A 55498-nucleotide genomic window follows, 5' to 3' on the forward strand; every position below is an offset into this window, starting at 1 on the left:
ATCCTCAGCGCACCCGCCCAACCCAAACTCAAGATGCCCGCCGTCTCTCCAGCGCGTCCCGCAGCCATAAAAGCCACTCCCAACCCAACTTCCATCGCGTCGGTGAAGGGCGTTCTAATCAGAACGGAAATGCTCCGCAACAAGAAAATGTCAAAAAACGAAAGATTTTTGACGCGGCTACGTTTTTTGTGTTTTTTCAATGGCTTGAAACCATCCCCTTGGGCCGGACCGGCGTCATCCCGGACGGTTCGGCCCGGGGCCGGCGCCGCCTGCGGGGCAACGCGCCGCGCAGGCCACCATATGTTGATTGCCTTTGCTTTCCAGACACAAGGCCGCAAAGGCCACGGCACCCCAGCCGAGTCGTTTTGACCGTCCCGCGGCCCGGATTCTCCGCCCGACTCGCATCGCCCAACCGGGACTCTCCCCCCCTCGACCGGTTCGGGTTCCGGCGGCGCGGCCGGCCTAGGCAGCCCGTGGCAACTGTGCAAGGATGGCTGCGCAACCGCAGGCTGGCGGTTGAAATGACGGGCGATCAGAGGGAGGGCGGCGCGGTGCGCGACGCAAGGGCGAAGACCGGGCAAGGGCCGGCGAACCGAACTGTCCGGTGCCGGACCGCACAGGGTCCGGATTCCCGGCCGGGCCGGGCCGGGGCTAGACCGTGAGCAGCACCGAACAGACCCAGGACGCCCGGGCGATCGACCTGTCCGCGCGGCTCTCGCGCCTGCTGGCCAATCCGCTGATCAAGCTGGCGTTGCCGCTGGTGATCGTGGCGATCGCCTTTTTCGTGCTGCGCGATCTGTCGGCGCATGTGAAATGGGCGGATGTGCGGGCGGACCTGGCGGCAAGCCGATGGAGCACGCTGGCGATGGCGCTCGGCTGGACGGCCTTCAGCTTTCTGTCCCTGTCGTTCTACGACATTCTCGCGGTGCGCAGCGTGGCCGAGGGGCAGGTTCCGGCCCGCGTGGCCGGGATCGCCGGCGCGAGCGGTTATGCGATCTCGAATTTCCTCGGCTTCTCCTATGTCACCGGCACCGCCGTGCGGTATCGCATCTATTCCTCGCTCGGGCTGGATCTCAGCCGCGTCGCCGGAGTCATCGCGACCTCCTGGGTGGCGTTCTGGATGGGGCTCCTGCTGGTTCTGGGCATCCTGCTGACGCTGCATCCCAAGGGGCTTTCGACCGTCCTGCCGCTGACCAACGCGGTCGAGACGGTGCTCGGAATCGGCTGCCTGATGGCCCTTGCGCTGCTGTTTGCCTGGCTGACCGGCGGCGCCCGGCGGTTCGACCTGCTGGGCTTCGGATTCGACCTGCCCGGCTTCCGGCTGGCGGCGCTGCTGACGCTGGCCGCGGTGGGCGACCTGCTGGGCGCGGCCATGACGCTCAAGGTGCTGATGCCCGACGATCTGGTCGCCAGCTTCCCCTATTTCTTCACCGTCTTCATCGCCGCCATCGCCCTGGGCATTCTCAGCCACGCGCCGGGGGGCATCGGCGTGTTCGAGGCGTCCATCATCGCCGGGCTGGGCGCGGCGGGCCGGCCGGACGTGATCGCGGCGCTTCTGCTCTACCGGTTGATCTACACCTTCACGCCGTTCCTGGTGGCCTGCACCACCATCGCCATCGCCGGCGCCATCGCCCAGCGCGAGGCGGTGCGGGGCGTGATCACCTGGGCCTACCGGATCACCCGCCCGATCATTCCCATGGCCGCCGCGGCGGTGGCGATGCTGGCCGGCGTCGTCCTCATGATCTCCGGCACCCTGCCCGCCGAGGCCGGCCGGCTCGGGCTGCTGCGCGACCTGCTGCCGCTGTCCTTCGTCCAGGCGTCGCACCTATTGGGCAGCGTCGTCGGACTGCTGCTGATCCTCGTGTCCCGCGGGCTCTACCGCAAACTCTATCGCGCCTGGGTCGTGGCGATGGTCCTGCTGGTGCTGGGCTTCGTCCTCTCCCTCAACAAGGGGCTGGATTTCGAAGAGGCGTTCTGGATGCTCTTCAGCATCGTCCTGCTGGGCCTCTTTCGCGGCGCCTTCTACCGTGTCACCGGCGCTTCGATCTTCCGTCTGAACGGGCCATGGCTGATCGGGATTCTGGCGCTGCTGGCGGTGATCTTCTGGATCGGGCTCTACGCCTATTCGCATGTCGAGTACCGCAACGCATTGTGGTGGGATTTCTCGTGGCAGGGCGATGCGCCGCGGTTCCTGCGCTCGTGCCTCGTCGTGGCGGTGATCCTGGCGGCGGTGGCCTTCGATTCCTTCCTCAGCCGGCCGGTCCGCGCCGAACCGCCCGCCGAGATCCCCCAAGCGGTGCAGCGGCTGGCCCTGGAAAGCCCGGATACCGAGGCGCAGATCTCGCTCTCCGGCGACAAGCTGTTCCTGATCGCGCCGGACGAAACCGCGTTTCTCGCCTATGCCGATACCGGCGCGTCGCTGATCTCCAAGGGCGAACCGGTGGGCGACGAAGAGGCCGGGCGGCAGCTGATCTGGCAACTTCGGGAAAAGGCCGATCTCGAAGGCAAGAAATGCGCCTTCTACAGCGTCTCGCCCCGCTACCTGCCGACCTTTCTGGACCTCGGCCTGTCGATCCTCAAGATCGGCGAGGTGGCGCGGGTGGACCTGACCGGGTTCTCGCTCGACGGCTCGTCCAAGAAACGCTTCCGCCAGGCCCGCAACCGGGCCGAGCGCGAAGGCTATGTGTTCGAGGTTGTGCCCCGCGCCGAGGTTCCGGCGATCCTGCCCGAGCTGCGCGGCATCTCGGACCGCTGGCTCGCGCGCAAGCAGGGACAGGAAAAGGGATTCGCCCTGGGCGCGTTCGACGAAGCCTATCTGTCCTATTTCGACCACGCGATCCTGCGCGAGAGCGAAGGCGGCAAGATCGTCGCCTTCGCCAACCTGTTTCAGGGCGGCGGCAAAAGCGAACTCTCGCTCGATCTGATGCGCTACGAGCCGGACGCGCCGAGCTTTGTCATGGATGCGCTGTTCGCCGAGATGATGCTCTGGGGGTCGCAGCAGGGATTCCACTGGTTCTCGCTCGGGGCCGCGCCGTTTTCGGGGATCGAGAACCGGCAGCTGGCCTCGCTCTGGAACCGCATCGGCGGGCTGGTCTACGAGCATGGCGAACATTTCTATCACTTCGAGGGGCTGCGCACCTTCAAGCAGAAATTCGACCCGGAATGGACGCCGAACTACCTCGCCAGCCCGGGCGGGCTGGCGGCGGCGCGGGTGCTCTACGAGATCAACATCCTGATCTCGGGCGGGCTGCGCGGGCTGACCAGGTAGGAGGGCCGCCATGATCGACCGATTCCGCGATCACGCCGCCAATGAACGCACGTTTCTGGCCTGGGTCCGCACCGCCATCAGCATCGTCGGTTTCGGCCTGATCGCCGCGCGCATGGGAACCGGCAAGGCGGCGGCCTGGTCCGAGGTTGTCATGCTGGCGTCCGGGGGCATCGTTCTGGTTCTGGCCTATCTGCGGATGCGCCACATCAAGCGCAAGATCAGCGCCGAGGACGAGGCCGAGGACGACACGCAGGTGGCCGACGCCCTGTTGCTGCTTCTGGTGGTCGCGTTGACCGGTCTGGTGGTCGCCTTCGTCATGCACGTTTCCTGACCGGCGCACCCGCGGGACGCCAGGCCACACCCGGCCGGCAAACGAACGCCCGACCGTTGCGGCAAGACCGGCATCGCGGCGAATATGGCGCCAAACCTGCACGGAGGGGCAGATGCCGGAACGCCGGATACACCGCACACTCCCCAAGCGCGTCATCGCGGCCCTGGGGCTGGCGCTGCTGGCCGCCTGCGCCCCGCCCGAGCGTACGCCCTATACCCTCGCCCAGCAGCTTGACGCCCGGATCGACGGATACCCGGAGATCCGGTTCTTCGCCGACGCGCCCGCCGCCGAACTGGCCCGCTACCGCAGCGCCTATCTGCCGCGCGGCAGCGGCGGACGCCCGGAATACCTCGCCCTGTCCGGCGGCGGCGAAGACGGCGCCTTTGGCGCGGGCGTCCTGGTCGGCTGGACCGAATCCGGCACGCGCCCCGATTTCGACCTCGTGACCGGCGTCAGCGCCGGGTCGCTGATCGCCCCCTTCGCCTTCGTCGGCGCCGAGGCCGATGCCGATCTGCAAAGGATCTTCACCGGCGGCCTCGCCACCCGGCTCGACAAGTCGCGATCCCTGCTGCAGGGGGTCTTCCGCACCAGTTTCTACACCAACAAGGAACTGCGCGGGCTGATCGACGAATTCCTCGACGACCGGATGATGCAGCGCATCGCCCGGCGCCACCGGCAGGGCGCGCGGCTGTTGATCGTCACCACCAATCTGGATTCCGGGCGCAGCGTGGTCTGGGATGCCGGCGCCATCGCCGCCTCGGGCCGACCGGACGCCCGCGCCCTTCTGGGCGACGTGCTCGAAGCCTCGGCCAGCATTCCCGGCGTCTTTCCCCCGGTCCTGATCGACGTGTCCGCCGGCGGCACCCGATTTCAGGAACTGCATGTGGATGGCGGCGTGATCCGCGGCATCCATTTCTTTCCCGACAGCTTTCTCGCAGACCCGGACTGGTCCGGTTTCCCCGCCGGCGCGCGCCCCCGCATCCACGGCATCGTCAACGGCGAAATCGCGCCCCGCTTCGGCCAGGTCGAGGACCGGTCGGTCCGCGTCGCGCAGAAGAGCCTGGCAGCCAAGGACAAGGCCAACAAGACGCTGGAACTGGACCGGATCGCCACGCTGGCGCGCGACGGCGGTCTGACCTTCCGCCTGACCTATATCGACCGCTACATCCCCAAGGCCACCCGCAAACCCTTCGACCAGAGCTTCATGACCGCCGCCTTCGAACTCGGCCGCCGGAAGGGCCGCGCGCAGGAGTGGCGGCCTGCGGTCCCCGCCTTTCCCAACTACCGCGACGGCGGCTGACCCCGCCTCGGCCCGACGCCCGGCGGATCAACGGCGTCACCGCGCCCAGCGCCACGCCGCCGCCCACCGGGAACAGGAGGAATCGGCCCCGGCCCGCCTTCGCCTCACTGAAAACTCATGCCCGTCGGCGTCTTCTGCAACAGATCGCCCCAGTCGGTGCGATAGGCCATTTCCGCCAGCACCGTGTCGGGCAGGAATTCGCGCCCCTGCCGGATCTGCCAGCCGCCGCCCAGCCCCTTGTAGATCGCCACCAGGTTCTCCGAAACCTGCGCGCGCGCGTCGATCAGATCGGCCTCCGAGCGCAACAGCGCGGTCTGGGTGTTCAGCACCCGCGAATAATCCGCGACCCCGTCGCCATACTGCGCCACCGCAATGTCGGCGGCGCGCCGCGCGGCCTCGACGCTGCGCTGATAGAACGCCACCTGCTTGCGCGCCTCGCTATAGGCGACCATGGCGTTTTCCACCTCGGAATAGGCCACCAGGACCGTGTTCTGGTAATTCGCGACCAGCGCCTGAAACGCCGCGTCCTGCGCCCGAACGTTGTTCTTGATGCGCCCGTAATTCAGCACGTTCCAGACCACGCCCGCGCTGGCCAGGTTGGTGCTGCTGGCCGAACTGAACAGGGTGTTGCCGGACGAGGCCTGCAACCCGATCGAGCCGGTCAGGACGAATTGCGGATACAGATCCGACATCGCGATGCCGATCTGCGCCGATTGCGCCGCGGCCTCCAGTTCGGCGGCGCGGATATCCGGGCGGCGGCGCAGCAGCTCGGCCGGCACGCCGACCGCCACATTGGCCCGCGCCGAAGGAATGCGGCCGGAATTGCCCAAAAGCCCGGTCATCCGCGACGGCGTGGTGCCCAGCAGGACGGCCAGCGCGTTCTTGGCCTGCTGCAGATCGCTCTCCAGCCCCGGCACCAGCGCCTTGGTGTTGTTCAGCAGCGCCACCGATTCCTGCACGTCCAGCTCCGTGGTCACGCCGTTGTCAAAGCGCAGCTTGGCCAGATCCGCCGATTTCTGCTGGATCTCGATGTTCTCGCGGGCAATGCCCAGCGCCTCCTGCAAGGCGCGGATGTTGACATAGATCGCCGCCACGTCGCCGGTCAACGTCACCAGCGCGTCGTCGTAATTGGCGACCTGCGCGGCCAGGTTGGCCCGGGCCGATTGCGTGCCGCGCCGCTGCGCGCCCCAGACATCCAGCTCCCACTGGGCGTCGAACCCGACCTCCGAGGTCGCGAATTCCGTGTCCAGCGGGATGATGCGCGCGATGTCCTGGATCGGGCCGAGGTTTTCGCTCAGCCGCCGCTGGGTGGCCGAAGCGCCCACGATCTGCGACTGCGGATACAGCTCGCCATAGGCGATGCCGAGTTGCGCCCGGGCCTGCAGCACCCGCGCCCCGGCGATCTGGAGCGTCAGGTTCTGGGCATAGGCTTCGGCCACCAGCCGGTTCAGCGTCGGGTCGTTGAAGGTCTCCCACCATTTGACCACCGGCGCGCTGCGCGCGGTCAGCCCGCTCTGCTGGCTGGCGGCGGGGCTGTTGGCCTCGATCCACTGCTGCATGACCGGCGAGTTCGGCCGCACGAAATCCGGCCCCACCGGCGTACAGGCCGCAACCAGACCGGCCAGGCAAAGCCCCCCGGCCATTCGCCGCCACTGCGGCCCCGTGACCCTGCGCCTCAGCATTGCAATTCCATCGTTGCCTGTCCCATCAGATATCCAGCGGCCGGATGAAGTTGGCGAAACTGTACAGCCGGATGTTGATCCGGCGAAGGAACTCGAAACTCTTGCCCTGCCCGGTATAGATCGCCACCGCCGCATGGCCGCCGGCGGGAAACTCGTGCCCGTCGGGAATGTCCACCTTGATCTGCACCGCGATCCGCCCCGGCAGCTTCGGCACCAGGAATTTCGGCAACCGCCCCGACGGCAGATACTGCCCCTGCGCCGTGGCCCACCAGATCGCCTCGACCTCGCCGGTCAGGATCTCGCCGGGATAGAGATCCAGCGCAACCTCGACCGGCTGGCCGGGTTCGACGAATTTGAGGTTCTGCTGCCGGTAGGTGGCCAGGATATACGGGTTCTCGCGGGTCACGAAACTGGCGATCGCGCCCAGCCGCACGTCGCCGACGACCAGCCCCGGACGCGCCTGCTGCGACACGATCATGCCGTCCTCGGGCGCAAGGATCGTGGTGTTCTTCAGGAAATACTCGGCCTGGGCCAGCTGCGCGCGGGCCTGCGCGACGCCGGTGTTTACGCCGTCGATATTGGATTCCAGCGCCAGCTCCGCCTTCTTCTGGTTGGCCTCGGCCTGCCGCACCAGAGCCTCATCCTCGGCCACCTGCTCGACCCAGCGTTCCAGCTCTTCCTGCCGCGCGCCGCCGGCGGGCACCAGCCGCTCGTACCGCGTCCGCTGGTTGACCGCATATCCCAGCTGCGCCGTGGCCCGCTCGACCGATTCCGTGGCGGCGGCCAGATCCTGCGCCAGGATCTTCACGTTCTGCTCGGCCGCCACCAGCTGCGCCTTGGCCGACTCAACCTGGAGTCGAAAGATCGTGTCGTCGAAGCGGTACAGCGGATCGCCCTTCTTGACCGGCTGGTTCGGCGTCACCAGAACCTCGGACAGGATGGTCGGCTGGGTCAGCTTGGGCACGATCTGGATCGTCGAGCGCACCACATGCGCATCCACCGTGAACGGCTGAAAGAACCGCAGTGCCACCAGAAAGATCAGCAGCAGATGCGCCCCGACCCAGAACGACACCACGCCCCAGACGATGTTGAACTTCAGCCACTTCGCCTTGAAGAAGACGAACCAGACCAGAATGATGTAAAAGAGGGTGATCCCGACGGCGACCAGCATCTGCGTTCCGCTCTTCCCCGCTTAGGCCTTGGACGCGTCGTCGGCCGGATCGGCCGGACGTTCCTGGTATTCCGGCCGCACCTTGCCACCCAGCCGCTCGATCTCCTTGCGGATCGCATCGCGTTCCTGATCGGGATTGCGGCGGATGTCCACCGTCACGCCTTCGTGGAAGGCCCAGATGAACGCATGCACCCAGGGCACCACCGCCAGAAAACCCATCCAGCCCATGATCTTGACCGCCTCGGCATGGGGGTGGTTGCGGCTGATGGCGATGCGCCCGGGCAGCCCCATGAGAAACAGAACCAACGCCATGACCGCCAGCAGCAGCAGGATCAGCGCCACGAAGGTCAGGTAGTCGTAATACCCCAGCGGCTGTCCCAAAAGTCCCATGATCTTCCTCCCTTTCGGCGTTGTCAGGAACCGTCGCCCTGCGATCCCTGCAACAGCTTGTAATCCGTCGGCGGATCGGCACAGACCGTCGGGCCGCATTCCAACAGGGTCGAAACGGCATTTCCGACCGCCAGCGCCAGCATCACGAAGAACGCGACCTTCGCCAGTTGGTTGCCCCCGAAACGCGGCTCGGTATCCGCGCCCGCCGGGCGTCTGTACTGGTTTTCCGACAGCAACATGATCGACGTGCCGACGATGATCAGAAAAAAGCTGATGCCCGCCCACGTGTAATAGTGCAGCCCCAGCACCGGCGAGCCATAGTGGCCGGTGCCGGGCACGATATGCAGCAGGATCTGGCGGATCGAGACACTGCCGCCATAGACCGCCGCGATCAGGACCAGCGCGTAATGGTGCGGGCGCGGCCCGTAGAGCAGGTTCAGCCCCAGCCCGAATCCGACCGCCACCAGGCCGACGCGCTGCAGCAGGCACAGCGGACAGGGCAGCTCGTCCAGGGTGAACTGATAGGCATAGGCCAGGATCAGGACGAGGCAGACGAGCAGCATCCCGATCGCGTTCAGCGTGCGGGACGTTTCGGCGGTCAGGGTCATGCGGGCGCCCTCAAAGTTGAATCGTCAGCTGAGTGGTTGCGTGGTACTTCAACCAATAGATGCTGAGCAGAAGGGTGACGGCAAAGACCGCATAGGAGACTCGCCGCAGGTCGACAAACGCCAGAATCATGCAAATCGTCAAAAGCGCAAACAGCAGCGCGATCATGGCGCGGACTCCTTTTCCCGGCGAAAACCGGCCCGGTCCCGGCCATAGTGGCAGCGCAACCCCAAGCTGGCAAGTACGCCCGCCCCGACATTCGAAAAACCCGGATTTTCGCCGCCGCGACCGGAATCCGGCGTCACGGGAACGGTCCCGGCAGGCCAGGGTGCCCGCCCGCACTCAGTCATTGACCCCATGCCCGGAAATGGCCCAGTAGTGGTCGGCGATGCAGCGAGGGATGCCATGAGAAAAGTTCTTGTCACCGGAACCGCCGGGTTCATCGGTTTTCACCTGAGCCGGCTGCTTCTGGACGAAGGGTTCCGGGTGCATGGCTATGACGGGATGACCGACTATTACGACGTCGCCCTCAAGCGCCGCCGCCACCAGATGCTGCTTCAGACGCCGAATTTCACCGCCACCGAGGATCTGCTGGAAAACCACGAGCGGCTGATGCAGGTGGCCGACACGTTCCAGCCCGACGTGATCGTGCACCTCGCGGCGCAGGCGGGGGTGCGCTACAGCCTCGAACACCCGCGCAGCTACGTCGACTCGAACGTGGTCGGCACCTTCAACGTCATGGAGGTCGCGCGCCAGCACGCGGTCGATCACCTGCTGATGGCCTCGACCTCCTCGGTCTACGGCGCGAACGAGGACATGCCCTTTGCCGAGGTGGACAAGGCCGACACGCAGCTGACGATCTACGCCGCCACCAAGAAGGCGAACGAGGCGATGGGCCATTCCTATGCCCATCTCTGGAACATCCCCACCACCATGTTCCGGTTCTTCACCGTCTACGGCCCCTGGGGCCGGCCCGATCTGGCGCTCTACAAATTCGTCGATGCCATCCTCGACGACCGCCCGATCGACATCTACAACCACGGCGAGATGTATCGCGACTTCACCTATGTCGAGGATCTGGTGCGCGGCATCCGCCTGCTGATCGATGCGGCCCCCGCCCGGCCCGAAAAACCCGAAGACATCGAAGACGGCGACAGCCTGTCTCCCGTCGCGCCCTACCGGATCGTCAACATCGGCAATGCCGACAAGGTGCGGCTGATGGACTTCGTCGAAGCCATCGAAGCGGCGCTCGGCAAGAAGGCGATCCGCAACTACATGCCGATGCAAAAGGGCGACGTGCCGGCGACCTGGGCCGATACAAGGCTGCTGCAGCGCCTGACCGGCTACCGGCCGCAGACCGACGTGCGGGACGGCATCGCCCGTTTCGTCGCCTGGTTCCGCGACTATCACGGCAAATGAGGCAGCGAGGGCAGCATGACCGTATCCGAGCTTGAGACCCGCACCATCGCGGTCATCGGCCTGGGCTATGTCGGGCTTCCGCTGGCCGTGGCCTTTGCGCGGGTCTGGCCGGTGGTCGGGTTCGACATCAATCCCGACCGGATCGCCGAACTGGGCGCGGGCCGGGATTCGACGCAGGAGGTGACGCCGGACGAGCTGGCCGAGGCCGCGCATCTGCGGTTCTCCGCGGACCCGGCCGAAATCGCCGGCTGCAACACCTACATCGTCACCGTGCCCACCCCGATCACCGCCAACAAGCGCCCCGATCTGGGTCCGCTGATCCGCGCCTCGGAAACCGTGGGCCGGGTTCTGAAACCCGGCGACCTGGTGATCTACGAATCCACCGTCTATCCCGGCGCCACCGAAGAGGACTGCGTGCCGGTGCTCGAACGGGTCTCGGGCCTGCGCTTCAACACGGATTTCTTCGTCGGCTACAGCCCCGAGCGGATCAATCCCGGCGACCGGACCCACCGCCTGCAGGACATCTGCAAAGTCACCTCGGGCTCGACGCCCGACGTGGCCGATCTGGTCGATGCGCTCTATGCCCGGATCGTCACCGCGGGCACCCACAAGGCCGAAAGCATCCGCGTCGCCGAAGCCGCCAAGGTGATCGAGAACACCCAGCGCGACCTCAACATCGCGCTGGTCAACGAACTGGCGATCATCTTCGGCCGCATGGGGCTCGACACCCGCGCCGTGCTGGAGGCGGCGGGCACCAAGTGGAACTTCCTGCCGTTCCGTCCCGGTCTGGTCGGCGGCCACTGCATCGGGGTCGATCCCTATTACCTGACCCACAAGGCCGAGGAATACGGCTATCATCCCCAGATCATCCTCGCCGGGCGGCGGCTGAACGACGGCATGGGCACCTATGTCGTCGCGCAGCTGGTCAAGGCCATGACCCGCAAGGGGATCGACGTGGGCGCCGCGCGGGTGCTGGTGATGGGCCTGACCTTCAAGGAAAACTGCCCAGACCTGCGCAACACGCGGGTGATCGACATCGTGACCGAACTCGCCAGCTACGGCATCGCGGTCGATGTGCACGACCCGCATGCCAGCCCCGAGGCCGCCAGGCGGGAATTCGGGATCGAACTGACGGACCGGCCCCGCCCCGGCACCTATGACGGCATCGTTCTTGCCGTGCCGCACCGGGAATTCACCCGCCTCGACCCCGCCCGAATCCGCGGCCTGGGCAAGCCGGTCTCGGTGCTGTTCGACGTGAAATCCTGCCTGCCGCGCGCGGCCAGCGACCTGCGCCTCTGACCCCCCGGAACGCAAGAACCGGCGCAGCCCGCGCCGGTTCCCTTTCTACCCGCCGAAATCGTCCAGCATGATGTCCTCGCGGTCCACTCCAAGATCCAGCAGCATCTTGATGACCGACTGGTTCATGATCGGCGGCCCGCACATGTAATATTCGCAATCCTCGGGTGCGCGGTGGTTCTTGAGATATTCCTCGAACAGCACGTTGTGGATAAACCCGGTATAGCCGCTCCAGTCGTCGCCCGGCTGCGGGTCGGACAGGGCCACGTGCCATTCGAAATTCTCGTTCTCGGCCGCCAGCATGTCGAAATCCTCGACATAGAACATCTCGCGCCGCGACCGCGCGCCATACCAGAAGGTGATCTTGCGCTTGGTCTTCAGGCGCTTGAGCTGGTCGAAGATGTGGCTGCGCATCGGCGCCATGCCGGCGCCGCCGCCGATGAACACCATCTCCTTGTCGGTGTCGCGGGCGAAGAACTCGCCGAACGGGCCCGAGATCGTGACCTTGTCGCCCGGCTTCAGGTTGAAGATGTAGGACGACATCTGCCCCGGCGGGATCCCGTCCGCGCCCGGCGGCGGCGAGGCGATCCGGACGTTGAGCATGATGATGCCCTTTTCCTCGGGATAGTTCGCCATCGAATAGGCGCGCTCGATCGGCTCGGACACCACCGACTTGTACTGCCACAGATTGAACTTGTCCCAATCCTCGCGATATTCGTCCTGCACGTCGAAATCGGTATAGGTCAGTTGGTGCTCCGGCGCGGCGATCTGGATGTAGCCGCCGGCGCGGAAATTCACGTCCTCGCCCTCGGGCAGTTCCAGCACCAGCTCCTTGATGAAGGTCGCCACGTTGTCGTTCGAGCGCACCGTGCATTCCCATTTCTTGACGCCGAAGACCTCTTCGGGAACCTCGATGTCCATGTCCTGCTTGACCGCCACCTGGCATGACAGGCGGTCGCCGCAGGCGGCCTCGCGCTTGGTGATGTGGCTTTCCTCGGTCGGCAGGATCGACCCGCCGCCGGAATGAATCCGCACCCGGCACTGCGCACAGGTGCCGCCGCCGCCGCAGGCCGAGGGGACGAACAGCTTCTGCTCCGCTAGCGTCTGCAGCAGCTTGCCGCCGGCGGGGACCGAGATCGTCTTTTCCCCGTTGATGGTGATGTTGACATTGCCGGTCGAGACCAGCCGCGAGCGCGCCACCATGATGACGGCCACCAGCGCCAGAACGATCAGGGTAAAAAGGACGACGCCGAGCGAGAAAGTTTCCATGCCCCTGCCCCCTTCAGAGTTTCACGCCCGAGAAGGACATGAAGGCCATCGCCATCAGCCCCGCGGTGATGAAGGTGATGCCAAGCCCCTGCAGCCCATCCGGAATGTCCGAATATTTCAGCTTTTCGCGCACGCCCGCCATCGCGGTGATCGCCAGCGCCCAGCCGAAACCGGAGGACAGGCCATAGGTCGCCGCCTCGGCAAAGTCATAGTCGCGTTCGACCATGAACAGCGACCCGCCCAGAATGGCGCAGTTCACCGTGATCAGCGGCAGGAAGATGCCCAGCGCGTTGTAGAGCGGCGGAAAGTACTTATCCAGGATCATCTCCAGGATCTGCACCATCGCCGCGATCACGCCGATATACGTGATCAGGCCAAGAAAGGTCAGATCCACATCCGGAAACCCGGCCCAGGCCAGCGCCCCCGGTTTCAGCAGGTAGTTCAGCAGCAGATTGTTGGCGGGCACGGTGATCGTCTGCACGACCATCACCGAAATGCCCAGGCCCAGCGCGGTCGAGATCTTCTTGCTGACGGCGATGAAGGTACACATGCCGAGAAAGAAGCTGAGCGCGAGGTTTTCGACGAAGATGGCCTTGACGGCCAGTGAGATGAGACCTTCCATCAGTGCGCCTCTACCTGCTGGATCTTGTATTCCCGTTCCTCGACCTGGTTCGGCTTCCACGTGCGGAAGGCCCAGATGATCAGCCCGATGATGAAGAACGCCGACGGCGGCAGCAGCAGCATCCCGTTGGGCACGTACCAGCCGCCATTGTTCACCGTTTCAAGGATGGCGACGCCGAACAGCGACCCCGACCCGAACAGTTCGCGGATGAACCCGACCAGCATCAGGATCAGGCCGTAGCCCATGCCGTTGCCCAGCCCGTCGATGAAGGACGCGACCGGCGGGTTCTTCATCGCGAACGCCTCGGCCCGGCCCATGACGATGCAGTTGGTGATGATCAGGCCGACGAAGACCGACAGGGTTTTCGAGATCTCGAAGGCATAGGCCTTGAGGATCTGATCGACCAGGATCACCAGCGAGGCGATGATGACCATCTGCACGATGATCCGGATCGAGCCGGGAATCTGGTTGCGCAGGCACGAGATGAAGAAGGACGAGAACGAGGTGACGAAGATCACCGCCAGCGCCATCACCATCGACACCTGCAGCGACGACGTCACCGCCAGCGCCGAACAGATGCCCAGCACCTGCAGCGTGATCGGGTTGTTATCGACCAGCGGATCGACCAGAAGCTGTTTCCTTGTCTGGGACATCAGATCTCTCCTGCTTGCAGCCTGGCCAGGAACGGGCCATAGCCCGCATCCCCCATCCAGAATTTCACCAGATTGTCCACGCCGACGGTGGTCAGCGTTGCCCCGGCCAGCGCGTCAATGTGGAACTCGGGTCCGGCCGCGGGCTGCGTCTTGGACACCGAGATCTGCAGATCGCCCGCCTCGTCGCGCAGCCTCTTGCCGCTCCACAGCGCCTTCCAGCGCGGATTGTCCACCTCGGCGCCCAGACCCGGTGTTTCGCCATGCTGGTAGAACTGCAGACCGAAAATGTCGTTGCCGTTGTTCTCCAGCGCGATGAAGCCATAGAGCGTGGACCACAGCCCATAGCCGTGCAGCGGCAGGATCACCTTGTCCAGCGCCCCCGCCTCGTCGCGCAGCAGATAGATCACCCGGTATTTCGCCTTGCGGCCGATCCCCGCCGGATCGTTGTCCAGCGCGACGCTCAGTTCGGGATCGCTGGCGGCGGCCAGATCGTCGAACGTGGCCGGATCGAACCGGTCGTCCACGAACGCGCCGGTCGCCAGCTCCAGCACATGCGGCTCGAACGCCGCGAAGGCCTCGCTGACATCCAGGCCCGGCTCGTAGATGCCCGCCACCTGCAGGACGTTCACCTGCTTGTCCTTCAGCCGGTTGGCCTCCTGCACCGGGCGCAGGCTGACCGCGGCGGCCGAGACGATCATCGAGGCCACCAGACACACGGCCACGGCGACAAGGATGGTCTTGCCCACCGAATCCGGCGAAGCCGCCAGGAACCGGGCGATGGCGCCCCTGGGTTCGGGGGTTTGCGTGTCAGACATGGCGACGCGCCCTCCGTTTGATGTTCGCCTGCACGACGAAATAGTCGATCAGCGGCGCAAAGACATTGCCGAACAGGATGGCCAGCATCATGCCCTCGGGAAAGGCCGGGTTGAGCACGCGGATCAGCACCACCATCACTCCGATCAGCGCGCCATAGATGTAGCGGCCCATGTTGGTGTGGCTGGCCGAGACCGGCTCGGTCACCATGAAGGCCAGCCCGAAGGCATAGCCGCCCAGCACCAGGTGCCAGTACCACGGCATCGCGAACATCGGGTTGGTGTCCGATCCGATCAGGTTCAGCAGCCAGGTGAACACGATCGTTCCCGCCAGACAGCCGACGATCAGGCGGTAGTTGGCGATCCGGGTCATCAGCAGAAACGCCAGCCCGATCATGCAGGCCAGGGTCGAGGTCTCGCCAAAGCTGCCCTGGATGGTGCCGAAGAACGCGTTCCACCAGGTGATGCCGTCCGCGGCCAGCGCCTGATAGCCCTCGGCCGCCGACACCCCCAGCGCGGTCGCGCCCGAGAACCCGTCCACCGGCGTCCAGACCGCATCGCCCGACATGTAGGCCGGATAGGCGAAATACAGGAACGCCCGGCCCACCAGCGCGGGGTTGAGAAAGTTCTTGCCGGTGCCGCCGAACACCTCCTTGCCGATCACCACGCCGAACATGATGCCCAGCGCCACCTGCCACAGCGGCGTCGTGGCCGGCAGGATCAGCGTGTAGAGCATCGACGTGACCAGAAAGCCCTCGTTCACCTCATGCCCACGCACCGTGGCAAAGATCACCTCGCAGATGCCGCCGGCGACCAGCGTCGTGACGTAAATCGGCAGGAAATACAGGAACCCGTGCATCAGGTTGCCAAAGGCGCTGGCCGGGTCCAGCGAGATGCCGAACATCTGCAACAGCGCGATCCGCCAGCCGGTCGCCGCCTCGGGGCCCATCACCGCCAGCGCCGAGTTGGCCTGATAGCCGGTGTTCCACATCCCCCACAGGATGCAGGGGATGGTGGCGATCACGACATAGGTCATGATCCGCTTCATATCCACGTAGGACCGGGCATGCGGCGCGACCGTGGTGACGGTCTTGGGCGTATAGATGAAACTCTCGACCATCTCGTAGATGGGGAAGAGCTTTTCGTAGCGGCCGCCCTTGGTGAAATGCGGCTCGATCCGGTCAAAGAAGCTGCGCAGACCCATCCGGCTCAGCCCTCCTTCTCAATCTTGGTCAGGCAGTCGCGCAGCGCCAGCCCGTATTCGTACTTGGCCGGACAGGCAAAGCCGACAAGGCCCAGATCCTCTTCGTCCAGTTCCAGCGCGCCCAGCGCCTGCGCGGTGTCGGTGTCCATCACCAGCAGCGCCCGCAGCAGCTGTGTCGGCAGATAGTCCTGCGGCATCAGCTGCTCGAAGGTGCCGGTGGGCACCATGGCCCGGCGGCCGCCGTTGAGATTGCTGGTGAACGCATACAGCTTGCGGGCAAAGGCCGAGCCCAGAACCGGCTGCACCGCGTATTTCGACGGCATCGGCCGGATCCAGCCCAGCGGGATCTGCTCGCGATCCTCGCGGATGATCGAAATCTGCCGGGCGAAACGGCCCAGATAGGCCCCCGGCCCCTCCGCGTGACGGCCCGACAGGATCGAGCCCGAGATCACCCGCATCGGCCCGTCAGACTTGATCTCGTCGCGGGTCAGATCGTCGGTCGAGGCGCCCATGACCGTGCGGATCAGGCGCGGCTGGCGCGCCTCGGGGCCGGACAGGGCGATCACGACGTTGGGGTCCAGATGCCCGCTCTGCATCAGGCGCCCGATCGCGATCACGTCCTGATAGCCGATGGTCCAGACCTGAGAATCGGCCCTGGGCGGTTCCAGGAAATGGATATGGGTGCCGGCCAGGCCCGACGGGTGCGGACCGGAAAACGCCGCCGCCTCGACCCCCGGCAAATCGGCGCCGGGAATGGCGTCGCCGTCCCTCTGGCACAGATAGGTCTTGCCCTCGGTCAGTTTCGACACCGCCGCCAGACCGGCGGCAAACGCCTCGCCCGCATCCGCGATGATCAGCGCCGCATCGGGGGCCAGCGGCTCGCTCTCCATGGCGGTGACAAAGATCGCCTGCGGCGCGCTGCCCGGCACCGGCATCTTGGAATAGGGCCGGGTCCGGAACGATGTCCACAATCCGGCGGCGCACAGCCGCGCCGTCACCCCTTCGGCGGTTTCCGCGTCACCGACGCCCGAGAAATCCAGGCCCGCATCGTTGATGTCGCCGATCTCGATCACCACGCTCTGCAGAACCCGCCGCGCCCCGCGGTTGATGGCCACCACCCGGCCGCTCAGCGGGGCGACCATCATCGCCTCGGGCACATCCTTGTGGCAGAACAGCGGCGTGCCGCGCTGCACCGTATCGCCTTCCTGCACCAGCATCCGGGGCTTGAGACCGACATGGTCGGCGCCCAGAACGGCGACGCTTCCGAATTCCGGCCCTGGATGGATCTTTTGTTCGGGCGCACCCTCAACCGGCAGGTCCAGCCCCTTTTTCAGTTTGAAAGTTTGCATGTCGCTACGTTCTTTTCGAGCCCTGTTCCCATGCCAGCCTGTCCCCAGCTGGTCCGCGTCGGCACCGCAGATACCCGGAAGTCGCCGCCGATCAACCGGCAAATCCGCCAGAATGCGACCGGAATCCGCAGGGGGTGCCTTGGTCACGGTCCCTTTACGCGGGGATGTCCTCAAAGGCAAACCCGTTACCGCCCAAAATCCGTCCGGTGCGTCGATTTTAACCGCCATGTGCCGCATCCGGCGCAATTTCGCCTCGCGCCGCACCCGCCCGCGGTATATGCAGCCGCCATGACCCAGGGGGAAATTCTCGACCTGTTTCTGGTGGCCACGCCCGGCCTGGAAGAGCCGCTGAGGGCCGAAGCCGCCGAAAGGAACTTTGCCGAACCGCGCGCGGTTCCCGGCGGCGTGACCTGTCGCGGCGACTGGTCCGAGGTCTGGCGGGCCAACCTGCACCTGCGCGGCGCGAACAGGGTTCTGGTCCGCATCGGCGCGTTTCCGGCCGTTCACCTGGCGCAGCTCGACAAGCGGGCGCGCAGGTTTCCCTGGGGCGACGTGCTGAGGCCCGACGTGCCGGTGCGCGTCGAGGCGGCCAGCCGCAAATCCCGCATCTACCATGCCGGCGCGGCCCGGCAGCGGGTCGAGACCGCCATCGCGGAAACGCTCGGCGCGCCGGTTTCCTCCGATGCGCAGGTGCGGGTCATGCTGCGGATCGAAAAGGATCTCTGCACCTTTTCCGTCGACAGCTCGGGCGAGCCCCTGCACAAGCGCGGCCACAAGGAGGCTGTCGCCAAGGCCCCCATGCGCGAGACGATGGCCGCGATGTTCCTGCGCGAATGCGGCTATGCCGGGACCGAGCCGGTGCTCGACCCGATGTGCGGCTCGGGAACCTTTGTCATCGAAGCGGCCGAGATCGCTCTCGGCCTCGACCCCGGCCGCGTCCGAGGTTTCGCCTTCGAGCACCTGGCGACCTTCGATCCCGAGGCGTGGCGCGCGATGAAGGCCGGCCGTTCGGAACACCAGGTCGATCTGCTGTTCCACGGGTCCGACCGCAACGCCGGCGCCATCGAGGCCGGCCGGACCAACGCCGCCCGCGCCGGCGTCGCGGCGATCACCCGGTTTGAGCAGCGCAGCGTCAGCGCCTTGAAACCGCCCCCCGGTCCGCCCGGACTGGTGATCGTCAACCCGCCCTATGGCGGGCGCATCGGCGACGAAAAGCGGCTGCGCGCGCTTTATGGATCTTTGGGAAAGGTTCTGTCCGAGCGGTTCCAGGGCTGGCGCGTCGGTCTGGTGACCGCAAGTCCAGGTCTCGCTCGGGCGACCCGCCTGCCGCTGACCGCGCCCGGCCCGGTGGTCGATCACGGCGGCACCAAGATCCGCCTCTACCGCACCGGGCCACTGGGTTGAACCGGGGTCAAGCCACCGCGCCGGTCCGGTGCATGTGGGTCAGGGGGACGCGCAAGCGCCCGGCAAAGGAAAACGCCCGCCGAGTGGCGGGCGTACAAAACGGCACAAGCCGGTTCCGGGGTCGGTACAAACCGGACGAAATCCCGCTCAGCGGCGGATGCCCAGACGCTTGATCAGATCCTGATACCGCGCCTCGTCCTTGCCTTTCAGATAGTCCAGCAACTTGCGGCGATGCGCCACCATCTTCAAAAGCCCACGACGACCGTGGTTGTCCTTGTTGTGGGTCTTGAAGTGTTCGGTCAGCGTGTTGATGCGCGAAGTCATGATGGCGACCTGGACTTCGGGCGAGCCGGTGTCGCCGTCCTTGGTCGCGAACTCCTTGATTACACGCGCTTTTTCTTCAGCAGTGATCGACATCGGGGTCTCCTTCGAAGGTTGGCGTTGCAGGCGCAGGCCGGGATGTCGTCCAGCGCAGGCCCATGGAGAGTGCCGCCCCGATTCCGGGACGGATGGGCGCGTATAGGCAGTTTTGCCGCGATTGGCAAAGGGTTTTTGCCGCGTCAGGCGTCCAGGCCGAACCGCGGCAGATCCGCCTCGCGAACCAGCAGAATATCCTCCACCGTGACCGGCCCCGAACTGTGCAGATGCGCGATTTCCTGCCCCGCAACCAGGATGCGCGTCAGGGTCTCGTCCTGGGCATCGGGCTCGATTCCGATTTCCGGTTCCCCGGCCTCGTCCCATGTCACCAGCAGGCGATCTGCGCCTGGTTCGAAATCCATGACGGTCACAGCGTTCTGGATCTGCTCCGGCTCCAACAAGATATCGTCGCCGTCCGCGCCCCCGGACACGATATCTGCATCGCCTGCAAGGATCGTGTCGTTGCCCGCTCCGCCATTCAGATAGTCCGTGGTCGCGGCCCCGTCCGGGTCGCGGCCCGACAGAGTGTCATTGTCGTCGCCGCCGAACAGCGTGTCGGACCCCTCACCGCCGGACAAAAGGTCGTCGCCGTCCCCGCCATGCAGCGCGTCTTCACCGCCCTCGCCCAGCAGCCGGTCGCCATCCTGACCGCCGAACAGCGTGTCACGGCCATCGCCGCCCCGAAGGTCGTCACGGCCGAAATGACCGTGCAGCGCGTCGTCACCGTCATCCCCGGCGATCCGGTCCTGCCCGTCCTCGCCATGGATCTCGTCATCGCCGCCGCCGCCGCGCAGCACGTCATCCCCCTCGGCACCGAACAGCGTGTCATTGCCAAGGCTCCCGTCGATGGTGTCGTCACCCGCATAACCGTTGATCTGGTCGTTGCCGTCGCCGCCACGCATGAAATCGTCGCCCGCATCCCCCGCGACAACGCGATTGCCGTCGAACTCGCTGATCACTGTCCCTGTATCGGGCTTAGGGGCTTCTGGGTCGGGAAATGCATCGCTGTCTTCGATCAGCAGCAGATCACCGGTCGGCGCGTCCTCCTCTGCCGTGTCTTCGGCAGACCCGTCTATCAGGTCTTCATCGTCGGTTGCAGAAGCCCCGCCGACCATGAAGGCCATGCCGCCGACCGCCGCCAGCCCGAGCAAACTTGCGAACAGGAACATCCCCAACCTCCGAAAGCCAAATACCCGCCCACGGGAAATATCCCATGTTTCAAGAGGTTCGGTCAAAACCCAACTGCACGACTGGTTAACGATCCGTGCACATGCGCCAGGGTTCGGGCTGTTGAGTATAGGCGATGTAGAGGGGGTGTTTGGGATGCCCGTCCCTGGTCAGTCCGAGGTGGAACAACGGCCGTCCCGTGCCCCGCAAAAGCCGCGCGACCGCCGGTCCCCTGCCCATGTGGGCGCCATGGGTACCCCATGCGGCGATCACCTGATCGGCCCAGTCCACGCCGGCCAGTATGGCCGCGTCGTTTTCCGGCCCCACCGGATCAGGCGCGGCGCGCATCCGGCGCGGATCGGTGTCGCGCCAGGCAAAGATGTTGGTGACCTGGAACGCGCCAAAGCCCAGCGCCCTGGCGCGCCGTTCGCAGCGTTCGACCGTGGGATCGTTCTGCACCTCGGTCGCCGTCGAGGGGTTCAGCATCACGAACAGCGCCCGCCGACCGGCCGAATCCCAGACCCGCGTGAGGCTGTAGCGGTAGCGTTCACAATCGGAATAGACGGCGGTCGAGGGCGCATCGCCCTTGGTATGCGAGCGGGTGATCATGGGGTGTCTCTAACGCATCGCGCGGCGCACGCAAACCCGGACCTGTCAGGTGGCGAACACCCGGCTGGGATGCAGTTCACCGGCCTTGTAGACACCCACGGCCACGGCCCTGCCGTCGAACGACGCCCAGGCTTCGTCGCCGTATTCGACATCGGCCGCCAGCACCATCCCCGGATTGCCGTGACGCAGCCGCGCCGCGCCTTCGGGCGTGCATTTCAGCTCCGGAAGATCCACCAACCCGTCTTCGAGCGGGCGCAGATGGGTGTCGAGCGCGGGCGTCCGGGCCAGTTCGTCGATCTGCGCGATGCTCAGGCCATCCTTGGCGTCGAACGGGCCGGACCACATGCGGCGCAGGGACGTGACATGACCGAAACACCCCAGCGCCACACCGAGATCGCGGGCGACGGAACGCACGTAACCGCCCTTGCCGCAGATCATTTCCAGGACGACGTGATCGGGATCGGGCCGGTCCACGAGGATCAGTTCTTCGACCCAGAGCGGGCGCGCCTCCAGTTCCGGCTCCGCGCCGTCGCGGGCCAGCTTGTAGGCGCGCTGGCCGTCGATCTTGACGGCGGAAAACTTGGGCGGCACCTGCATGATCTCGCCCAGAAACGGCTGCAGCGCCTCCTTGATCTCGTCGTCGCCGGGGCGTCTGTCGCTGGTTGCGATCACCTCGCCCTCGGCATCGTCGGTATTGGTGGCCTGACCCAACCGGACAGTGAACACGTAAGCCTTGAGGGCGTCGGTGACATAAGGGACGGTCTTGGTCGCCTCGCCCAGAGCAACGGCCAGCACGCCGGTGGCATCGGGATCGAGCGTTCCTGCATGACCGGCCTTTTTTGCGTCGAAGGCCCAGCGCACCTTGTTGACGACGGCGGTCGAAGTCATGCCCGCGGGCTTGTCCACGACCAGCCAACCGGAAATGTCACGGCCCTTGCGTTTGCGTCCCATGAAGCACCTTGTCTTTTGCCGAGGCGCGCGACCTAGCGGATCGGCCGGGCCCTGTCAATTTGCCGAGGCTTGCGGGTCACGAAGGCGATGCCGCCGCACCGGACGCGCGGTCAGTCCCGGCTTTCCACCACGCCGACGATCGGGCCAAGGGCAAAGCCCGCATCCGAACGGCCGATCTGCGGGGCATGAAGGCGCGAGATGTTGCCGTCGAAATAGAGCGCGTTGGGTGTTTCCAACACGTCCCGGAACAGGCTGCCGAATTCGTGGAAGGTCACGTAGTCCCGTGAAATCGCAAAGATGGCGCGGGTTCCGTCGGCGCTCGTCCCGACCCCGTTGCGGATGTAGCGCGAGGTGGAGTCGGGCAGAAACCGCGGATGCAGGGCGCCGTCGATCACCAGCATCGGACCGGACTGCGTGGCGAACCGGCAATCTGGCGCGGTCTCGACGAAGTGCAGGGTCTCGATCACGTCGGCGCGGCCCTTGCGGATGCAGAACACGCCGTTGGGCAGCAACCCGAAATTGCCGGGACCGGGATTGGTGATCACCCGCATCTGTTCGTCGCCGTTTTCGACATAATGCCCCACCGGCGAGCGGTCGTCGTGATACATGCCCGCGTTCATCGCAAAGGACAGACGCTTGCCGTCGGATTCCAGCAAGTCGTCCACTGCCGAGAACTGCCCGAGCAGCGCGCCCTGGTCGTCGTTCAGAAACAGCCGCAGGTCTTCGGCGCTAGCGTCCACTTCGCATATCGTGAACCGGTTGCCCTGATGGGTCAGATCACGGCATTCCACCGCGACGGCCGCGGTGGCCGACACGGCCAACGCCAGAGCCGAAAGCGACCGGATCACTCGTCGAGATCGCGGCGCACCGCGTCCTGTTCGAACATGCGCCGCGTCTCGTCGAGCCGGTCGAAGGTCTCGTCGAGCCGGAAGCGCAGATCGGGTGCGAATTTCAAACCGACCTTGCGTCCGACCACCCGGCGCAGCTCACCCTTGTTGCGGGCCAGCAGTTGGAGAACGTCCTCCTGCCCCTTGCCGCCGAGCGGCAGAACATAGGCCGTGGCGATCTTGAGATCGGGCGACGTGCGCACCTCGCCCACGGTGATCGACAGCCGGTTCAGATCCGGGTCATGCACGTCACCGCGCGCCAGCACGTCCGAGAGCGTGCGGCGGATCAGTTCGCCGACGCGAAGCTGACGCTGCGAAGGGCCGGGGCCGTCGTGGAACTTGTTCTTAGCCATGAATCCCGATCTAAGCGCAAAGCGGGGCTTTGCCAAGCGGTCGCGAACCGGGTAGGAGGCACCGAGTCGATTTCCAGGGGGAACCTGCGCCATGACCCATATTCCCGGCATCGTCGTCACCGGAGCTTCCGGCCGGATGGGCCAGATGCTGATACGCACCGTGACCGAAAGCGACCGGGCGCGCCTGGTCGGCGCCGTCGAGCGCGAGGGGCATGAGTGGATCGGCCGGGACGTGGGCGAGGCGATGGGCGGCCAGCCTTTGGGCGTGGCCGTGACCGACGATCCGCTCGAAGCCTTCGCCAGGGCGCAGGCCGTCATCGACTTCACCGCGCCCGAGGCCACGCTGGGTTTCGCGGAACTGGCCGCCCAGGCACGCTGCGTGCACGTGATCGGCACCACGGGAATGACCGAGGCGCAGATCGCGGCGCTTGAACCGGCCGCGCGTCATGCGGTGATCGTGCGGGCGGGCAACATGAGCCTCGGGGTCAACCTGCTGGTGCAACTGACGCGCAAGGTGGCGGCGGCGCTGGACGCCGATTTCGACATCGAGGTGATCGAGGCGCACCACCACCACAAGGTCGATGCGCCCTCGGGAACCGCCTTGATGCTGGGCGAGGCCGCCGCCGAGGGGCGCGGCGTGGTCCTGGCCGAGGTCTCCGACCGCGCCCGCGACGGCATCACCGGTGCCCGCAAACGCGGCGACATCGGCTTTCACGCCATTCGGGGCGGCGACATCGTGGGAGAGCATGACGTGCTGTTCGCCGCGCCCGGCGAGCGGATCGTGCTGCGCCACGTCGCGACCGACCGCGCCATCTTTGCCCGCGGCGCGCTCAAGGCGGCGCTTTGGGGGCAAGGCAAGGCGCCGGGCCAGTATGACATGGTGGACGTGCTGGGGCTGTAGCCCCCGCCTGCCCCGGCCCGGGTGTTCAAGTGGCTTGTCAGTGGACACCGGCAAGCGAAACATCCAAAGGCCATTGCTCGGGAATGCGGTTGCCGCTTCCAATCCCTCCAAAACTCCTGTATTGGCGCTCCATCTGAGACGTTGTGCCATGACCCCGGCACTCGAGTGAAAGATGAGAGGGGTCGGCGGCAATGGGGCCGCCACGAAAACGGGAGACCCGGAGGGCCGGGAGCGCTCCCATCTAGGATACGCAAATGTTTGATGTAACGACGAAATCAATGCAGTGGGGCGAGGAAACGCTCACACTGGAAACCGGCAAGGTTGCCCGTCAGGCCGACGGGTCGGTTGTTGCCACCCTCGGGGAAACCACGGTCCATGCCGCGGTCACTTATGCCCGGGAACAGAAGCCCGGTCAGGACTTTTTTCCGCTGACCGTGCACTATCAAGAGAAATACTATGCCGCCGGCAAGGTGCCGGGCGGCTATTTCAAGCGCGAGGCGCGCCCGACCGAAAAGGAAACGCTGACCGCGCGCCTGATCGACCGGCCGATCCGTCCGCTGTTCGTGCCCGGTTTCAAGAACGAAGTGCTGGTGATGTGCACCGTTCTCAGCCACGATCTGGTCAACGATCCCGACATCGTTGCGATGATCGCCGCTTCGGCCGCACTGACCATTTCGGGCGTGCCGTTCATGGGGCCGATCGCGGGCTGCCGCGTGGGCTACACCGACGGCGAATACGTTCTGAACCCGACCGTGGACGACATGCAGGATCTGCGCCTGAACCCCGAACAGCGCCTGGATCTGATCGTGGCCGGCACCAAGGACGCCGTAATGATGGTCGAATCCGAAGCCTACGAACTGTCCGAAGCCGAGATGCTGGGCGCGGTGACTTTCGCGCATCAGCAGATCCAGCCGGTGATCGACCTGATCGTTTCCTTCGCCGAAGAATGCGCGAAGGAACCGTTCGACTTCTCGCCGCCGGACTATTCGGAGCTTTACGGGGCCGTCAAGGCTGCGGGCGAGGACAAGATGCGCGCCGCCTTTGCAATCACCGACAAGCAAGAGCGGACTGCGGCCGTGGCCGCCGCCCGCGAAGCGATCAAGGAGCAACTGACCGAGGAACAGCTTGAGGACCAAAACCTCGGCTCGGCGATGAAAAAGCTCGAAGCGTCGATTCTGCGCGGCGACGTCGTGAAGGGCGGCAAGCGGATCGATGGCCGCTCGACCACCGACGTGCGCCCGATCGTGGCCGAGACTTCGGTTCTGCCGCGCACGCACGGGTCGGCCCTGTTCACGCGGGGTGAGACCCAGGCGCTGGCCGTGACCACGCTGGGCACCGGCGATGACGAGCAGTTCGTCGATGCGCTGCATGGCAACTTCAAGTCGAACTTCCTGCTGCACTACAACTTCCCGCCCTACTCGGTTGGTGAAGTGGGTCGCGTTGGCCCTCCGGGCCGCCGCGAGGTGGGCCACGGCAAGCTGGCCTGGCGCGCGCTGCAGGCGGTTCTGCCGGCTCCGACCGACTTCCCCTACACCATCCGCGTGGTGTCCGAGATCACCGAGTCGAACGGCTCGTCCTCGATGGCATCGGTCTGCGGCGGCTCGCTGTCGATGATGGATGCGGGCGTTCCGCTCAAGGCGCCGGTGGCCGGTGTGGCCATGGGCCTGATCCTGGAAGAGGATGGCTCCTATGCGGTTCTGACCGACATCCTGGGTGACGAAGACCACCTGGGCGACATGGACTTCAAGGTGGCAGGTACCGAAAACGGGATCACCTCGCTGCAGATGGACATCAAGGTCGCGGGCATCACCCCCGAGATCATGGAGAAAGCCCTGGCCCAGGCCAAGGACGGCCGTCTGCACATCCTGAACGAGATGGGCAAGGCGCTGAGCGAGACCGCCGAGTTCTCGATCCACGCCCCGCGCATCGAGACCATGCAGATCCCGACCGACAAGATCCGCGAAGTGATCGGCTCGGGCGGCAAGGTGATCCGCGAGATCGTGGAAACCAGCGGCGCCAAGGTCGATATCAACGACGACGGCGTGATCAAGATTGCCTCGCCCGATGGCGAATCGATCAAGAAAGCCTATGACATGATCCACTCGATCGTGGCCGAGCCCGAAGAAGGCCAGGTCTATACCGGCAAGGTCGTGAAGATCGTCGATTTCGGCGCCTTCGTGAACTTCTTCGGCAAGCGCGACGGGCTGGTGCATGTCAGCCAGATCGAGAACCGCCGCCTGAACCATCCGTCGGACGTTCTGAAGGAAGGTCAGGAAGTGAAAGTCAAGCTCTTGGGCTTTGACGATCGCGGCAAGGTGCGCCTGTCGATGAAATGCATCGACCAGGAAACCGGCGAGGAAATCGTTCCCGAGAAGAAGGAAAAGAAGGAAGCAAGCGCGGAGTAACCCGCCTGCTTTCCTGTTTTCCAAGACCCCGGCCGTGTGCCGGGGTCTTTTTTTCGGCGGACCCGCACATCGGGGCCTGCTACAACGAAGGCGCCGGAAGGGAACGCGGATGGACGCGGATCAGGTCTCGAAGATCGAAGCATTGTGCAGGGCCTATCTCGCTGCCATCGATCAGGGGGATCTGACCGCGTTCGAGGCGCTATTTTCCGAGGACGCAACGGCGACCTCGCCAATCTCCGGGCCGCAACCGGCCCGCGCGTATTATGCAAACGTGCTGCGGATCCCACCCATGCCGCGGTTCATTTTGACTACACCCGGACAGTGGGAAACGGCCGGCCCGCAACGATCGAATGCGTCGATCTTTTTGACCTGACCGACGATCTGAGCAAGTTCTCCTCGGTCCGCATCATCTACGATACGGCTGCGGTCCGATCGGATTTCTCGTCACCCGACGTTCGCTGACGCGGACGGCAAATCGTTGCGCGCCTGCAAAATTCGGACATCTAGGGCATACAGGGCTTCGGCCGGTCTTCCGAACCCGGTAGCCGTGCTTTAAGCATGGCCCATGCGCTCCTTCGTCATCCACATGTCTTCCAGCACCGCGCGCCGCCCGAACGCCGAACGGCTGTGCCGAGAATTGCCGGACGCCGAACTGTTCGAAGCGGTCAACGGCCGAGATCCGGATCAGATCGGCGGAGTCGAGGTTTTTGACGGCACCCTGCACCGGCCGCATTATCCCTTTCCCCTGCGCCCGACCGAAATCGGCGTTTTTGAAAGCCACCGGCGGCTGTGGCGGAAGCTGGTGGAGGACGGCATCGATCTGGCGATCATCGCCGAGGACGATCTGGGGATCGACCCGGAAAGGTTTGGCGAGGCTCTGCATCTGCTGCGCGACCACGCCACGCCCGATCATTACATCCGACTGCCGGTCAAACAGCGGGAAGTGCCTGCGCTGGTTCTGGAGGAGCGGGCGGGCCTGAAGCTGATCCTTCCGCGGATCATCGGCCTGCAATGTGTCTGCCAAGTGGTCGGGCGAAACGCCGCGCGGCGCCTTCTGGCCGCCACGGATCGCATGGACCGCCCGGTGGACACGTTCCTGCAGATGCACTGGATCACCGGTCAGCCGGTTCATGCCCTGCTGGGCACCAGGAATCGCGAAGTTGCAGCGCAGATCGGCGGATCGACCATCCAGAAAAAGATCCGCCCCAGCAAAAAACTGGGGCGGGAAATCAAGCGCGGTTGGTATCGGGCGCAATTGCACGTGCGCCCCCAAAAACCCTAGCCAGGAAGCTTGGTGGTGCGCAGGTAGGGGAAGTGGGTGGTGAAGTCACCGTACTTGGCCTTGGCTTCCTCGTCGCTGACGGCAACCGGTATCACCACGTCGTCGCCCGGGCTCCAGTTGGCTGGCGTCGCCACGTTTTCCTTGGCCGCAGTCTGAAGCCCGTCGAGGGCGCGCAGCACTTCGGCAAAGTTGCGACCGACATTCATCGGGTAGGTCATCGACAACTTGAGAGTCTTGTCCGGCGCGATGATGAACACGGTGCGCACCGTCTGGCTGTCCATCGGAGTGGGGTTGTCCGGCAGGTAGTATTCGGCCGGCAGCATGTCGAACGCCTTGGACACCGCCAGTTCCTTGTCTGCGATGATGGGGAACCCCGCCCTGGTGTTGCCGTATTGGTCGATGTCCTTTTTCCAGTTCTTGTGATCTTCCGCGCTGTCCACCGACACGCCGATCACCTTGGTGTTGCGCTTGGCCCATTCGTCGTTCAACTGCGCCACGGCCGAGAACTCGGTGGTGCAGACCGGAGTGAAATCCTTGGGGTGCGAGAACAGGATCGCCCAGCTGTCGCCGATCCAGTCGTGGAACTGGATGGTGCCCTGATCCGTTTCAGCGGTGAAATTGGGGACGGTATCGTTGATGCGCAAACCCATGATGCATCTCCTTTCCTGTGAAAAATCCGACTCGGTTGCTGCCAACCTAATCACTTTGCCCTCAGGTTAAACCTTTGATGCGGCGGTGGGGGAAATTTCGCGCGGTCGGTGATTTGATCAAATTTCCAGAATTGCCTTGCCCTGCGGGATTTGCGGTGACAGAGTGCCCCGGAAAACCGACCGAGCGGTCGAATGAATGCGGATCAAGAGGACACGTCATGATCGAGAAACGCGACTTTTACATCAACGGCCAGTGGGTCGCCCCCAGCCAGCCCAATGATTTCCACGTCATCGACCCCTCGACCGAGGAGCCCTGCACGGTGATCTCGCTGGGTTCGCAGGCCGACACCGATGCGGCCGTGGCGGCGGGCAAGGCGGCGCTGCCGGGCTGGATGGCCACGCCGGTGGCCGAGCGGATCGCGCTGGTGGAAAAGCTGATCGAGATCTACCCCACCCGCGCCGAGGATCTGGCGCAGGCAATGTCGACCGAGATGGGCGCACCCATCGACATGTCGCGCACCCAGCAGGTGGGCGCCGGGATCTGGCACCTGAAGAATTTCGTGCGTGCGGCCAAGAACTTCCAGTTCGAACGCCCCCTGGGCGACCATGCCCCCAATGACCGGATCATCTATGAGGCGGTCGGCGTGGCCGCTCTGATCACCCCGTGGAACTGGCCGATGAACCAGATCACGCTGAAGGTGGGCGCAGCGGCCATCGCGGGCTGCACCATGGTTCTGAAACCGTCCGAGCAAAGCCCGCTGAACGCGATGATCTTTGCCGAGATGATGCACGAGGCAGGCTTCCCCGCCGGTGTCTTCAACCTCGTGAACGGGGACGGGGCCGGCGTGGGCACTCAACTTTCGGGCCACCCCGACGTGGACATGGTCAGCTTTACAGGCTCGACCCGCGCGGGCACGGCGATTTCCAAGAACGCCGCCGACACGCTGAAGAAGGTGCATCTGGAACTGGGCGGCAAGGGCGCCAACGTGATCTTTGCCGATGCCGATGACAAGGCGGTCAAGCGCGGCGTGCTGCACATGATGAACAACACCGGCCAGAGCTGCAACGCGCCCAGCCGGATGTTGGTGCAGCGCCCGATCTATGACCAGGCGGTAGAAACCGCGGCCGAGGTGGCGGGCAAGGTCACCGTGGGCCCGGCGATGCAGGAAGGCCGCCATATCGGCCCCGTCGTGAACGAGCTGCAATGGACCAAGATCCAGGCCCTGATCACGAAAGGCATCGACGAGGGTGCGCGCCTGGTCGCCGGCGGTCCCGGTCGGCCCGAAGGGTTCAACAAAGGCTATTTCGTGCGCCCCACCGTGTTTGCCGACGCCAACAACCAGATGACCATCGCGCGCGAGGAAATCTTTGGCCCGGTCCTGACGATGATCCCCTTCGACACCGAGGAAGAGGCCATCGAGATCGCCAATGACACGCCCTATGGCCTGACCAACTATGTCCAGACGCAGGACGGCGCCCGCGCCAATCGCATGGCGCGCCAACTGCGCTCGGGCATGGTCGAGATGAACGGCCAGTCGCGGGCCGCCGGTTCGCCTTTTGGCGGCATGAAGCAATCCGGCAACGGGCGCGAAGGCGGTGTCTGGGGTCTGGAGGACTTCCTGGAGGTTAAGGCCGTCAGCGGCTGGACCCCGGAATAACCCCGGACCCGGAACGCACAAACTGCGGGGCAAGGCGCGGACAGGCACCTTGCCCCGTTTGCGTCAGGCCGGGCGCACCACCAGATGCGGCTCGCCGTTCGAGGTGTGGCGGGTCGACCGCCCGTCCCAGCCGATCTGACCGCTGACGCGCTGGCGCCAGGCCGAAAAGCTGTCGAAGGTCACCACGTCGACCGGGGTGTCGAACTGCAGCGTGATCCGCCGCTGCGCACCGTCGCCCAGCATCGTCAGGCCGCGGATTTCTCCGGTGAAGGGCTGGCCCAGATAGGTGCCCTGCACGCGATCTCCGACCTTCAGGTGCAGCCGGTTTCCGGCCAATGCGTGCAGCGTGTTCCAGTCGCGCGCGCCGTGCTGATGGGCGATCATCTCAAGCGATTGCGCATGGCTCAGGGCCACGCCCGCGCCACGCAGTTTCTCGCGCAGGCGCTTTGCCTGTACTTTCAGCTCGCCCACGGGGGCGATGTTTCGGATCTGTGTCATGTCTTGCCTCGTTTCCATGAACGGGCGCGAATATTGGACGGGGCTCGCCTTGCCATCCGCGCGCCGGGAAAGGGCAACAGATGTTCGATCAACCGGGTTTCACCAAAGCCAAAGGGCCGCGAGCGGCAGGAGACCCGAACCGACGACCTAGGTAGGAGCGCCGCCTGAGCTTGTCAACCGCCGCTCAAAACTCCGCCGGTGCGCGGAACTTCTTCGACACCCCGCCTTCGGGATGCTTCAGGCGCAACTCCTCGGAATGCAGCATGAGACGCGGGAAGTTGCGCGCCGCGCCGGTCGCATAGAACGGGTCGCCCAGAATGGGGTGGTTCAGGGCCTGCATGTGGACACGCAACTGATGCGAACGCCCGGTCATGGGAAACAGGCGGACACGGGTCGTATCGCCTTCGTGTTTCACCACGCGCCAGTCGGTCACCGCCGGCTTTCCCGACGTGTGGCAGACCATCTGGCGCGGGCGGTTCGGCCAGTCCACGATCAGCGGCAGGTCGACGGTGCCGGTCTTGGGCTCCATCCGCCCCCAGACACGCGCGACATAGGTCTTTTTGGTCTGCCGCTTTTCGAACTGCAGCCCCAGATGCCGCTGCGCGTGCGGGGTCTGGGCAAAGACCATCACGCCGGAGGTGTCCCGGTCCAGCCGATGCACAAGCAGCGCCTGAGGGAAGGCCGCCTGAACCCGCGCCAGCATGCAGTCGGAAAGATGCGCCCCCTTTCCCGGGACCGACAACAGGCCCGAAGGTTTGTTGACCACGATCAACTGCGCATCTTCATAAAGCACGTCCAGCGGGGTTTGCGGGGGATCGTAGGTCTCGTTCATAGGGGGTGCCTAGCGCAGCGGCCGCGTTCCCGCAACGTCGCGCTTGCGGAGCGTGACCGGTTCCGCAACGCTCGCGGCAACGGAAAGGACAGAACATGCACCCGACGATCGAAAAGATGAAGGAGGTCGTTGCCAAGGGCGACGAAACGCAGATCCATGCGCTGCTGGCCGAGGACGTCCGTTTCCGGCCGCCTACCTATTGGAAGACCTGGACCGGGCGCGAACCTGTCGCCGCGGTTCTGGGCCATGTGGGCCGGGTGTTCTCCGACTTCCGCTATCGCCGGGTCATGGGCGCGGGCCGTGACTGGGCGCTGGAGTTCCAATGCAGGGTGGGCGATCTGGACGCCGTGGGCGTTGATCTGATCACGCTGGACGAGACCGGGCTGATACAGGATTTCGAGGTTGTGATGCGGCCCTACAAGACCGTGGGGGCGCTCCGTGACGCGATGAACGCGCGGGTGATGACCGATGCCCGTTTCCTGAAGTACCGGGAGGCGCTTTCCTGACGATGCCCGGCCCGATCGCCGTCGATCAGATATTGCGGGTTCCGTTGTTGCCGGTGCTCGCCGTGCAAGGCCTGAGCGTGCGCCGCAGGGCATTGTGTCTGCCCGAACCGACCGGACCGCGCGACGGGCGCGACGGTGTCGGACCGCGCCTGCGGTTGCTGATCGCCGGCGACAGTTCGGCCGCGGGTGTTGGCGCGGGCACGCAGGCTCAGGCGCTGTCCGGGCAGATCGTGCAACGGCTTGGCCGGCGCTATGCGGTCGAATGGCGGCTCGAGGCGACAACCGGACACACCACGCAAGACGCGCTGGAGCGGCTCCGGACGATCCAAGGCCCGTTCGACGTGGTTGTGACGGCGCTGGGCGTCAACGATGTGACGCGCGGAACGACCAGAGCGCGCTTCATGGCGCGGCAGCGGGAATTGATGCGGGTTCTCACCGGACGGCTGGGTGCGCGGCGGGTCGTCGTTACCGGCGTACCGCAAATGGACCGGTTTCCGGCTCTGCCGCAGCCCTTGGCCTGGGTTCTCGGACGGCAGGCCGCGCGGCTCGATCAAGGATTGCAGGAGGTGGTCGCCGGTTTTCCGCAGGTGCGCCATCTTGCTCTGGATTTTCCGGATGATCCGGCGCTTGCAGCTCCCGACGGCTACCATCCTAGCCCGCGCGCCTACGCGCTGTGGGCGCAACACCTGGCGCAGCTCATCCTGGATCAGGGCTGAGTCCGCATCTGCCGGACCAGTGGGATCGAATAGATCACCAAGGCGACCCAGATCATGGGAAAGGCGATCATCCGGGCGCGGTCCATCGTTTCTCCAAAGACGAAAACCGCGGTAAGGAAGATCATGGTCGGAGCGATGTATTGCAATATGCCGATGGTCGAGAGGCGCAACAGCTTGGCGCCGTTGGCATAGACGATCAGCGGGATCGCCGTTACCAACCCACATCCCAGCAGCAGCCAGGTATCGAATGCCGCACCGCCGAAATGGCTGGTGCCGTTCAGGCCAAGGTAGGCTACGTATCCCAGTGCCGGAACGGAGAGAATCAGCACTTCGAGCAGAAATCCCTGGTTGGGACCGATGGGCAGGGATTTCTTGAAGAAGGCATAGAAACCCCAGCTCAAGGTCAAAGCGACCGCCGCCACGGGCAGGCGTCCGGCGTCGATCGTCAGGACAATGACCGCTGCCGCCGCAAGGGCGATTGCGACAAGCTGTGCCGGGGTCAGCCGTTCGCGCAACAAGAGAGCGCCCAGCGCAATGCTGAAGAGCGGGTTGATGTAATAGCCGAGCGCGGCGTCCAGCGCGTTTCCGGATCCAATGGCCCAGACATAGACGCCCCAGTTGACGGAAATCAGCGCGGCGGTCACGCAGCCCATGACCAGCATACGCGGATCGACCAGCGCCGCGCGCAACTCGCGCGTCCGGCGCAGGACGATGAGCAGCGCGCCGGCGACGGGCACCGACCAGATCACCCGATGCGCCACGACCTCGGCCGGTGGGATATGAGCCAGGGCCTTCATGTAGATCGGCAGGAAACCCCACAGCAGATAGGCGGCAATGGCGAATGCCAGCCCCTGCGGCGTATCGGCGTTTTCGACAGGTTCGGCGGTGCGGGTCGCCATGCTTTACCTCCGAGCGGTCACAGCGGCTTTATGGCAGGTTCGACCACAAAGGAAACGCCGGAATCTGTGCGACGCCCCATCAACAGGCTTGATGGACGGCCCGTCACAACCGGAGTGTTCCAATTTCCCCCACGGGGTCGTGCTGTTCTTGCACAAGGCGTTGCGCCTGCGATGGCCGGATCGTGTCAGGCCAGGTGATCGACGATCTGCAGATGCTGGGCCAGCTTGTCGATTTCACGCATCCAGGCTGCGACCAGTCCGGGGTCGCTGGGCGCTGCATGAACGCCAGCCGGGATGGCGCGGTTCAGAACGGCCTCGACGGCGAGCGAGACCGGAACCGAGACCAGCCGCGCCATGGCGGTGCCGCGCGCGTCGCCCCAGGCATCCAGGACATAGGTCTTGTGCCAGACTTCGCGCCCCTCGTGTTCGGCCTTGAGGCCGACACAAAGAACGACGCGATCCGGCTCGCCTTCGTCATAGGCGTTCTCGGCCCAGAATTCGTCGGACATGTCCTTGAGCCGCGCGTCGCCTTCGGGACCGGAGAGCGTTTCGATTTCGCTGAAAACCCCTGACCAGGCATCCGCCCAGCCATTGAGTCGCAGCGTGCCGCGCACGAACTCCCGGACCGGCCAATGATCTTCGAACCCGTATTCCTGCATGAACGGGATCGAGTCGCGGTTGGGATAGACCTCGAAGCTCTCGGGCACCGGCAAGGGCGCGACATAGGTGGTGATCGCATCCCATGGGCGGGCGACATCAAGCGGTGCGTAGTCCCGGATCGAGCGCGAGGGCGAACCCAGCGCCTTGAGCACACCCAGCGGCGACCAGCTGAACTTGTACCGGAACGGGTTGGGGTTTTTGGGGATGCCGCCGCAATAGGAGATGAAGCTCAGGTGGTTTTGCGGATCGAACGCCTGTGACGCCCGGTAGTCGTGCATCAAGGCATGGGCCATCAGGTGGTCGATTCCGGGGTCCAGGCCGACCTCGTTGACCAGCGCCACACCCGCCTCGCGCGCCTTGTCGTCGAGCGCGCGCATTTCCGGGGCGATGTAGGACGACGAGACGAAATGCGCGCCCTTCGAAATCGCCAGTTCCGCCAGCGGCACGTGCCAGTCGCCCGGCAGCATCGACACGATCACGTCGCCCTTCGCCACCACGTCGGCAAGGCTGTCGATGTCGAAGGCCCGGATGTCGTCGGTCAGATCCCCGACCTCGGATTTTGCCTTTTCGACCGTCCGGTTCCAGACGGTGACAGGGTACCCGGCCTGGATCAGCCGTCGCAACCCGGGAACGGCCGACAAGCCGGTGCCGCACCAATGGATGGTCATCTCTCAGATCCCTTCGATATGCGTGTCAAACGTGGCCTTCGCCCGCGCCCACACCCCGCTTTCCATGTCGGTCAGCGTCAGGAGCGACGGCAAGAGTTGCGCAGCGTAATCCTCGGAGCTTTCCACGGGCAGCATCGACGGCAGGTTGTCGATGGCCATCACGTCCAGCACCGGGTCGGTGGCCACGCGCATGGCAGGCTGATCCCAGGTGGTGGCTCGGTCATAGACCGGCACCGGATTGTAGTCGCTGTCCGGATCGCAGGCCACGTCACCGATGACGCTCAGCCGGCGCGGGGCGCTCAACGCGGTAAGGGGGACGAAGACCGGTGTGCCTGGGCGCGCAAGAATGCAGTTGAGGAACAGTTCATGGTCCAGAATCTCCGGGAACGGGCCGCCGCTTGCAGTTTCCGCCATGTCCCACTTTGTCACCGCGACTCCCATGGCCTCGCACAAATCCGCAGCCCCGGTTCCGACACGGCCCAGCGCCCCGATGACGATGGCGTGCGGTCGCGGAGTGCCGGTGGCGTCCAGCTCGGCGGTCAGTTCCGCCATCAAGGCTTCCTTGCCGGGATAGACGCCGACCGGCGGGCAGACTTCCCCCCGCTGCTGCGCGGCCCAGGTCTTGAGCGTGACCGCCGCACCGGCATAGCCGGCCCAATAGCCAAAGGCGGCGACCCGGCGGCCGTCGGGGTCCACGAGATATTCCAGGTCATAGAGCGTACCGCCTCCGGCCTTGAACCGCTGCAGCAGCGCGCGGCCCGAATGCTGACCCTTGAACGCATGGCCGAACATGATGTGGCGGTGCGGCAGCGGTGTGGCATCCTCGGGCAATTCCTTGAGGCCGAATATGATCGCCTCCGCCGGTGCATCGGGCCAGCTGTTTTCGGGCGCGATCTCGCAGCCGGCCGACCGGTACCCGTCGATCGGTATGGCACGGGCCGAGCTTTCCTCGACCGTGACCCTCACACCCGCCGCGATCAGTTGCGCGGCGCCTTCGGGGGTAAGGCCAACCCGTTCCTCGTTTGGGCGCTGTTCGGCCCGAACCCAGAGATGTGTCATCGTTCGTCCTTGTGTCAGAGCATTCCGGCGGCCTTGACCGCCCGGACCGAGGCGCGCGCCTCCATCGCTTCGCGAAACGCCAGGATTTTCGGGAAGGCCGACACATCGACGCCATCGCCTTCGAGCCAGCTGCACACGACGTACAGATAGGGATCGGCCGCGCTGACGCGGTCGCCCAGAACGAAGGGGCCGCGCAGCCCTTTCGACTCGATGTAGGCGCACGAGGCGGTCATGGTTTCCGGAACCTTGGCGGTCATGTCCGCCCAACTGGCCTTCTTGTCGGCCCAGCGCGCGCCGCGCAGCTTGTGGGCGTGGTTCACGTGCATGGTGGACGCAAGGTAATACATCACCTCGCGCATCCGCGCCGCCATCACCGGGTCTTCGGGCACCAGGCCGGCGTCTGGGGCCATTGCGGCGATGAAATCCAGCAATGCGCCGGTTTCGGTCAGGATGCCCCCGTCAACGGCCAGGGCCGGAACCCGACCTTTTGGGTTGATCTGTTTGTAGGCGGGCTTGGTCTGCTCGGCGCTGGAAAAGTCGATGCGGATGGCTTCATAGTCCAGACCGGTCTCTTCCAGGGCGATTGCAACGGCCACCGAGATGGTGCGGGGTGCATAGTAGAGTTGCATCAAGGCGTTCCCTCACAAATGGGTCTGGGCGAATTGCCGGTCCGGCGATTCAAGATGCGGGACCGCGTTGAACAGAACCGGGCTGAGATGCGTTCCGATCGGATAGAGACGATGCATCGACGTGTTCATGATGGCAAGGGCGACCCGTGCCATGGCGGGAATGTCGAGGCCCATCGCCTGCCTGACGACCATGGAAATCAGCCCGCCCGAGGTCACGACGATGGCCGGTCCGCCCTCGGTGCCGATGTCTCGCAGCGCCTGGGACACCCGCGCCTCGAACTCGGCGAACGTCTCGGGCGGATTCTTGATTTCACCGCGGGCCCAGGCCTCGAAGGTCATGGGCAGGTGTTCGACGAACCCTTCACGGTCCATCGGGATTTCGACGCCATGCTGTTCCTCGAACAGCTTGGCCAGCGCAAAATACTCTATCTCGTTCAGGCGCGGGTCGCGGATCGGATCCACGAGCCCCATGCTCGCCGCCGTTTCCACATGCCGGGTGAGCGTTCCGCAATAGGCGCGGGGGTGGTGCGCGCGGGTTTCCAGCAGATGTGCCCCCAGCCATCGCGCCTGTTGGTGGCCGAGATCGCTGAGCCGGTCATAGCTTGCTTCGTCGCGCGCCTCGGTGTTTGCCTGACCATGACGCACCAAAGTGATGTGGGACATGCACCGCTCCTTTATGCCGGGCAGTCATAGGTCAGGACGCCGCCGGGGGCCAGAGGGTCCGGTCATGGCAAAGCGATTTTCGCCCGACACCGGGCAACAGCAGGTTGCGCAACCGTCGGGCCAACGTATCCTTTGCCGGGATTGTTTCCTTGGAGGGGTTGGACATGCCGGTCGATGCGGATCGATTCCTGGCGGATTTGCACGCCCTGCTGCGTTTCGGTGCGTCCGGTGTTGGCAAGGGCGTGGTGCGCCCAGCCTATTCCGAAGCCGACCTGACCGCGCGCAGATGGCTGGCCGGACGCATGGAGGAGGCCGGTCTTAGGCCCCATTTCGACCCGGTCGGCAACCTGTTCGGCCTGGCCGAGGGGAAATCCCTGCTGCTCGGATCGCATTCGGACAGCCAGCCCGAAGGCGGCTGGCTTGACGGCGCCCTCGGCGTGATCGCCGCTCTGGAACTGGCCCGGTCGCTGGATCGGCCGGTCTCGGTTGTGAGCTTTCAGGACGAGGAAGGCCGGTTCGGCGTGACCACGGGTTCGGCGATCTGGTCGGGCGACTTGTCCCTGGAGGAAGCGGACGCACTGACCGATTCCACCGGAACGCCCTTTGGGACCGCGCGGGCGGCCATGAAGCATTTGGCAGGCGCAGTCGTGGATCCGGCGCAATTCACCGGATTCATCGAAATGCACATCGAACAGGGGCCGTCGCTGGAGGCCGCAGGCGCGCAAATCGGCGTCGTTACCGACATCGTAGGAATTCGCGATATGAAGATCACCTTCACAGGCCAGCAAAACCATGCGGGGACGACGCCGATGCGACTGCGCCGCGATGCCTTTCAGGGCCTGTCACTCTTCAATCAGCGAATCAATGCGCGCTTTGCCGATGTGGTCGCACCGCGCACGGTCTGGACCGTCGGCCATGTCGCCCTGCATCCCAACGCCGCGTCCATCGTGCCCGGCAGGGCGCAGTTCTCGATGCAATGGCGGGACGCCGACCCGGATCGTCTGGGGCGGATGGAGGAGATCGTGCGCCAAACTGCCGAGGAGGTCGCCGCCGAACTGGGCCTGACCCTCGGTTTCGGGCCGTTGCTGGGGCTGGAACCGGTTGAAATGGACCCAGCTTTGCGGGCGGCGCTGGAAAGCGCGGCCGACGCGGTAGCACCGGGCCGCTGGCGCCGGATGCCCTCGGGAGCCTTGCACGACGCAACCAATGTGTCGCGCCTGATGCCAGTCGCGATGCTGTTCGTGCCTTCGATCGGCGGGCTCAGCCACGACTTTGCGGAGGATACCAGCGAGGCCGATCTGGTCGCGGGTCTGAGGGTTTTGGAACATGCCGTTTCGGCATTGCCGTGAGTTCCACCCGCCTGCGCCGCTCAGCGCCAGGACACATCCCCCAAAAAGATGTAGCCGGCACCATAGATGGTCTTGATCAGGCGGGGGTTCTTTGGATCTTCGCCGAGTTTGGTGCGCAGGCGCGAGATGCGGACATCCATTGCACGGTCGAAACTCTCGCCGGCGCCGCCGCCCAGCATTTCCTGCATCTGCGCCCTGCTGATGAGCCGTTTCGGGCTTTCCAGAAACAGGCGCAGAACCTCACCTTCCGCATGGCTGAACGGGGTTTCGTTGCCCGCCTCGTCCTCCAGGAGATAGCTGTCGAAATGCGCGGTCCATCCGTTGAAGCGGGCCGTATTGCCGCTTTGCTGGGTGGGGCTGCGCGGCGACCGCAGGCGGGCGCGGATGCGGGCGACGACCTCGGCCGGGTCGAAAGGCTTGGTGATATAGTCGTCGGCCCCCAGTTCCAGCCCCGTCACCCGGTCCTGCACCTGGGCGCGGCCCGAGATGATGATCACCGCCGCCCCCTGTTCCAGCGCCAGCCGATGAACCAGCGCCAGACCGTCTGTGTCCGGCAGCGACAGGTCCACCAGGCAGACATCCGGCGTGACCCGCTTGAGCGAGGCTTCAAACTCGCGGGCGCGCGAAAAGCTCTGCGTGCGAAACCCGGCATCTTCCAGCGCCTCGGTCAGAATCTGCCGGATCTCGGGTTCGTCGTCGAGAATTGTCACCAAAGGTTGGGTCATCAGGCGGCCTCGGTGCGGATCAGGGCGGAAAGCTGTGCGCGGGAAAAGGGTTTGCGCAACACCGGCCGCAGCGCAAGGGCTTCGCGGTGCAGCGGATCGGAAAGCGGCAGCGAGGTCATCAGGATGCAGGGAAGGTCGGGCTTAAGGCGCTTCACGAGGTCGATGCCGGTGCCAGTTCCCTCCAGCTTGATGTCGGACAGCACCAGCGAGATGTCCTCAAGATCCGCGGTCAGGGCGCAGGCTTCGTCCACCGAGGTCGCTTCGATCACCGACAAGCCGAGATCGACCAGCATATCGCGGAACTGGCTTCGCAGATCGTCGCTGTCCTCGACCAGGAGCGCCAGCCCGCCCCGTGCCTGAGGGGCGGGACGATAGGGCAGACGCAGGACGACCGCCGCGCCGGACGGTGAATTGCGCAATTGCAGATCGCCGCCCGCAAGCTTGACCATGTCATAGACCATCGGCAGACCCAGACCCGAGCCCTCGCTGCCCTTGGTGGTGAAGAAAGGATTCAACGCCTTGTCCAGCGCCTCGGGCGAAAACCCCGGTCCGGTGTCGGTCACGGTGATCTCGATCCAGATGTTGCCGATCGCGTGGGCGCTGATCGTGATCTGTCCCGAGGCCCCACAGGCATCCCGCGCGTTCAGGACGAGATTCAACAACGCGTCCTGCAGCATGCCCGGGTCGAGCATCAGCGCCTCGTCCGGCAGGGTGTTGACGACCGACAACCCGACCCCGCGTGGCAGCGATGGCGAGGCGAGGATCTTCATGTCTTCCAGCAGGGCGCGCATGTCGGTGGCCTGCGGGTGCAGCGTCCGGTTGCCGGTCATGTCGGCGATGCGGTTCAACAGCTGGCCGCCCCGCCGCGCGGTCTGCTGGGTGGCGGCGACGAGTTCGGCCGCCCCTTCCGGCAGGTCCATCTTTTCCAGCTTGCCCTGCATTCCAAGAATGATGGTCAGGAGGTTGGAGAAGTCGTGTGCCAGCCCGCTGGTCATCTGGGCCGCCATCGCGCGACGCCGCGACTGCTGCAATGCGACCCGCGCCTGCGTTTCCTCGGTCACGTCCATCGACAGGATATAGACGCCGCCCTCCTGATCCGGCGTGAACGAAACCCGGATGCGGCGCTGATCGTGGTCCTCGGTGAATTCGAACACCGATGTTCGCCCGGCATAGGCCCGTTGCAGGTGCGGGGCCACGCGGGCAAAGGCGGTGGGACCAAGGGCGTCCGAGATGTGCAGGCCCAGAATCTCCGAAGGCCGCCCCGGCATGACCGCGCTCAGCCGCCGGTTGGAATAGGTGTAATGCCCGGTCGCATCCACATGCGCGATATGCGCGGGCATCATTTCGGTGGTCAGGCGCGTACGCGACTCGATCTCGGTCAACTGCCGCTTGGCCTCTTCCAGCGCCGAGTTGGTCGCGGCCAGTTCGCGGTTGGTGGCCGACAACTCCTCGGCATGGGTCAGCAGCTGATCGGACAGTTCTTCGGACCGGGAACGCAGCATCTCTTCGACCCGCTTGGTTCGGGTGATGTCCGTATAGACCGCAACCCACCCCCCCTGCGGCAGCGGCGCGCCTTCCACCGAGATCACCTGGCCGTTGGGACGGGTCCGCTCGATGTAATGCGGCTCGAAGGCGAGGGCCTGTTCGACCCGGCTCTGCACGATACGGTCGATATCCGTTTCCGGCTCATACTCGCCGTTTTCGGCCAGGAAGCGGATCGTTTCTGCGAAAGAGGCGCCGGGCTGCACGAGAGCATCGGGCAGTTCGAACATCTCCTGAAACCGCCGGTTGCTCAGCACCAGCCGCAATTGGCTGTCATAGATCGAAAGGGCCTGCCCGATCAGGTTCAGGCCGGCCGTCGTCATCGCCTTGATGCGCTGTTCGGAAATGCCCATCTGCAACCTCCACGGACCATATGCCTAGCACCGGAACAAACCGGGGAACAGTGGGTCCGAGGTCGCCGCCCCAAGGCGACCGGCGGAAATGTAACGCAAATCCACAGGCACCCCGATCTCTGTTACAATTCGTAAGATTTGGGAAAACATCAGGAAAAAGTTGACGCTCACCGTCGGTCACGTTCCTAATCGGGACAGAATCGCATGAGCGATCGTTTCCGGCCGCGTCCACGGCCGGGATGGGGAGGAGAGAAGACATTGGCTCAGACGCAGTCGGGCGCCGAGGGGTTGCATTCCCTTCCGGCGCTGCTTCATCGCAACGCGACACAGTTCGGGAACGCCCCGGCCTATCGGGAAAAGGAATTCGGAATCTGGCAGTGCTGGACCTGGGCCGAAGCCGCGAGGGAGGTCCGGGCAATCGCCTTGGGCTTTCTGGAACTCGGCGTCGAACCCGGCGACCACATCGCCATCATCGGCCGCAACCGTCCGGCGCATTACTGGTCGATGGTGGCGGCGCAGATGGTGGGCGCGGTGCCGGTGCCGCTCTATCAGGACTCGGTCGCCGAAGAGATGGCCTATGTCATGGAGCATTGCGGCGCGAAATACGTCGTCTGCGGCGATCAGGAACAGGTCGACAAGGTCATCGAGATCCAGGAAAACCTGCATCAGGTCAAGCACATCCTCTACACCGACAAGCGCGGGATGCGGAAATACGACCACTCCCAGATGAACGCACTCGAAGACCTCATGGCCGAAGGCCGCGCCGGTCATCAGCGGTTCGACGCCGAGCTGGACCGACGCATCGCACAGATAACCTATGACGACACCTGCGTGATGCTCTACACTTCGGGCACCACGGGCAAGCCCAAGGGCGTCGTTCTGTCGAACCGCAACGTGATCGAAAGCGCCAAGAATTCGGCCGAGTTCGATCACCTGACCCGCAACGAGGATATCCTCTCGTACCTGCCGATGGCGTGGGTGGGCGATTTCATCTTTTCCATCGGACAAGCCTATTGGTGCGGGTTCTGCGTGAACTGCCCCGAAAGCGCCGACACGATGATGACCGACCTGCGCGAGATCGGGCCGACCTATTTCTTTGCCCCGCCGCGCGTCTTCGAATCGCAGCTGACCAACGTCATGATCCGTATGGAGGATGCCGGCCGGTTCAAAAAGTGGATGTTCGACCATTTCATGGCCCACGCCAAGAAGGTCGGGGGCCGCATCCTCGACGGCAAACCGGTCGGAACCTTCGATCGGCTGAAATATGCGCTGGGCAACATCCTGGTCTATGGCCCGCTCAAGGATACCCTGGGCTACAGCCGGTTCCGGGTCGGATACACCGCCGGCGAGGCGATCGGACCCGAGATCTTCGATTTCTACCGCTCGCTGGGGATCAACCTCAAGCAGCTCTACGGCCAGACCGAGGCGACGGTGTTCATCACCGTGCAGCCCGATGGCGAAGTGCGGGCGGATACCGTCGGCGTTCCGGCGCCGGACGTCGAGATCCGGATCGACGACAACGGCGAGATCTACTATCGCTCGCCCGGCGTCTTCGTCGAGTATTTCAAGAACCCCGAATCCACCGCCTCGACCAAGGATGCCGAAGGCTGGGTGGCGACCGGCGATGCCGGTTTCATCGAGGAGGATTCAGGCCATCTGCGGATCATCGACCGCGCCAAGGACGTGGGCAAGATGGCCGATGGCTCGATGTTCGCGCCGAAATATGTCGAGAACAAGCTCAAGTTCTATCCCGACATTCTCGAAGCGGTTCTGTTCGGCAACGGCAAGGACCGCTGCGTCGCCTTCATCAACATCGACCTGACCGCCGTCGGCAACTGGGCCGAGCGCAACAACATCGCTTATGGGTCGTATCAGGAACTGGCGGGCCATCCCCGGGTGCTCGAAACCATCAGGAACCACGTGGAAGAGGTGAACAAGTCCGTGGCGGCCGATGACATGCTGTCGGGCTGCCAGGTGCACCGCTTCGTCGTCCTGCACAAGGAACTGGATGCCGATGACGGCGAAATCACCCGCACCCGAAAGGTTCGCCGCCGCTTCGTGGAAGAGAAGTACGAGGATATCATCACCGCGCTCTACGATGGGTCCGAGACCGTTTCGACCACGACCGAGGTGACTTACGAAGACGGGCGCAAAGGGTCGATCAGCGCGACGCTCAAGATCGTCGATGCGCCGGTCGTCCCGGTCGCACAGCACAAGGTGGCAGCGGAATGACGGACCTGCGCGCCGCGATCGGTCTGCAGCCGTCCCACCCAACTTCCGTTGTCCACGCAGTTCAGGGAGTCGCCGATGCTTGATGCATCCGAAGGATATGTCACCGAAGATGGCCGCAAGATCGGCGGCGTGGTGATGGAAATGAAGAACATCACCCTGCGGTTCGGCGGCGTGGTGGCGATCAAGGACATCTCGTTCGACATCCGCGAGGGTGAGATCCGCGCGATCATCGGCCCGAACGGCGCCGGCAAATCCTCGATGCTGAACGTGATCTCGGGCTTCTACGTTCCGCAGGAGGGCGAAGTCTGGTTCCGCGGAAAGAAACGTCCGCAGATGCGCCCCTATGAGGTGGCGCGCCAGGGAATCGCGCGCACCTTCCAGAACATCGCCCTGTTCGAGGGCATGAGCGTTCTGGACAACGTGATGACCGGGCGTCTCAACTACATGAAAACCAACATTTTCCAGCAGGCGCTGTGGAAGGGAAAGGCGGAAGCGGAAGAGACCGAGAACCGCGAGGCGGTCGAGAAGGTCATCGACTTTCTGGAAATCCAGCACATCCGCAAGACGCCGGTCGCGCGCCTGCCTTACGGTCTGAAAAAGCGGGTCGAACTGGCGCGCGCCCTGGCAGCCGAACCCAAGCTTCTGCTGCTGGACGAGCCCATGGCGGGCATGAACGTCGAAGAGAAGGAGGACATGAGCCGCTTCATCCTCGACGTGAACGACGAATTCGGCACCACCATCGCCCTGATCGAGCACGACATGGGCGTCGTCATGGACCTGAGCGATCGCGTTGTCGTGATGGACTATGGGCGCAAGATCGGTGACGGCACCCCGAGCGAGGTGCGCAACAATCAGGAAGTCATCGACGCCTATCTGGGAGTCAGCCATGACTGAGCACCTGACAGACATGAGGAGAGGCGGACATGCCTGATCAGTTGATTTTCGCGACAGAGGTCATCCTGAACGGCCTCATGGCCGGGGTGCTGTATGCGCTGGTCGCGCTGGGCTTTGTGCTGATCTACAAGGCCTCGGGCATCTTCAACTACGCCCAGGGCGTGATGGCCCTGTTCGCGGCGATGACGCTGGTGGGGATCATGAACGGGCAGGTGCCCTTTGCCCATCTGATCAACGCCACCTTCGGCACGCATGTCCACTATTTCGGCTGGAACGTTCCGGCGCTGCTGGCGATCCTTCTGACCATGGCCGTGATGGTGTTCCTGGCCTGGGCGGTGCAGCGGTTCGTCATGCGCCATCTGGTCGGGCAGGAACCGATCATCCTGTTCATGGCCACCATCGGCCTGGCCTATTTCCTGGAAGGCGTGGCCGACCTGATGTGGGGGTCCGAGATCAAGACGCTGGATGTGGGCCTGCCGCAGGGCATCAACCTGTGGATCGACGAAACCACCTTCAACATCTTCGGCTACGGCTTCTTCATCGACAATCTGGACATCGTGGCCACGATCATCGCCGCCTTGCTGGTGATCGCGCTGGTGGCCTTCAGCCAGTACACCAAGCAGGGCCGTGCCATGCGCGCCGTGGCCGACGATCACCAGGCCGCGCTGTCGGTCGGCATCTCGCTGAACTTCATCTGGATCATGGTCTGGTCGGTCGCGGGTTTCGTGGCGCTGGTCGCGGGCATCATGTGGGGCACCAAGTCGGGCGTACAGTTCTCGCTGTCGCTGATCGCGCTCAAGGCGCTGCCGGTGCTGATGCTGGGCGGGTTCACCTCGATCCCCGGTGCAATCGTGGGCGGTCTGATCATCGGCGTGGGTGAAAAGCTGTTCGAATTCGCAATCGGACCGATGGTCGGTGGCGCAACCGAGAACTGGTTCGCCTATGTGCTGGCGCTGATCTTCCTTGTGTTCAGGCCGCAAGGCCTGTTCGGAGAGAAGATCATCGAGAGGGTGTGAGCGGTGCAAAAGCTGATCGCCATCATCAACGTGATCGCGTGGGCGGGGTTCTGGGCCTTTGGCTACATCGCCATCACCGCCGAAGGTCTGACCGAGAGTCAGTTGGTGATCGCGGCCCTGCTGGCCTTTGCGGGGCTGGTGACCGGCGTTGCCGCCTACGTGAGACTGGTGCGGGCCTCCGAGGCGAGCGGCTACGCCAAATCATCGAAACAACTGGATGCCGCGACCCGGAACCGGGCGCAGGAAGAATGGGGAAAGTGAGCCATGTTCTATCGTGAAGCCGGAGATTTCAAAGTCTCCTATCAGGACGACAGCCAGACCTTCCCGATCAAGTTCGACCGGTACCGGTATTACGTCGTGCTGGCGGTGGCGTTCGGCATCATTCCGTTCTTCATCAACGACTATTGGGCCAACGCGCTGCTGCTGCCGTTCCTGATCTACGCCATCGCGGCGATCGGCCTGAACATCCTCGTGGGGTATTGCGGTCAGGTCAGCCTGGGCACCGGCGGATTCATGGCGGTCGGTGCCTATTCCTGCTACAAGCTGATGACCGCCTTTCCCGATGTCAGCATGTTCATTCACGTGATCCTTGCGGGGGTCATCACCGCGCTGGTCGGTGTGCTGTTCGGCCTGCCCAGCCTGCGGATCAAGGGCTTCTACCTGGCGGTGGCAACGCTGGCGGCGCAGTTCTTTCTGGTGTGGCTGTTCAACCGGGTGCCGTGGTTCTACAACTACTCGGCATCGGGCCAGATCAACGCGCCCGAACGGGATGTGTTCGGCATCATCATCACCGGCCCGAACGCGCCGGCCTGGGCCACCTATCTGTTCTGCCTGATCTTCCTGACCGTCAGCGCGATCATCGCCCGCAACCTGACCCGCGGCACGGTCGGGCGCACCTGGATGGCGATCCGCGACATGGACATCGCCGCCGAAATCATCGGCGTCAATCCGCTGAAGGCCAAGATGAGCGCCTTTGCCGTCAGCTCGTTTTTCGTGGGCGTGTCGGGCGCGCTGTTCTTCGCCGTCTATCTGGGCGCTGTCGAGGTCGGCGAGGCGTTTGGCATCCAGAAATCGTTCCTGGTGCTGTTCATGGTGATCATTGGCGGTCTGGGCTCGATATTCGGCTCCTTTGCCGGCGCCGCGTTCCTGGTGCTGCTGCCGGTGGTGCTCAAGGTCGTGGGCGCCGACATGCTGGGCTGGCCCACCGACATCGTGGCGCATTTGCAGCTGGTGATCGTCGGGGCGCTGATCATCCTGTTCCTGATCCTGGAACCGCACGGATTGGCGCAGCTATGGCGCGTCGCGAAGGAGAAACTGAGACTTTGGCCCTTCCCGTATTGATGAGGGGCATGGCGGGCTGAGCCCCGTTCTACGGATGGCCCCGGCCGGACTTGCGGGGCGGCAACATCGGACAAAACCAAGGGAGGAGAAACCCGATGAAAATCAAACTGGCAACCGTGGCGCTGAGCGCCCTGATGGCCGCAGGGCCGGCGATGGCCGACCTGGTGTTTCCGTCGCTAAGCTACCGGACCGGCCCCTACGCCGCAGGCGGCATTCCGTTCGCGGATGGCTATGCCGACTATTTCACCCTGCTCAATGAGCGCGATGGCGGCATCGGCGGTGTCCCAATCAAGGTGGTCGAGTGCGAAACCGGCTACAACACCGAAAAGGGCGTCGAGTGCTACGAGTCCACCAAGGGTGAAGGTGCGTTGGTGTACCAGCCTCTCTCGACCGGGATCACCTACCAGCTGATTCCAAAAGCCACGGCCGACGATATCCCGATCCACTCGATGGGTTACGGCCGGACCTCGGCCAAGAACGGCAAGGTATTCAGCCACGTCTTCAACTATCCCGCCAACTACTGGGATGGCGCTTCGGGCGCGATCAACTATCTGCTGGACGAGAATGGCGGCGACCTGAGCGGCAAGAAGATCGCGCTGGTCTATCACAACTCGGCTTATGGCAAGGAACCGATCCGGACGCTGGAAGAGCTGTCCAAGAAGCACGGGTTCGAACTCGTCGCCCTGCCGGTCGATCATCCGGGCCAGGAGCAGAAGTCGCAGTGGCTGCAAATCCGCCGTGACAAGCCCGACTATGTCCTGATGTGGGGTTGGGGCGTCATGAACCAGGTTGCGGTGCAGGAAGCCGCAAACATCCGCTTCCCGATGGAGAACTTCATCGGCATCTGGTGGTCGGGCGCCGAACATGACGTGATGCCTGCCGGCGAAGCCGCCAATGGCTACAAGGCGCTGACCTTCCACAATGTGGGCACGGATTTCCCGCTGTTCGAAGACCTTCAGAAACACGTCATCGACGCCGGCAAGGCCGCCGGTGCCGGCGATCAGGTGGGTACGGTGCTGTACAACCGTGGTCTCTACGCCGCCATGCTGGCCGCCGAAGCCGCCAAGAAGGCCCAGGAAATCCATGGAACTGCCGACATCACGGCAGGCCAGATGCGTGACGGCATGGAAGCCCTGGAGATCACCGAAGCGAAGATGGCCGAGCTTGGCCTGCCGAACTTCGGCCCGGCCTTCTCGGTCAGCTGCGAGAACCACGGCGGCGACGCTTTGGTGGGTGTGACCCAGTGGGATGCCGCCAACAAGACCTGGTCGCTGATCTCGGACTTCAAACCGACCGATGGCGACGTGATCGGCCCGCTGATCGAGGAAGACTCGGCGGCTTACGCGGCTGAAAACAACATCGAGCCGCGCTGCAACTGATGCGGCTCTGCCTCGGTCTCGGGCCGGGGCATTCACAGAACGGGGCGGCGGCAGGCCCGCCGCCCCAACCCGGACAAGTCCCGGTTGCGGGACAGGCATGAGGACACGCGCTGATGCTGGATGCGGCAACAACCACCGATGTGCAGGCCGAAACCCTGCTCGAGGTCAACAATATCGAGGTGATCTACAACCACGTGATCCTCGTGCTCAAGGGCGTCAGCCTGACCGTTCCCAAGGGCGGGATCACCGCGCTGCTTGGCGGCAACGGCGCGGGCAAGACCACCACGCTCAAGGCGGTGTCGAACCTGCTGCATTCCGAACGCGGCGAAGTCACCAAAGGAACGATCAAATACCGCGGTGAGGCGATCCACGAAAGCGACCCGGCCGATCTGGTGGAAAAGGGCGTCATCCAGGTCATGGAAGGGCGGCATTGCTTTGAACATCTGACCGTCGAGGAAAACCTGCTGACCGGCGCCTATACCCGCAAGGATGGCAGCGCCAGGATCCAGCAGGATCTGGAACTGGTCTACAGCTATTTCCCCCGCCTGAAGGAGCGCCGCCGCAGCCAGGCCGGCTATACCTCGGGCGGCGAGCAGCAGATGCTGGCGATGGGCCGGGCGCTGATGTCGCGGCCGGAAACCATTCTGCTGGACGAACCGTCGATGGGCCTCGCGCCCCAATTGGTCGAAGAGATCTTCACCATCGTGAAAGACCTCAACGAAAAGGAAGGCGTGTCCTTCCTGTTGGCGGAACAGAACACCAACGTGGCGCTGCGCTTTGCCCATTACGGCTACATCCTGGAATCGGGCCGCGTCGTGATGGACGGCCCCGCCGCCGAACTGCGCGAGAACCCGGACGTGAAGGAATTCTATCTCGGCATGTCCGAGGAAGGTCGCAAAAGCTTTCGCGACGTGCGGTCCTACCGCCGCCGCAAGAGGTGGCTGTGAGGCATCAGGCGTGTTGGGTTTCCGCTTTCATCTCGGCAATCCGCTCCAGCGCCTCGTCGCGCGAGTTCCGGATGTTGGGACGAAACTCCTGAGTTTCGGCGCGCAGGCGGATGTCGGCTTCGGTTTCGGAGCCGGCCGCGAAGCGCACCGAACCGAGCGAGAACGCCGTGTTCAGTTTCTTGCCGCGATGCGCGTATTGCACCCAGGCGGCCGGAAGGATCTGACAGCCGTTGAGATTGACCAGAAAGTACCACTTTCGACCAGTCTCCTGAATGCGCTCCTCGATGTAGTCATAAAACTCGTTCACGTCGCGCGAGTGGTGAAAGACGAAATGCGAAAAATCCGCCTCCATGATCCCCGCATCGGCATCAAACGAGATTCTGCGCACAAAATCGCTCAGGACGTAGTTCGGATCGTGCTGAACGCGCCTGCGGCGTTTGCTGGGCAGTTCAGCGATTCGCTCCAGCGCCTCGTCCCGGCTGGCAAAGAGATTCGGATCGAAGGCTTCGGTATTGGCCGCGCGTTGGATCTGTTTGCGCGTTTCGTCCGAGGCATCGTAGCGCACCGAACCCATCGAATGCGCCAGGTTGAGCGCCTTTCCACGGCGGGAATAGGCCACCCAAGCTTCGGGGTCGATCCGGGTGCCCTTGAGATTTACAAGAAAAAACCATTTCTCTTCACCGGTTTGCGCGATGCGTTCTTCCAGCTGGTCGTAGAAACGGTTCACGGTTTCCGAATTGTCGAAATGAAAGTCCGAAAAATCCGCTTCCATGGTTTGCAGGTCGTCAAGAAAGGCGATCCTGCCGTCCAATTCCGCGGTCTCAATATCTGTCACGGTTCCGTCCTTTCCAATGGCGGTCAGATGTATCGGTATGCAATTGCATACGAACATGTGCCCCAACGTAACCTCATTCTCAATCAGGCAAGCTGTCGCGCCCCGCGCGGCGCATGGAGGGTTCATCCATGACACAGCATTTCGATGCGCTCGAAACCCGTTCAGCCGACGAACGCGCTGCAGATCTCGCCAAGCAGTTGCCACAGCAGATCGCCCGCGCCCGGCAGACCGCCGGGTTCGCGGCGCTGCTGGCCGAAGTTGACCCCCAAGCGATCACCTCGCCCGAGGCCCTTGCGGACCTGCCAGTTCTGCGCAAATCCGAGTTGAGCCGCGCGCAGGCCGAACACCCGCCCTTTGGCGGCTTCACGGTGAAACCCGCGCAGGGCTTTGCCCATGTGTTCCAGTCGCCGGGTCCGATCTATGAACCCGGCGGTGTCGAACACGACTGGTGGCGAATGGGCCGGTTTCTGCACGCGGCCGGCATTGGCAAAAGCGACATCGTCCAGAACTGCTTTGGCTATCATCTGACGCCGGCCGGAATGATCTTTGAAAACGGTGCCCGTGCGGTGGGCGCAGCCGTTCTGCCGGCAGGCACCGGCCAGACCGAGTTGCAGGTCACGGCGGCCCGCGATGTAGGCTGCACCGCCTATGCCGGGACGCCGGACTACCTTAAGGTGATCCTCGACAAGGCCGACGAGATGGGCGTTCATCTCAAGTTTTCCAAGGCCGCCGTCGGCGGCGGCGCCCTGTTCCCCAGCCTGCGCCAGGAATACGCCGACCGAGGCATCACCTGCCTGCAAAGCTATGCAACGGCCGACCTGGGCAACATCGCCTATGAAAGCGCCGCGATGGAAGGCATGATCGTGGACGAGCATGTGATCGTCGAGATCGTCACGCCCGGCACCGGAACGCCGGTGGCGCCCGGCGAGGTGGGTGAGGTAGTCGTGACCTCCCTGAACCCGGACTACCCGCTCATCCGCTTTGCCACCGGCGATCTGTCGGCGGTGCTGCCCGGCCAGTCGCCTTGCGGCCGCACCAACATGCGGATCAGGGGATGGATGGGGCGCGCCGATCAGACCACCAAGATCAAGGGCATGTTCGTGCGTCCCGAACAGGTCGCCGCCCTGGTCGAAAAACACGCCGAAATCGTCAAGGCCCGCGTCATCGCCACTCGGGACGGCGAGATGGATGCGATGACAGTCAAGATCGAAAGCCCCTGCGCCGACAGCAGTGCCTACGCAAAGTCCGTGGTCGAGGTTCTGAAACTGAAGGGGGCCATCGAGGTCGTGGCACCGGGCAGCCTGCCCAAGGATGGGTTGGTGATCGAGGATCAGCGGGTCTACGACTAGATTTCCGACGACACCGGCGCAAAGACCTCAACCGGCTGCGGGACGCCCTTGACGGCATGCGATCCGCAGCTTCGGTACGGCCGGTCGGAAAGGTCGGCGACCTCGGCCGAGACCAGGACGGCTTCGTTCAACGGGCGGCACAGACCTTCCAACCGACTGACCAGGTTGACCGACGACCCGATCACCGTGAAATCCAGCCGGGTTTGACCTCCGATGTTGCCGTAAAAGACCTCGCCCAGATGCAGTGCAATACCGGCTTGCAGCGCGTCGGGCCAGCCCGGCGCACGGGTTTCGCGTTGGAAGTCGTCAACCGCGCTTTCGGCGTTGTGCACTGCGTCCGAAGCTTCGCGTTCGACCGGGAAGATGCCCAGAACGGCGTCGCCGATGAATTTCAACACTTCGCCGCCGTTGTCCGAAATCGCGCGGGTCACTGCTTCGAAACACCGGTTCAGCAGGGCGATCACCTGATCTGGCGGCAGATCGGACGCCAAACGGGTGAAGGACCGGATGTCGCTCATCCAGATCACGGCCCGAATCGTGTCGCCGTCGCCGCGGTGGATCTGGCCGTCGAGCACCCGCATCCCCGCACGCTCTCCGACAAACGTGTTCATGAGGGTGGCCGCCAGAGACCGCTGGACGTGATGTTCGACCGCCGCCGCAACGGCCGGCACAAGGTCGTTCATCAGCGCGAGATCGGCGTTCGAAAACCCATTGCGCGACCGCGTTTGAACGGTGAACGCCTTGAAACTGCCATCGGCGAAGGGCAGCGGAAAGGTCACGTAGTGAACGAAACCCGCATCGCGCAATTCCGGCCCGACATCGAAACGCGTCACGTGTGCCGGATCGTCGAGCCGCCAATCGGTTCCCAGACCCTGCGTATAGATCGGATACATCGGGCTGTTGCGCAGTTTCTCAAGGCCGGAGGCGTCCCAGATCAGCTCGTTTTGCTCGGCCCCCTCGTCAGGGGTCCAGATCGCAAAGCAGGACCGCGCGATCGGGTGCATGAGCGGCGCCCCGACCGTTGCCCGATCAATCGGCAACCCAGACTGGGCGAGCATCGGGCAGAACCCATCCAGAAGCGTGGCGATGTTCCTGCCGGACCGGCCCTTGGTCAGCAACCAGTGCGTCAATCCGCTCAAGTCGTTCCGTGTCTGCATGATGTCACCATAATCCACCCTTGCAGCAGCGGAATAGCCGGGAGTTCACCCGGATTTCCGGGTCTTCCCGCTGGTATTTCCGAGTTGTTTGGTCGATTAAGGGCAGGACATCCAATCGACGTGCACTGATCGGACGCATGGCAGAGATCGAATATGCAGAACATGGCGCTCGCCACCGGAACGCGCTGGGCACGCGGGTGTTGGGCGGTGTGGCCTATGCGATTGCCGCGGCCTGCCTGCTGCCGATGGTGGCGGTCGCGCTGGCGGCGGTCACGGGCGGAACGGACACGATCTCGCACCTGATCGACACGGTTTTGCCGCGTTATGCCCTGACGACGGCGATCCTCGTCTCGTTGGTATCGGTCGGAACCTTCTGCATCGGCGTCGGCTCCGCATGGCTCGTCACAATGACACGGTTTCCCGGTGTGCGGCTGCTGGAAATCGCCCTGGTCCTGCCATTGGCCTTCCCGGCCTATGTGCTGGCCTATGCCTACACCTTCGTTCTGGATCATCCGGGTGTCGTCCAGGCCACGCTCAGGCAGGTGACGGGCTGGGGGCCGCGCGACTACTGGTTCCCCGAGATCCGTTCCACCGAAGGTGCGGCGGCCATGCTGATCCTCGTGCTTTATCCTTATGTCTATCTGCTGGCCCGGGCCGCGTTCCTGCAACAAAGCGCGACCGCATTTCTCGCCGCGCGGGCGCTCGGGTCAAGCCCCTGGGCTGCCTTTTGGCGGGTCTCGCTGCCCATGGCCCGGCCCGCCATTGCCGGCGGGGTGCTGCTGGCCGTGATGGAGACCATCGCCGATTTCGGAACCGTCGCCTATTTCGGCGTCCAGACCTTTGCCACCGGCATCTATACAAGCTGGTTCTCCATGGCCGACCGGGCGGCGGCGGCGCAATTGGCGCTCTGCCTGCTGGGTTTTGCCCTGGTGCTGGCCGTGACCGAACGCACACAGCGCGGCAAGGCAAAATACTATCAGGCCGGCAAGCGCCACGTCGCCATGCCCGCCGCCCAACTCACGGGTTGGCAGGCGGTCGCCGCCATCGTGCTGTGCGCCATTCCGGTTGTCCTGGGTTTCCTGTTGCCCGTCGTGATCCTTTTGCAGATGGGGCTGGACTCCGAACAGACCCTGCTGTCCCGGCGGTATGCCGGTTTCGTCCGCAACTCCCTCATACTCGCCGGAACCGCAGCCGTCGTGACCGTTTGCGCGGCGGTCTGCATCGGCTTCTTCCAGCGCCTGAAACCAGGGCGGAGCGCGGCATCCGCCGCCTATCTGGCGCGATTGGGGTACGCCGTGCCCGGTGGCGTGATCGCCGTCGGCCTGATGGTACCGTTCGCCAGCCTCGACAACGCCCTCGACGCCTGGATGCGCGAGACATTCGGGATCTCGACCGGCTTGCTCGTCACCGGTTCCATCTGGTTGCTGGTCGCGGCCTACATGGTCCGTTTCCTGGCCGCGGCGCTGAGCGCCTATGACGGCGGGCAAAGCACCGTGCACGCCAACATGGATGCCGCGGCCCGATCATTGGGCCAGACGCCGCTGGGAACGCTGCGGCGGGTTCACTTGCCGATTCTCACACCGTCGCTGCTGACCGCGCTGCTGATCGTCTTCGTGGACGTGATGAAGGAACTGCCCGCGACGCTGATCATGCGACCCTTCAACTTTGACACGCTGGCGGTTCAGGCGTACCGGCTTGCCTCCGACGAACGTCTGGAAGGAGCGGCGGTGCCGTCGCTGGTGATCCTCGCCGTGGGGCTTCTGCCGGTGATCCTGATCTGCCGGCAGGTCGGGCGAAAGCACTAGCCACGCAAACCGGCGCCCGTGGTCAGATCTCCTTGATCCGGTCGGCGCGCAACGGACAGGCGAGATAGACGCCGAACTCCTTGCCGATATCGGCGCTGACCCGCGCGTGAACCCGCCCCTGCCGGTCCAGAAACCGCTGGCTGTCTTCGACCGGAAAGATGCCTTCGTGCCAGATCCCCGGATGAATATAGAGTCCGCGCGACCCGTCGCACCAGAAGGCCACCACCTTGTCCGGCGTCAGGTTGTCTCCCGGCAGGGCCGCGGGGATGACGAAGGGCTTGCGGTCGAGCGGAAAGAAAAGCTGGCCACCGTCCGGATGGTAGTTCATGTGCCACAACAAGACCTGATCCCGCGGGGCGGTTTGCCTGTCGGCCTGCGCCTGCTGTGGATCGGTGGCCCAGCCCAGAACGTAGTGGCCGTTCACCGCCTCGTTTTCGCCGTACAGCACATCGCCTTTCCAGTCGCCGCGAAAGGTGCCCTCGACCCAGCCGCCTTCATCGCCTGTCCCCTCGTCCACCGGGCGCCACCCTTGCTGCGGCCAGCGCACGATTTCGATTTCGAAACCTTCGGGATCGTCGACCAGACATCCGTAACCCCTGACCGACTCGTCCGTGGCCCGGATCAGAGGCACCTCGTGCCAGGGCAAGGACGGTTTCGAGCTGGCTTCAAAGATGTATTCCGGCGCGTTCACGATACGGCCTCCACATGCGCGTCCACCACCCTCTGCACCATCGGCGCGAAGTGATGGAAGTCTGGGGTTTTCATGTCGGCCCGCTTTCCCGCCTCGTCGAGATACCGGACCTGAACGATCTTTTCGAAGTTGGGGTTTTGTTCGAATGCCGCGACTTCCTCGGGGCTCATCGGCCCACCCTGCAGGTTCAGCGAGTGCACCGACGCCTCGGACAGCCGGTTGAAGTAATCCGGCCTTGTGGCGCAGAGGTAGCGTTTGGCGGCAACGTGGTAGAGCACGCAATCGGTGACGACCGACGGGAAGAAGGGCGCCAGAACCTCGGCGCCTGCATCCTCGTGGTGGCGATCTTCGGTATCGTCCATGGAGAAGGTGCCAAACTCGGACGTGAAATGCCCGATGTCGTGCAGCAACGCGGCGACGATGATTTCTTCGGGCATTCCGTTCTGTTCGGCGATGGTCGCGCCTTGCAGCATGTGCTGGGCCATCGTGACCGGCTCGCCCAGATACTCCTCGCCTCCCCGCCGGTCAAAGATGTCGGCCAGGAATGCAACGATGTTGTCCCGGGTCAGGGTCGAGAAATCCGGTTTCATTCCGCTGCCTCCTGTCGCGCCGTCTCCAAGACCGCAAGGGTCGAGAGCAGCCCGTCCTTGTCGGCATAGCACCCCTGCAGCCAGCGCGATCCAGCGCCGGAATAGCC

At 64.4% G+C, this 55498-nt stretch carries 56 protein-coding genes (1 of these 56 cut by a window edge); 23 read left to right on the plus strand and 33 right to left on the minus strand.

Translation table 11 applies throughout. The features are described 5' to 3' along the window. The coding region (locus AC2FNJ_RS08545; RefSeq protein ID WP_496763801.1) for a hypothetical protein at positions 1-200 on the minus strand (200 nt) is incomplete at its 3' end. 458 nt (positions 201-658) lie between these two features. Between AC2FNJ_RS08545 and mprF the strand changes: the two genes are divergently transcribed. The 3 genes from mprF (at position 659) to AC2FNJ_RS08560 (ending at position 4899) form a co-directional block, all read left to right on the plus strand. Beyond that, a complete protein-coding gene (mprF, locus tag AC2FNJ_RS08550; RefSeq protein WP_496763802.1) occupies positions 659-3268 on the plus strand; it encodes a bifunctional lysylphosphatidylglycerol flippase/synthetase MprF in 2610 nt (869 codons plus the stop codon). 10 nt (positions 3269-3278) lie between these two features. Beyond that, positions 3279-3599, plus strand: coding sequence for a YidH family protein (locus tag AC2FNJ_RS08555; protein WP_496763803.1), 321 nt, complete (start codon positions 3279-3281; stop codon positions 3597-3599). A 112-nt stretch (positions 3600-3711) separates the two neighbouring features. Then, entirely contained in the window at positions 3712-4899 is a 1188-nt protein-coding gene (locus tag AC2FNJ_RS08560; RefSeq protein WP_496763804.1) for a patatin-like phospholipase family protein, read from the plus strand. A gap of 104 nt (positions 4900-5003) precedes the next feature. On the opposite strand, the gene AC2FNJ_RS08565 is transcribed toward AC2FNJ_RS08560, so the two are convergent. Genes AC2FNJ_RS08565 through AC2FNJ_RS08585 form a run of 5 tightly spaced genes read right to left on the minus strand, consistent with a single transcriptional unit; the run spans position 5004 to position 8916 of the window. Next, the gene (locus AC2FNJ_RS08565) at positions 5004-6581 is read right to left on the minus strand and encodes an efflux transporter outer membrane subunit (RefSeq protein WP_496763805.1); all 1578 of its coding nucleotides are present in this window, start codon (positions 6579-6581) and stop codon (positions 5004-5006) included. A gap of 25 nt (positions 6582-6606) precedes the next feature. Further along, positions 6607-7752, minus strand: coding sequence for an HlyD family secretion protein (locus AC2FNJ_RS08570; RefSeq protein WP_496763806.1), 1146 nt, complete (start codon positions 7750-7752; stop codon positions 6607-6609). 21 nt (positions 7753-7773) lie between these two features. Further along, positions 7774-8142 carry a DUF3302 domain-containing protein gene (locus tag AC2FNJ_RS08575; RefSeq protein ID WP_496763807.1) on the minus strand — a complete coding sequence of 123 codons (369 nt, stop codon included), beginning with the start codon at positions 8140-8142 and terminating at the stop codon, positions 7774-7776. A 23-nt stretch (positions 8143-8165) separates the two neighbouring features. Then, entirely contained in the window at positions 8166-8750 is a 585-nt protein-coding gene (locus AC2FNJ_RS08580; RefSeq protein WP_496763808.1) for a disulfide bond formation protein B, read from the minus strand. Between the two features lie 10 nt (positions 8751-8760). After that, positions 8761-8916, minus strand: a complete 156-nt coding sequence (locus AC2FNJ_RS08585) for a DUF5993 family protein (RefSeq protein ID WP_496763809.1) — start codon at positions 8914-8916, stop codon at positions 8761-8763. Between the two features lie 237 nt (positions 8917-9153). Between AC2FNJ_RS08585 and AC2FNJ_RS08590 the strand changes: the two genes are divergently transcribed. Next, on the plus strand, positions 9154-10167 hold the full coding sequence (locus AC2FNJ_RS08590; RefSeq protein WP_496763810.1) for an NAD-dependent epimerase/dehydratase family protein: 1014 nt from the start codon (positions 9154-9156) through the stop codon (positions 10165-10167). A 15-nt stretch (positions 10168-10182) separates the two neighbouring features. Continuing rightward, positions 10183-11466, plus strand: a complete 1284-nt coding sequence (tviB, locus tag AC2FNJ_RS08595) for a Vi polysaccharide biosynthesis UDP-N-acetylglucosamine C-6 dehydrogenase TviB (protein ID WP_496763811.1) — start codon at positions 10183-10185, stop codon at positions 11464-11466. A gap of 45 nt (positions 11467-11511) precedes the next feature. Here the strand turns inward: tviB and nqrF are convergent, their stop codons facing one another. Genes nqrF through AC2FNJ_RS08625 form a run of 6 tightly spaced genes read right to left on the minus strand, consistent with a single transcriptional unit; the run spans position 11512 to position 17372 of the window. Continuing rightward, positions 11512-12732, minus strand: coding sequence for an NADH:ubiquinone reductase (Na(+)-transporting) subunit F (gene nqrF / locus AC2FNJ_RS08600; protein WP_496763812.1), 1221 nt, complete (start codon positions 12730-12732; stop codon positions 11512-11514). Between the two features lie 13 nt (positions 12733-12745). Beyond that, entirely contained in the window at positions 12746-13354 is a 609-nt protein-coding gene (gene nqrE, locus AC2FNJ_RS08605; protein ID WP_496763813.1) for an NADH:ubiquinone reductase (Na(+)-transporting) subunit E, read from the minus strand. Continuing rightward, positions 13354-14007 carry an NADH:ubiquinone reductase (Na(+)-transporting) subunit D gene (locus tag AC2FNJ_RS08610; protein WP_496763814.1) on the minus strand — a complete coding sequence of 218 codons (654 nt, stop codon included), beginning with the start codon at positions 14005-14007 and terminating at the stop codon, positions 13354-13356. The genes nqrE and AC2FNJ_RS08610 overlap by 1 nt, the downstream gene beginning before the upstream one ends. Next, positions 14007-14822: a Na(+)-translocating NADH-quinone reductase subunit C gene (locus AC2FNJ_RS08615; RefSeq protein WP_496763815.1), complete on the minus strand. Its 816-nt coding sequence runs from the start codon at positions 14820-14822 to the stop codon at positions 14007-14009. The genes AC2FNJ_RS08610 and AC2FNJ_RS08615 overlap by 1 nt, the downstream gene beginning before the upstream one ends. Next, positions 14815-16023: an NADH:ubiquinone reductase (Na(+)-transporting) subunit B gene (locus AC2FNJ_RS08620; protein WP_496763816.1), complete on the minus strand. Its 1209-nt coding sequence runs from the start codon at positions 16021-16023 to the stop codon at positions 14815-14817. The genes AC2FNJ_RS08615 and AC2FNJ_RS08620 overlap by 8 nt, the downstream gene beginning before the upstream one ends. A gap of 5 nt (positions 16024-16028) precedes the next feature. Further along, positions 16029-17372 (minus strand): Na(+)-translocating NADH-quinone reductase subunit A, encoded by a 1344-nt coding sequence (locus tag AC2FNJ_RS08625; RefSeq protein ID WP_496763817.1) that lies wholly within the window; start codon positions 17370-17372, stop codon positions 16029-16031. A 288-nt stretch (positions 17373-17660) separates the two neighbouring features. Between AC2FNJ_RS08625 and AC2FNJ_RS08630 the strand changes: the two genes are divergently transcribed. Further along, the gene (locus AC2FNJ_RS08630; protein WP_496763818.1) at positions 17661-18776 is read left to right on the plus strand and encodes a THUMP domain-containing class I SAM-dependent RNA methyltransferase; all 1116 of its coding nucleotides are present in this window, start codon (positions 17661-17663) and stop codon (positions 18774-18776) included. A 147-nt stretch (positions 18777-18923) separates the two neighbouring features. Here AC2FNJ_RS08630 and rpsO read toward each other — a convergent pair whose 3' ends face one another. From rpsO to rbfA, 6 genes are all read right to left on the minus strand, one after another. Further along, positions 18924-19193: a 30S ribosomal protein S15 gene (gene rpsO, locus AC2FNJ_RS08635; protein WP_496763819.1), complete on the minus strand. Its 270-nt coding sequence runs from the start codon at positions 19191-19193 to the stop codon at positions 18924-18926. Positions 19194-19336: 143 nt separating this feature from the next. Next, complete coding sequence (locus tag AC2FNJ_RS08640) at positions 19337-20362, minus strand: calcium-binding protein (RefSeq protein WP_496763820.1); 1026 nt, start codon at positions 20360-20362, stop codon at positions 19337-19339. Positions 20363-20447: 85 nt separating this feature from the next. After that, complete coding sequence (locus AC2FNJ_RS08645) at positions 20448-20969, minus strand: DUF1643 domain-containing protein (protein WP_496763821.1); 522 nt, start codon at positions 20967-20969, stop codon at positions 20448-20450. Positions 20970-21014: 45 nt separating this feature from the next. Beyond that, positions 21015-21920, minus strand: coding sequence for a tRNA pseudouridine(55) synthase TruB (gene truB, locus AC2FNJ_RS08650; protein WP_496763822.1), 906 nt, complete (start codon positions 21918-21920; stop codon positions 21015-21017). Between the two features lie 110 nt (positions 21921-22030). Continuing rightward, entirely contained in the window at positions 22031-22768 is a 738-nt protein-coding gene (locus AC2FNJ_RS08655; protein WP_496763823.1) for a phosphodiester glycosidase family protein, read from the minus strand. Then, positions 22765-23160 carry a 30S ribosome-binding factor RbfA gene (rbfA, locus tag AC2FNJ_RS08660; protein WP_496763824.1) on the minus strand — a complete coding sequence of 132 codons (396 nt, stop codon included), beginning with the start codon at positions 23158-23160 and terminating at the stop codon, positions 22765-22767. The genes AC2FNJ_RS08655 and rbfA overlap by 4 nt, the downstream gene beginning before the upstream one ends. Positions 23161-23251: 91 nt before the next feature. Here rbfA and dapB point away from each other — a divergent pair, with 91 nt between their 5' ends. From dapB to AC2FNJ_RS08680, 4 genes are all read left to right on the plus strand, one after another. Continuing rightward, entirely contained in the window at positions 23252-24061 is an 810-nt protein-coding gene (dapB, locus tag AC2FNJ_RS08665) for a 4-hydroxy-tetrahydrodipicolinate reductase (protein WP_496763825.1), read from the plus strand. A gap of 254 nt (positions 24062-24315) precedes the next feature. After that, complete coding sequence (pnp, locus tag AC2FNJ_RS08670; RefSeq protein ID WP_496763826.1) at positions 24316-26466, plus strand: polyribonucleotide nucleotidyltransferase; 2151 nt, start codon at positions 24316-24318, stop codon at positions 26464-26466. A gap of 109 nt (positions 26467-26575) precedes the next feature. Beyond that, positions 26576-26839, plus strand: coding sequence for a nuclear transport factor 2 family protein (locus AC2FNJ_RS08675; protein ID WP_496763827.1), 264 nt, complete (start codon positions 26576-26578; stop codon positions 26837-26839). A 192-nt stretch (positions 26840-27031) separates the two neighbouring features. Further along, positions 27032-27748, plus strand: coding sequence for a glycosyltransferase family 25 protein (locus AC2FNJ_RS08680; protein ID WP_496763828.1), 717 nt, complete (start codon positions 27032-27034; stop codon positions 27746-27748). Here the strand turns inward: AC2FNJ_RS08680 and AC2FNJ_RS08685 are convergent. Then, on the minus strand, positions 27745-28398 hold the full coding sequence (locus AC2FNJ_RS08685) for a peroxiredoxin (protein WP_496763829.1): 654 nt from the start codon (positions 28396-28398) through the stop codon (positions 27745-27747). The two genes, AC2FNJ_RS08680 and AC2FNJ_RS08685, sit on opposite strands and share 4 nt — an antisense overlap. Positions 28399-28616: 218 nt before the next feature. On the opposite strand from AC2FNJ_RS08685, the gene AC2FNJ_RS08690 reads away from it, so the two are divergent. After that, positions 28617-30056, plus strand: a complete 1440-nt coding sequence (locus AC2FNJ_RS08690) for an aldehyde dehydrogenase family protein (RefSeq protein ID WP_496763830.1) — start codon at positions 28617-28619, stop codon at positions 30054-30056. A gap of 63 nt (positions 30057-30119) precedes the next feature. Here the strand turns inward: AC2FNJ_RS08690 and AC2FNJ_RS08695 are convergent, their stop codons facing one another. After that, a complete protein-coding gene (locus tag AC2FNJ_RS08695; protein ID WP_496763831.1) occupies positions 30120-30554 on the minus strand; it encodes a glyoxalase superfamily protein in 435 nt (144 codons plus the stop codon). 184 nt (positions 30555-30738) lie between these two features. Further along, entirely contained in the window at positions 30739-31386 is a 648-nt protein-coding gene (locus AC2FNJ_RS08700; RefSeq protein WP_496763832.1) for an RluA family pseudouridine synthase, read from the minus strand. Between the two features lie 95 nt (positions 31387-31481). Between AC2FNJ_RS08700 and AC2FNJ_RS08705 the strand changes: the two genes are divergently transcribed. Both AC2FNJ_RS08705 and AC2FNJ_RS08710 read left to right on the plus strand, forming a co-directional pair. Further along, on the plus strand, positions 31482-31892 hold the full coding sequence (locus tag AC2FNJ_RS08705; RefSeq protein ID WP_496763833.1) for a nuclear transport factor 2 family protein: 411 nt from the start codon (positions 31482-31484) through the stop codon (positions 31890-31892). Positions 31893-31894: 2 nt separating this feature from the next. Continuing rightward, on the plus strand, positions 31895-32608 hold the full coding sequence (locus AC2FNJ_RS08710; RefSeq protein WP_496763834.1) for an SGNH/GDSL hydrolase family protein: 714 nt from the start codon (positions 31895-31897) through the stop codon (positions 32606-32608). Here the strand turns inward: AC2FNJ_RS08710 and rarD are convergent. From rarD to AC2FNJ_RS08735, 5 genes are all read right to left on the minus strand, one after another. Further along, positions 32599-33507 carry an EamA family transporter RarD gene (rarD, locus tag AC2FNJ_RS08715; RefSeq protein WP_496763835.1) on the minus strand — a complete coding sequence of 303 codons (909 nt, stop codon included), beginning with the start codon at positions 33505-33507 and terminating at the stop codon, positions 32599-32601. The two genes, AC2FNJ_RS08710 and rarD, sit on opposite strands and share 10 nt — an antisense overlap. A gap of 185 nt (positions 33508-33692) precedes the next feature. Further along, positions 33693-34835, minus strand: coding sequence for a saccharopine dehydrogenase family protein (locus AC2FNJ_RS08720; RefSeq protein ID WP_496763836.1), 1143 nt, complete (start codon positions 34833-34835; stop codon positions 33693-33695). Positions 34836-34838: 3 nt separating this feature from the next. Beyond that, a complete protein-coding gene (locus AC2FNJ_RS08725) occupies positions 34839-35894 on the minus strand; it encodes a saccharopine dehydrogenase (RefSeq protein ID WP_496763837.1) in 1056 nt (351 codons plus the stop codon). A 14-nt stretch (positions 35895-35908) separates the two neighbouring features. Beyond that, positions 35909-36523, minus strand: a complete 615-nt coding sequence (locus AC2FNJ_RS08730; RefSeq protein ID WP_496763838.1) for a glutathione S-transferase family protein — start codon at positions 36521-36523, stop codon at positions 35909-35911. 12 nt (positions 36524-36535) lie between these two features. After that, positions 36536-37186 (minus strand): histidine phosphatase family protein, encoded by a 651-nt coding sequence (locus AC2FNJ_RS08735; protein WP_496763839.1) that lies wholly within the window; start codon positions 37184-37186, stop codon positions 36536-36538. 164 nt (positions 37187-37350) lie between these two features. Between AC2FNJ_RS08735 and AC2FNJ_RS08740 the strand changes: the two genes are divergently transcribed. After that, positions 37351-38535: a Zn-dependent hydrolase gene (locus AC2FNJ_RS08740; RefSeq protein WP_496763887.1), complete on the plus strand. Its 1185-nt coding sequence runs from the start codon at positions 37351-37353 to the stop codon at positions 38533-38535. A 20-nt stretch (positions 38536-38555) separates the two neighbouring features. On the opposite strand, the gene AC2FNJ_RS08745 is transcribed toward AC2FNJ_RS08740, so the two are convergent. Continuing rightward, positions 38556-39260 carry a response regulator transcription factor gene (locus tag AC2FNJ_RS08745; RefSeq protein ID WP_496763840.1) on the minus strand — a complete coding sequence of 235 codons (705 nt, stop codon included), beginning with the start codon at positions 39258-39260 and terminating at the stop codon, positions 38556-38558. Next, positions 39260-41155, minus strand: coding sequence for a PAS-domain containing protein (locus tag AC2FNJ_RS08750; protein WP_496763841.1), 1896 nt, complete (start codon positions 41153-41155; stop codon positions 39260-39262). The genes AC2FNJ_RS08745 and AC2FNJ_RS08750 overlap by 1 nt, the downstream gene beginning before the upstream one ends. 258 nt (positions 41156-41413) lie before the next feature. Between AC2FNJ_RS08750 and AC2FNJ_RS08755 the strand changes: the two genes are divergently transcribed. The 7 genes from AC2FNJ_RS08755 to AC2FNJ_RS08785 all read left to right on the plus strand — a co-directional run bounded on the left by AC2FNJ_RS08755 (position 41414) and on the right by AC2FNJ_RS08785 (position 48964). Then, a complete protein-coding gene (locus tag AC2FNJ_RS08755; RefSeq protein ID WP_496763842.1) occupies positions 41414-43387 on the plus strand; it encodes an AMP-binding protein in 1974 nt (657 codons plus the stop codon). Between the two features lie 75 nt (positions 43388-43462). Beyond that, a complete protein-coding gene (locus AC2FNJ_RS08760) occupies positions 43463-44281 on the plus strand; it encodes an ABC transporter ATP-binding protein (RefSeq protein WP_496763843.1) in 819 nt (272 codons plus the stop codon). A gap of 29 nt (positions 44282-44310) precedes the next feature. Next, complete coding sequence (locus AC2FNJ_RS08765; protein WP_496763844.1) at positions 44311-45297, plus strand: branched-chain amino acid ABC transporter permease; 987 nt, start codon at positions 44311-44313, stop codon at positions 45295-45297. Between the two features lie 3 nt (positions 45298-45300). Then, the gene (locus AC2FNJ_RS08770) at positions 45301-45558 is read left to right on the plus strand and encodes a hypothetical protein (protein ID WP_496763845.1); all 258 of its coding nucleotides are present in this window, start codon (positions 45301-45303) and stop codon (positions 45556-45558) included. A 3-nt stretch (positions 45559-45561) separates the two neighbouring features. After that, entirely contained in the window at positions 45562-46638 is a 1077-nt protein-coding gene (locus AC2FNJ_RS08775) for a branched-chain amino acid ABC transporter permease (protein ID WP_496763846.1), read from the plus strand. 95 nt (positions 46639-46733) lie between these two features. Beyond that, positions 46734-48017 carry an ABC transporter substrate-binding protein gene (locus AC2FNJ_RS08780; RefSeq protein ID WP_496763847.1) on the plus strand — a complete coding sequence of 428 codons (1284 nt, stop codon included), beginning with the start codon at positions 46734-46736 and terminating at the stop codon, positions 48015-48017. A 113-nt stretch (positions 48018-48130) separates the two neighbouring features. Next, positions 48131-48964: an ABC transporter ATP-binding protein gene (locus AC2FNJ_RS08785; RefSeq protein ID WP_496763848.1), complete on the plus strand. Its 834-nt coding sequence runs from the start codon at positions 48131-48133 to the stop codon at positions 48962-48964. Between the two features lie 4 nt (positions 48965-48968). Here AC2FNJ_RS08785 and AC2FNJ_RS08790 read toward each other — a convergent pair whose 3' ends face one another. Beyond that, the gene (locus AC2FNJ_RS08790) at positions 48969-49799 is read right to left on the minus strand and encodes a hypothetical protein (protein ID WP_496763849.1); all 831 of its coding nucleotides are present in this window, start codon (positions 49797-49799) and stop codon (positions 48969-48971) included. A gap of 128 nt (positions 49800-49927) precedes the next feature. On the opposite strand from AC2FNJ_RS08790, the gene AC2FNJ_RS08795 reads away from it, so the two are divergent. Continuing rightward, positions 49928-51148, plus strand: coding sequence for a phenylacetate--CoA ligase family protein (locus AC2FNJ_RS08795; RefSeq protein WP_496763850.1), 1221 nt, complete (start codon positions 49928-49930; stop codon positions 51146-51148). Here the strand turns inward: AC2FNJ_RS08795 and AC2FNJ_RS08800 are convergent. Beyond that, positions 51145-52305, minus strand: a complete 1161-nt coding sequence (locus AC2FNJ_RS08800) for an adenylate/guanylate cyclase domain-containing protein (protein WP_496763851.1) — start codon at positions 52303-52305, stop codon at positions 51145-51147. The genes AC2FNJ_RS08795 and AC2FNJ_RS08800 overlap by 4 nt on opposite strands. Positions 52306-52442: 137 nt before the next feature. On the opposite strand from AC2FNJ_RS08800, the gene AC2FNJ_RS08805 reads away from it, so the two are divergent. Beyond that, positions 52443-54110: an ABC transporter permease gene (locus AC2FNJ_RS08805; protein ID WP_496763852.1), complete on the plus strand. Its 1668-nt coding sequence runs from the start codon at positions 52443-52445 to the stop codon at positions 54108-54110. Positions 54111-54132: 22 nt separating this feature from the next. Here AC2FNJ_RS08805 and AC2FNJ_RS08810 read toward each other — a convergent pair whose 3' ends face one another. The 3 genes in view from AC2FNJ_RS08810 to tmpA are tightly spaced (each overlapping or abutting the next) and all read right to left on the minus strand, a layout consistent with a single transcriptional unit that may run on beyond the window. Continuing rightward, complete coding sequence (locus tag AC2FNJ_RS08810; protein WP_496763853.1) at positions 54133-54801, minus strand: ureidoglycolate lyase; 669 nt, start codon at positions 54799-54801, stop codon at positions 54133-54135. Further along, positions 54798-55391, minus strand: coding sequence for a (R)-1-hydroxy-2-trimethylaminoethylphosphonate oxygenase (gene tmpB, locus AC2FNJ_RS08815; RefSeq protein WP_496763854.1), 594 nt, complete (start codon positions 55389-55391; stop codon positions 54798-54800). Before tmpB ends, AC2FNJ_RS08810 begins: the two co-directional genes overlap by 4 nt. Next, positions 55388-55498 carry the final stretch of a 2-trimethylaminoethylphosphonate dioxygenase gene (tmpA, locus tag AC2FNJ_RS08820; protein ID WP_496763855.1) on the minus strand. It continues 1026 nt past the right edge of the window, so the window shows 111 of its 1137 coding nt (coding positions 1027-1137); the start codon falls outside the window, past its right edge; its stop codon occupies positions 55388-55390. Before tmpA ends, tmpB begins: the two co-directional genes overlap by 4 nt.

It is taken from the genome of Ruegeria sp. BHSB196 (assembly GCF_059613135.1).

Coding starts and splice junctions, on each gene's coding strand:
- AC2FNJ_RS08645 (WP_496763821.1), bottom strand. CDS start 20,969: ATGATCACCCGCTCGCATACCAAGGGCGATGCGCCCTCGACCGCCGTC.
- AC2FNJ_RS08610 (WP_496763814.1), bottom strand. CDS start 14,007: ATGTCCCAGACAAGGAAACAGCTTCTGGTCGATCCGCTGGTCGATAAC.
- nqrF (WP_496763812.1), bottom strand. CDS start 12,732: ATGGAAACTTTCTCGCTCGGCGTCGTCCTTTTTACCCTGATCGTTCTG.
- rarD (WP_496763835.1), bottom strand. CDS start 33,507: ATGGCGACCCGCACCGCCGAACCTGTCGAAAACGCCGATACGCCGCAG.
- AC2FNJ_RS08765 (WP_496763844.1), top strand. CDS start 44,311: ATGCCTGATCAGTTGATTTTCGCGACAGAGGTCATCCTGAACGGCCTC.
- AC2FNJ_RS08575 (WP_496763807.1), bottom strand. CDS start 8,142: ATGGGACTTTTGGGACAGCCGCTGGGGTATTACGACTACCTGACCTTC.
- AC2FNJ_RS08685 (WP_496763829.1), bottom strand. CDS start 28,398: ATGGGTTTGCGCATCAACGATACCGTCCCCAATTTCACCGCTGAAACG.
- AC2FNJ_RS08710 (WP_496763834.1), top strand. CDS start 31,895: ATGCCCGGCCCGATCGCCGTCGATCAGATATTGCGGGTTCCGTTGTTG.
- AC2FNJ_RS08690 (WP_496763830.1), top strand. CDS start 28,617: ATGATCGAGAAACGCGACTTTTACATCAACGGCCAGTGGGTCGCCCCC.
- AC2FNJ_RS08565 (WP_496763805.1), bottom strand. CDS start 6,581: ATGCTGAGGCGCAGGGTCACGGGGCCGCAGTGGCGGCGAATGGCCGGG.
- AC2FNJ_RS08560 (WP_496763804.1), top strand. CDS start 3,712: ATGCCGGAACGCCGGATACACCGCACACTCCCCAAGCGCGTCATCGCG.
- AC2FNJ_RS08580 (WP_496763808.1), bottom strand. CDS start 8,750: ATGACCCTGACCGCCGAAACGTCCCGCACGCTGAACGCGATCGGGATG.
- AC2FNJ_RS08730 (WP_496763838.1), bottom strand. CDS start 36,523: ATGCAACTCTACTATGCACCCCGCACCATCTCGGTGGCCGTTGCAATC.
- AC2FNJ_RS08805 (WP_496763852.1), top strand. CDS start 52,443: ATGGCAGAGATCGAATATGCAGAACATGGCGCTCGCCACCGGAACGCG.
- AC2FNJ_RS08760 (WP_496763843.1), top strand. CDS start 43,463: ATGCTTGATGCATCCGAAGGATATGTCACCGAAGATGGCCGCAAGATC.
- AC2FNJ_RS08720 (WP_496763836.1), bottom strand. CDS start 34,835: ATGACCATCCATTGGTGCGGCACCGGCTTGTCGGCCGTTCCCGGGTTG.
- AC2FNJ_RS08735 (WP_496763839.1), bottom strand. CDS start 37,186: ATGTCCCACATCACTTTGGTGCGTCATGGTCAGGCAAACACCGAGGCG.
- AC2FNJ_RS08740 (WP_496763887.1), top strand. CDS start 37,351: ATGCCGGTCGATGCGGATCGATTCCTGGCGGATTTGCACGCCCTGCTG.
- AC2FNJ_RS08630 (WP_496763818.1), top strand. CDS start 17,661: ATGACCCAGGGGGAAATTCTCGACCTGTTTCTGGTGGCCACGCCCGGC.
- AC2FNJ_RS08745 (WP_496763840.1), bottom strand. CDS start 39,260: ATGACCCAACCTTTGGTGACAATTCTCGACGACGAACCCGAGATCCGG.
- AC2FNJ_RS08675 (WP_496763827.1), top strand. CDS start 26,576: ATGGACGCGGATCAGGTCTCGAAGATCGAAGCATTGTGCAGGGCCTAT.
- truB (WP_496763822.1), bottom strand. CDS start 21,920: ATGGGACGCAAACGCAAGGGCCGTGACATTTCCGGTTGGCTGGTCGTG.
- AC2FNJ_RS08625 (WP_496763817.1), bottom strand. CDS start 17,372: ATGCAAACTTTCAAACTGAAAAAGGGGCTGGACCTGCCGGTTGAGGGT.
- AC2FNJ_RS08785 (WP_496763848.1), top strand. CDS start 48,131: ATGCTGGATGCGGCAACAACCACCGATGTGCAGGCCGAAACCCTGCTC.
- AC2FNJ_RS08570 (WP_496763806.1), bottom strand. CDS start 7,752: ATGCTGGTCGCCGTCGGGATCACCCTCTTTTACATCATTCTGGTCTGG.
- rbfA (WP_496763824.1), bottom strand. CDS start 23,160: ATGGCTAAGAACAAGTTCCACGACGGCCCCGGCCCTTCGCAGCGTCAG.
- AC2FNJ_RS08615 (WP_496763815.1), bottom strand. CDS start 14,822: ATGTCTGACACGCAAACCCCCGAACCCAGGGGCGCCATCGCCCGGTTC.
- nqrE (WP_496763813.1), bottom strand. CDS start 13,354: ATGGAAGGTCTCATCTCACTGGCCGTCAAGGCCATCTTCGTCGAAAAC.
- AC2FNJ_RS08775 (WP_496763846.1), top strand. CDS start 45,562: ATGTTCTATCGTGAAGCCGGAGATTTCAAAGTCTCCTATCAGGACGAC.
- AC2FNJ_RS08585 (WP_496763809.1), bottom strand. CDS start 8,916: ATGATCGCGCTGCTGTTTGCGCTTTTGACGATTTGCATGATTCTGGCG.
- AC2FNJ_RS08800 (WP_496763851.1), bottom strand. CDS start 52,305: ATGCAGACACGGAACGACTTGAGCGGATTGACGCACTGGTTGCTGACC.
- AC2FNJ_RS08705 (WP_496763833.1), top strand. CDS start 31,482: ATGCACCCGACGATCGAAAAGATGAAGGAGGTCGTTGCCAAGGGCGAC.
- tmpB (WP_496763854.1), bottom strand. CDS start 55,391: ATGAAACCGGATTTCTCGACCCTGACCCGGGACAACATCGTTGCATTC.
- rpsO (WP_496763819.1), bottom strand. CDS start 19,193: ATGTCGATCACTGCTGAAGAAAAAGCGCGTGTAATCAAGGAGTTCGCG.
- AC2FNJ_RS08780 (WP_496763847.1), top strand. CDS start 46,734: ATGAAAATCAAACTGGCAACCGTGGCGCTGAGCGCCCTGATGGCCGCA.
- AC2FNJ_RS08795 (WP_496763850.1), top strand. CDS start 49,928: ATGACACAGCATTTCGATGCGCTCGAAACCCGTTCAGCCGACGAACGC.
- AC2FNJ_RS08620 (WP_496763816.1), bottom strand. CDS start 16,023: ATGGGTCTGCGCAGCTTCTTTGACCGGATCGAGCCGCATTTCACCAAG.
- AC2FNJ_RS08695 (WP_496763831.1), bottom strand. CDS start 30,554: ATGACACAGATCCGAAACATCGCCCCCGTGGGCGAGCTGAAAGTACAG.
- AC2FNJ_RS08725 (WP_496763837.1), bottom strand. CDS start 35,894: ATGACACATCTCTGGGTTCGGGCCGAACAGCGCCCAAACGAGGAACGG.
- dapB (WP_496763825.1), top strand. CDS start 23,252: ATGACCCATATTCCCGGCATCGTCGTCACCGGAGCTTCCGGCCGGATG.
- AC2FNJ_RS08700 (WP_496763832.1), bottom strand. CDS start 31,386: ATGAACGAGACCTACGATCCCCCGCAAACCCCGCTGGACGTGCTTTAT.
- AC2FNJ_RS08750 (WP_496763841.1), bottom strand. CDS start 41,155: ATGGGCATTTCCGAACAGCGCATCAAGGCGATGACGACGGCCGGCCTG.
- AC2FNJ_RS08590 (WP_496763810.1), top strand. CDS start 9,154: ATGAGAAAAGTTCTTGTCACCGGAACCGCCGGGTTCATCGGTTTTCAC.
- AC2FNJ_RS08555 (WP_496763803.1), top strand. CDS start 3,279: ATGATCGACCGATTCCGCGATCACGCCGCCAATGAACGCACGTTTCTG.
- tviB (WP_496763811.1), top strand. CDS start 10,183: ATGACCGTATCCGAGCTTGAGACCCGCACCATCGCGGTCATCGGCCTG.
- AC2FNJ_RS08640 (WP_496763820.1), bottom strand. CDS start 20,362: ATGTTCCTGTTCGCAAGTTTGCTCGGGCTGGCGGCGGTCGGCGGCATG.
- AC2FNJ_RS08680 (WP_496763828.1), top strand. CDS start 27,032: ATGCGCTCCTTCGTCATCCACATGTCTTCCAGCACCGCGCGCCGCCCG.
- pnp (WP_496763826.1), top strand. CDS start 24,316: ATGTTTGATGTAACGACGAAATCAATGCAGTGGGGCGAGGAAACGCTC.